The organism is Pseudomonas sp. JR33AA (assembly GCF_021378985.1).
In the GTDB taxonomy this organism is placed as follows: Bacteria; Pseudomonadota; Gammaproteobacteria; order Pseudomonadales; family Pseudomonadaceae; genus Aquipseudomonas; species Aquipseudomonas alloputida.
In genome coordinates this window covers 1-55,840 of the sequence record NZ_JAJSAW010000016.1, presented here as the reverse complement: position 1 = coordinate 55,840, position 55,840 = coordinate 1, and the positions used below count along the sequence as shown (strand labels likewise).

54 protein-coding genes, 1 tRNA gene and 1 riboswitch are annotated in these 55,840 nt (G+C 62.5%); of the genes, 26 read left to right on the top strand and 29 right to left on the bottom strand.

Annotation, left to right across the window (positions count from 1 at the left end):
• Positions 1 to 159 precede the first annotated feature (159 nt).
• From LVS58_RS20885 to LVS58_RS20870, 4 genes are all read right to left on the bottom strand, one after another.
• Positions 160 to 2,877, bottom strand: a complete 2,718-nt coding sequence (locus LVS58_RS20885) for a LuxR C-terminal-related transcriptional regulator (RefSeq protein ID WP_233692637.1) — start codon at positions 2,875 to 2,877, stop codon at positions 160 to 162.
• A 302-nt stretch (positions 2,878 to 3,179) separates the two neighbouring features.
• Positions 3,180 to 4,544, bottom strand: a complete 1,365-nt coding sequence (locus LVS58_RS20880; protein ID WP_233692636.1) for a DUF1329 domain-containing protein — start codon at positions 4,542 to 4,544, stop codon at positions 3,180 to 3,182.
• A 25-nt stretch (positions 4,545 to 4,569) separates the two neighbouring features.
• The gene (locus LVS58_RS20875) at positions 4,570 to 6,456 is read right to left on the bottom strand and encodes a DUF1302 domain-containing protein (RefSeq protein ID WP_233692635.1); all 1,887 of its coding nucleotides are present in this window, start codon (positions 6,454 to 6,456) and stop codon (positions 4,570 to 4,572) included.
• A 331-nt stretch (positions 6,457 to 6,787) separates the two neighbouring features.
• The gene (locus LVS58_RS20870; RefSeq protein ID WP_233692634.1) at positions 6,788 to 8,470 is read right to left on the bottom strand and encodes a fatty acid--CoA ligase; all 1,683 of its coding nucleotides are present in this window, start codon (positions 8,468 to 8,470) and stop codon (positions 6,788 to 6,790) included.
• 294 nt (positions 8,471 to 8,764) lie between these two features.
• Between LVS58_RS20870 and LVS58_RS20865 the strand changes: the two genes are divergently transcribed.
• From LVS58_RS20865 to LVS58_RS20855, 3 genes are all read left to right on the top strand, one after another.
• A complete protein-coding gene (locus tag LVS58_RS20865; RefSeq protein WP_233692633.1) occupies positions 8,765 to 9,730 on the top strand; it encodes a 2-hydroxyacid dehydrogenase in 966 nt (321 codons plus the stop codon).
• A gap of 54 nt (positions 9,731 to 9,784) precedes the next feature.
• The gene (locus LVS58_RS20860) at positions 9,785 to 10,783 is read left to right on the top strand and encodes a class I SAM-dependent methyltransferase (RefSeq protein ID WP_233692632.1); all 999 of its coding nucleotides are present in this window, start codon (positions 9,785 to 9,787) and stop codon (positions 10,781 to 10,783) included.
• Positions 10,784 to 10,822: 39 nt separating this feature from the next.
• Positions 10,823 to 10,963, top strand: a riboswitch (yybP-ykoY riboswitch).
• A gap of 87 nt (positions 10,964 to 11,050) precedes the next feature.
• The gene (locus tag LVS58_RS20855; protein WP_003247342.1) at positions 11,051 to 11,635 is read left to right on the top strand and encodes a TMEM165/GDT1 family protein; all 585 of its coding nucleotides are present in this window, start codon (positions 11,051 to 11,053) and stop codon (positions 11,633 to 11,635) included.
• A 42-nt stretch (positions 11,636 to 11,677) separates the two neighbouring features.
• Here LVS58_RS20855 and LVS58_RS20850 read toward each other — a convergent pair whose 3' ends face one another.
• The 4 genes from LVS58_RS20850 to LVS58_RS20835 form a co-directional block, all read right to left on the bottom strand.
• Positions 11,678 to 12,496 carry a M48 family metallopeptidase gene (locus tag LVS58_RS20850; RefSeq protein ID WP_233692631.1) on the bottom strand — a complete coding sequence of 273 codons (819 nt, stop codon included), beginning with the start codon at positions 12,494 to 12,496 and terminating at the stop codon, positions 11,678 to 11,680.
• 181 nt (positions 12,497 to 12,677) lie between these two features.
• Positions 12,678 to 13,298 carry an SOS response-associated peptidase gene (locus tag LVS58_RS20845; protein WP_233692630.1) on the bottom strand — a complete coding sequence of 207 codons (621 nt, stop codon included), beginning with the start codon at positions 13,296 to 13,298 and terminating at the stop codon, positions 12,678 to 12,680.
• Positions 13,299 to 13,313: 15 nt separating this feature from the next.
• Positions 13,314 to 13,574 carry a putative signal transducing protein gene (locus tag LVS58_RS20840; protein ID WP_233692629.1) on the bottom strand — a complete coding sequence of 87 codons (261 nt, stop codon included), beginning with the start codon at positions 13,572 to 13,574 and terminating at the stop codon, positions 13,314 to 13,316.
• Entirely contained in the window at positions 13,574 to 13,759 is a 186-nt protein-coding gene (locus LVS58_RS20835) for a CPXCG motif-containing cysteine-rich protein (protein ID WP_003247349.1), read from the bottom strand. The genes LVS58_RS20840 and LVS58_RS20835 overlap by 1 nt, the downstream gene beginning before the upstream one ends.
• Positions 13,760 to 13,881: 122 nt before the next feature.
• Between LVS58_RS20835 and LVS58_RS20830 the strand changes: the two genes are divergently transcribed.
• A complete protein-coding gene (locus LVS58_RS20830) occupies positions 13,882 to 15,051 on the top strand; it encodes a 1-acyl-sn-glycerol-3-phosphate acyltransferase (protein ID WP_233692628.1) in 1,170 nt (389 codons plus the stop codon).
• 35 nt (positions 15,052 to 15,086) lie between these two features.
• Here LVS58_RS20830 and LVS58_RS20825 read toward each other — a convergent pair whose 3' ends face one another.
• Positions 15,087 to 15,347, bottom strand: coding sequence for a hypothetical protein (locus LVS58_RS20825; RefSeq protein ID WP_060494159.1), 261 nt, complete (start codon positions 15,345 to 15,347; stop codon positions 15,087 to 15,089).
• Between the two features lie 157 nt (positions 15,348 to 15,504).
• Between LVS58_RS20825 and LVS58_RS20820 the strand changes: the two genes are divergently transcribed.
• Positions 15,505 to 15,711: a hypothetical protein gene (locus LVS58_RS20820; RefSeq protein ID WP_233692627.1), complete on the top strand. Its 207-nt coding sequence runs from the start codon at positions 15,505 to 15,507 to the stop codon at positions 15,709 to 15,711.
• 74 nt (positions 15,712 to 15,785) lie between these two features.
• Here the strand turns inward: LVS58_RS20820 and LVS58_RS20815 are convergent, their stop codons facing one another.
• Entirely contained in the window at positions 15,786 to 16,370 is a 585-nt protein-coding gene (locus LVS58_RS20815; protein WP_010951995.1) for a YajG family lipoprotein, read from the bottom strand.
• Between the two features lie 145 nt (positions 16,371 to 16,515).
• Between LVS58_RS20815 and LVS58_RS20810 the strand changes: the two genes are divergently transcribed.
• Positions 16,516 to 16,749, top strand: a complete 234-nt coding sequence (locus LVS58_RS20810; protein WP_233692626.1) for a hypothetical protein — start codon at positions 16,516 to 16,518, stop codon at positions 16,747 to 16,749.
• 601 nt (positions 16,750 to 17,350) lie between these two features.
• Entirely contained in the window at positions 17,351 to 18,859 is a 1,509-nt protein-coding gene (gene mqo / locus LVS58_RS20805; RefSeq protein WP_233692625.1) for a malate dehydrogenase (quinone), read from the top strand.
• Positions 18,860 to 19,018: 159 nt separating this feature from the next.
• Here the strand turns inward: mqo and LVS58_RS20800 are convergent, their stop codons facing one another.
• From LVS58_RS20800 to LVS58_RS20785, 4 genes are all read right to left on the bottom strand, one after another.
• A complete protein-coding gene (locus tag LVS58_RS20800; RefSeq protein WP_233692624.1) occupies positions 19,019 to 19,309 on the bottom strand; it encodes a PA4642 family protein in 291 nt (96 codons plus the stop codon).
• A gap of 68 nt (positions 19,310 to 19,377) precedes the next feature.
• Complete coding sequence (locus LVS58_RS20795) at positions 19,378 to 19,848, bottom strand: hypothetical protein (protein WP_233692623.1); 471 nt, start codon at positions 19,846 to 19,848, stop codon at positions 19,378 to 19,380.
• A gap of 51 nt (positions 19,849 to 19,899) precedes the next feature.
• Entirely contained in the window at positions 19,900 to 20,373 is a 474-nt protein-coding gene (locus LVS58_RS20790; protein ID WP_233692622.1) for a WbuC family cupin fold metalloprotein, read from the bottom strand.
• 2 nt (positions 20,374 to 20,375) lie between these two features.
• A complete protein-coding gene (locus LVS58_RS20785; protein ID WP_233692621.1) occupies positions 20,376 to 20,933 on the bottom strand; it encodes a hypoxanthine-guanine phosphoribosyltransferase in 558 nt (185 codons plus the stop codon).
• A gap of 161 nt (positions 20,934 to 21,094) precedes the next feature.
• Between LVS58_RS20785 and upp the strand changes: the two genes are divergently transcribed.
• Positions 21,095 to 21,733: a uracil phosphoribosyltransferase gene (gene upp / locus LVS58_RS20780; RefSeq protein WP_003247366.1), complete on the top strand. Its 639-nt coding sequence runs from the start codon at positions 21,095 to 21,097 to the stop codon at positions 21,731 to 21,733.
• A 2-nt stretch (positions 21,734 to 21,735) separates the two neighbouring features.
• Positions 21,736 to 23,001 (top strand): uracil-xanthine permease family protein, encoded by a 1,266-nt coding sequence (locus LVS58_RS20775; RefSeq protein WP_233692620.1) that lies wholly within the window; start codon positions 21,736 to 21,738, stop codon positions 22,999 to 23,001.
• 35 nt (positions 23,002 to 23,036) lie between these two features.
• Here LVS58_RS20775 and LVS58_RS20770 read toward each other — a convergent pair whose 3' ends face one another.
• Together LVS58_RS20770 and LVS58_RS20765 are read right to left on the bottom strand one after the other, a co-directional pair.
• On the bottom strand, positions 23,037 to 24,053 hold the full coding sequence (locus LVS58_RS20770) for a ferrochelatase (RefSeq protein ID WP_233692619.1): 1,017 nt from the start codon (positions 24,051 to 24,053) through the stop codon (positions 23,037 to 23,039).
• Positions 24,054 to 24,066: 13 nt separating this feature from the next.
• A complete protein-coding gene (locus LVS58_RS20765; RefSeq protein ID WP_233692618.1) occupies positions 24,067 to 24,972 on the bottom strand; it encodes a TIGR01777 family oxidoreductase in 906 nt (301 codons plus the stop codon).
• 187 nt (positions 24,973 to 25,159) lie between these two features.
• On the opposite strand from LVS58_RS20765, the gene LVS58_RS20760 reads away from it, so the two are divergent.
• From LVS58_RS20760 to LVS58_RS20740, 5 genes are all read left to right on the top strand, one after another.
• Positions 25,160 to 26,146: an NAD(P)/FAD-dependent oxidoreductase gene (locus tag LVS58_RS20760; protein WP_233692617.1), complete on the top strand. Its 987-nt coding sequence runs from the start codon at positions 25,160 to 25,162 to the stop codon at positions 26,144 to 26,146.
• Positions 26,147 to 26,249: 103 nt separating this feature from the next.
• Positions 26,250 to 27,218 (top strand): YbgA family protein, encoded by a 969-nt coding sequence (locus tag LVS58_RS20755; protein WP_233692616.1) that lies wholly within the window; start codon positions 26,250 to 26,252, stop codon positions 27,216 to 27,218.
• Positions 27,208 to 28,107: a MerR family transcriptional regulator gene (locus tag LVS58_RS20750; protein WP_233692615.1), complete on the top strand. Its 900-nt coding sequence runs from the start codon at positions 27,208 to 27,210 to the stop codon at positions 28,105 to 28,107. Before LVS58_RS20755 ends, LVS58_RS20750 begins: the two co-directional genes overlap by 11 nt.
• Entirely contained in the window at positions 28,098 to 29,540 is a 1,443-nt protein-coding gene (gene phrB, locus LVS58_RS20745) for a deoxyribodipyrimidine photo-lyase (RefSeq protein ID WP_233692614.1), read from the top strand. The genes LVS58_RS20750 and phrB overlap by 10 nt, the downstream gene beginning before the upstream one ends.
• Positions 29,537 to 30,235, top strand: coding sequence for an SDR family oxidoreductase (locus tag LVS58_RS20740; RefSeq protein ID WP_233692613.1), 699 nt, complete (start codon positions 29,537 to 29,539; stop codon positions 30,233 to 30,235). The genes phrB and LVS58_RS20740 overlap by 4 nt, the downstream gene beginning before the upstream one ends.
• A 61-nt stretch (positions 30,236 to 30,296) precedes the next feature.
• Here LVS58_RS20740 and LVS58_RS20735 read toward each other — a convergent pair whose 3' ends face one another.
• From LVS58_RS20735 to hemA, 6 genes are all read right to left on the bottom strand, one after another.
• Positions 30,297 to 30,824, bottom strand: coding sequence for an acyloxyacyl hydrolase (locus tag LVS58_RS20735; RefSeq protein ID WP_442796504.1), 528 nt, complete (start codon positions 30,822 to 30,824; stop codon positions 30,297 to 30,299).
• A gap of 97 nt (positions 30,825 to 30,921) precedes the next feature.
• A complete protein-coding gene (gene murI, locus LVS58_RS20730; protein WP_233692611.1) occupies positions 30,922 to 31,719 on the bottom strand; it encodes a glutamate racemase in 798 nt (265 codons plus the stop codon).
• On the bottom strand, positions 31,712 to 32,467 hold the full coding sequence (locus LVS58_RS20725) for a molybdopterin-synthase adenylyltransferase MoeB (RefSeq protein WP_003247388.1): 756 nt from the start codon (positions 32,465 to 32,467) through the stop codon (positions 31,712 to 31,714). The genes murI and LVS58_RS20725 overlap by 8 nt, the downstream gene beginning before the upstream one ends.
• Positions 32,461 to 33,291: a peptide chain release factor N(5)-glutamine methyltransferase gene (gene prmC / locus LVS58_RS20720; protein WP_233692610.1), complete on the bottom strand. Its 831-nt coding sequence runs from the start codon at positions 33,289 to 33,291 to the stop codon at positions 32,461 to 32,463. The genes LVS58_RS20725 and prmC overlap by 7 nt, the downstream gene beginning before the upstream one ends.
• The gene (prfA, locus tag LVS58_RS20715) at positions 33,291 to 34,373 is read right to left on the bottom strand and encodes a peptide chain release factor 1 (protein WP_233692609.1); all 1,083 of its coding nucleotides are present in this window, start codon (positions 34,371 to 34,373) and stop codon (positions 33,291 to 33,293) included. Before prfA ends, prmC begins: the two co-directional genes overlap by 1 nt.
• Entirely contained in the window at positions 34,370 to 35,647 is a 1,278-nt protein-coding gene (gene hemA, locus LVS58_RS20710; RefSeq protein WP_233692608.1) for a glutamyl-tRNA reductase, read from the bottom strand. Before hemA ends, prfA begins: the two co-directional genes overlap by 4 nt.
• A 258-nt stretch (positions 35,648 to 35,905) precedes the next feature.
• Here hemA and LVS58_RS20705 point away from each other — a divergent pair, with 258 nt between their 5' ends.
• The 9 genes from LVS58_RS20705 (at position 35,906) to LVS58_RS20665 (ending at position 44,589) form a co-directional block, all read left to right on the top strand.
• Positions 35,906 to 37,627, top strand: coding sequence for a tetratricopeptide repeat protein (locus LVS58_RS20705; RefSeq protein ID WP_233692607.1), 1,722 nt, complete (start codon positions 35,906 to 35,908; stop codon positions 37,625 to 37,627).
• 4 nt (positions 37,628 to 37,631) lie between these two features.
• A complete protein-coding gene (gene lolB, locus LVS58_RS20700; RefSeq protein WP_010951969.1) occupies positions 37,632 to 38,249 on the top strand; it encodes a lipoprotein insertase outer membrane protein LolB in 618 nt (205 codons plus the stop codon).
• Between the two features lie 4 nt (positions 38,250 to 38,253).
• Positions 38,254 to 39,114 (top strand): 4-(cytidine 5'-diphospho)-2-C-methyl-D-erythritol kinase, encoded by an 861-nt coding sequence (gene ispE / locus LVS58_RS20695; RefSeq protein ID WP_233692606.1) that lies wholly within the window; start codon positions 38,254 to 38,256, stop codon positions 39,112 to 39,114.
• A gap of 20 nt (positions 39,115 to 39,134) precedes the next feature.
• Positions 39,135 to 39,209, top strand: a tRNA-Gln gene (locus LVS58_RS20690).
• Positions 39,210 to 39,257: 48 nt separating this feature from the next.
• Entirely contained in the window at positions 39,258 to 40,199 is a 942-nt protein-coding gene (locus LVS58_RS20685) for a ribose-phosphate pyrophosphokinase (RefSeq protein WP_003247410.1), read from the top strand.
• A gap of 118 nt (positions 40,200 to 40,317) precedes the next feature.
• Positions 40,318 to 40,911 carry a 50S ribosomal protein L25/general stress protein Ctc gene (locus tag LVS58_RS20680; RefSeq protein ID WP_233692605.1) on the top strand — a complete coding sequence of 198 codons (594 nt, stop codon included), beginning with the start codon at positions 40,318 to 40,320 and terminating at the stop codon, positions 40,909 to 40,911.
• A 79-nt stretch (positions 40,912 to 40,990) separates the two neighbouring features.
• The gene (gene pth, locus LVS58_RS20675; RefSeq protein ID WP_003247413.1) at positions 40,991 to 41,575 is read left to right on the top strand and encodes an aminoacyl-tRNA hydrolase; all 585 of its coding nucleotides are present in this window, start codon (positions 40,991 to 40,993) and stop codon (positions 41,573 to 41,575) included.
• A 24-nt stretch (positions 41,576 to 41,599) separates the two neighbouring features.
• The gene (ychF, locus tag LVS58_RS20670) at positions 41,600 to 42,700 is read left to right on the top strand and encodes a redox-regulated ATPase YchF (protein WP_003247414.1); all 1,101 of its coding nucleotides are present in this window, start codon (positions 41,600 to 41,602) and stop codon (positions 42,698 to 42,700) included.
• A 176-nt stretch (positions 42,701 to 42,876) separates the two neighbouring features.
• Positions 42,877 to 44,589, top strand: a complete 1,713-nt coding sequence (locus LVS58_RS20665; RefSeq protein ID WP_233692604.1) for a SulP family inorganic anion transporter — start codon at positions 42,877 to 42,879, stop codon at positions 44,587 to 44,589.
• A gap of 19 nt (positions 44,590 to 44,608) precedes the next feature.
• Here the strand turns inward: LVS58_RS20665 and LVS58_RS20660 are convergent, their stop codons facing one another.
• From LVS58_RS20660 to ycaC, 7 genes are all read right to left on the bottom strand, one after another.
• Positions 44,609 to 45,631 (bottom strand): DUF2955 domain-containing protein, encoded by a 1,023-nt coding sequence (locus LVS58_RS20660; protein ID WP_233692603.1) that lies wholly within the window; start codon positions 45,629 to 45,631, stop codon positions 44,609 to 44,611.
• Positions 45,621 to 46,718, bottom strand: a complete 1,098-nt coding sequence (locus LVS58_RS20655) for an HlyD family secretion protein (protein ID WP_233692602.1) — start codon at positions 46,716 to 46,718, stop codon at positions 45,621 to 45,623. The genes LVS58_RS20660 and LVS58_RS20655 overlap by 11 nt, the downstream gene beginning before the upstream one ends.
• Positions 46,715 to 48,229 (bottom strand): efflux transporter outer membrane subunit, encoded by a 1,515-nt coding sequence (locus tag LVS58_RS20650; RefSeq protein ID WP_233692601.1) that lies wholly within the window; start codon positions 48,227 to 48,229, stop codon positions 46,715 to 46,717. The genes LVS58_RS20655 and LVS58_RS20650 overlap by 4 nt, the downstream gene beginning before the upstream one ends.
• Before the next feature lie 3 nt (positions 48,230 to 48,232).
• Positions 48,233 to 49,330, bottom strand: coding sequence for an AI-2E family transporter (locus tag LVS58_RS20645; RefSeq protein ID WP_233692600.1), 1,098 nt, complete (start codon positions 49,328 to 49,330; stop codon positions 48,233 to 48,235).
• A 40-nt stretch (positions 49,331 to 49,370) separates the two neighbouring features.
• A complete protein-coding gene (locus tag LVS58_RS20640; protein WP_233692599.1) occupies positions 49,371 to 50,567 on the bottom strand; it encodes a monovalent cation:proton antiporter-2 (CPA2) family protein in 1,197 nt (398 codons plus the stop codon).
• Between the two features lie 36 nt (positions 50,568 to 50,603).
• Complete coding sequence (ppk2, locus tag LVS58_RS20635) at positions 50,604 to 51,419, bottom strand: polyphosphate kinase 2 (protein ID WP_233692598.1); 816 nt, start codon at positions 51,417 to 51,419, stop codon at positions 50,604 to 50,606.
• A gap of 106 nt (positions 51,420 to 51,525) precedes the next feature.
• Entirely contained in the window at positions 51,526 to 52,146 is a 621-nt protein-coding gene (ycaC, locus tag LVS58_RS20630) for an isochorismate family cysteine hydrolase YcaC (RefSeq protein ID WP_010951959.1), read from the bottom strand.
• Positions 52,147 to 52,357: 211 nt separating this feature from the next.
• Between ycaC and LVS58_RS20625 the strand changes: the two genes are divergently transcribed.
• From LVS58_RS20625 to LVS58_RS20615, 3 genes are all read left to right on the top strand, one after another.
• Positions 52,358 to 52,747, top strand: coding sequence for a YybH family protein (locus LVS58_RS20625; protein WP_233692597.1), 390 nt, complete (start codon positions 52,358 to 52,360; stop codon positions 52,745 to 52,747).
• Positions 52,748 to 52,839: 92 nt separating this feature from the next.
• A complete protein-coding gene (locus tag LVS58_RS20620) occupies positions 52,840 to 54,339 on the top strand; it encodes a purine-cytosine permease family protein (protein WP_233692667.1) in 1,500 nt (499 codons plus the stop codon).
• Between the two features lie 13 nt (positions 54,340 to 54,352).
• Positions 54,353 to 55,783 carry an aldehyde dehydrogenase family protein gene (locus LVS58_RS20615; RefSeq protein WP_233692596.1) on the top strand — a complete coding sequence of 477 codons (1,431 nt, stop codon included), beginning with the start codon at positions 54,353 to 54,355 and terminating at the stop codon, positions 55,781 to 55,783.
• Positions 55,784 to 55,840: the final 57 nt, after the last annotated feature.

Genomic DNA, 55,840 nt, shown 5'->3' with positions numbered 1-55,840 from the left:
CAACACGACCTGCCTTGGAATGATTGAAAAATCGCGCGAGGCGATGCCACCGATAGCTGTATCGGCAGCTGGTCGGGAAAGATGAGGGTAGCGTATTGTCGGCCAGAACCTATGGCGTCAGGCCATCACTTTAACGAGCAATGACCTACAGGGCCAGTATCACGCCAGCAACCCCAGGGATTTGGCCTTGGCCACTGCCTGGGTGCGCCGCTCCACGCCCAACTTGCTGTTGATGTGGCTGGCGTGGGTCTTCACCGTGTGCAGGGAAATGAACAGCCGCTCGCTGATTTGCTGATTGGAACAGCCTTGGGCGATCAGTTCGAGCACCGCCATTTCGCGGCCACTCAGCGCTTCGCCGTTGCCCGTACTGGCGATTGGCACTGGCGGCAGGTGCTTGAGCAGTTCCGCCTGAACCGGGCAAGCGGCACCTGCCTGCAGTTGTTCATAGAGCCACTGCGGGTGTTTTTCCAGCAGTGGCTGCATCGGCTGAATCACGCCGCCATGCGCCGCTTCCAGCAAACTGGGCAGCAACTGCGCGGCCTGCCCTTCCTTGCCTTCGTCCAACAGCAGGGAAAGCCATTGGCACAGGGCGCTGACGGCGAGCATCATGCCGCCACTGGCCTGGCCGCGCTTTACCAGGCGTGCCAGGCGTTGCTCGGCATCGTCGCTACGCAACTGGATGCGATCAAGCAATGCCTGCTGCAACGCAATGTGCAGCGGCAGCAGCGGATGGAATTCCGGTGCCGCCGCCGGCTGCTCGCCGCCATAGGTCTGGCCCAGGCGCTGCAGCCAGGACTCCGCCAGATCGGTACGCCCCTGGGCCAGCCACAGTTCGCATTTGACCAGGGTAATCATGGCCAGGTAGTAGACCGGGGGCACATCCCAGATGTGCATCAGGCGCTCGGCCTCGGCCAGTTCGGCAAAGGCCTCGGCGAAGTGACCTTCCCGGCCATCGAGCGTGGCAATCACACAATGACCGATAAGCACACTGATGTCCCGGCACGATCGCGCCTCGCCCAGCCCTGCGCGCAAACGCGCGCGGCCCTGAGCCGGCTGCAGACGCGAGACCAGCAGGTAACCTTCGTAAAGCGTCAGCCGCGCACGCACAGCATACAGCCGCTGCGCCGAAAGCCCTTGCAGACGTTGCAGTCCCTGGCGCACTTCGTCCAATGCACGCAGCGCCTCGCCACGGGCATGCAGCACTCGCGCCCGGTCGTAGTGAGCCAGCGCCTCGAACAACGGGTTACCGACCCGCTGGGCCAGCTCCAGGGCCTCGCGGTTCCAGCCTCGGGCGCGCCAGAAGTCACCATCGGCGATGGCCAGGTTGGACAGCGTCGACAAACACACCAGGCGTTGGCCGTAGCGCTTGCTCGGCAGGCTCTGTAGCGCTTCGCCGCAGTAGGCCAGGGTGCGCTCGCGGTCGCCACGGCCACGGGCAATGACCCCACTGAGCGCCAGCCATTGCGCCAGCATCGACTTTTGCGCGGTCGCCGAAGGTGCGGGCAGAAAGCGACTGAGGTAGCCGGCCAGTTCCTCGGCAGCATCCAGTTGGCAAGCCAGGCCCAACGCCCAGCTGTACAGCACGATCAGCCGCGGCGTGCTGATCAACAGACTGTCGGGCAGGTCCATCTTCCAGCGCAGCAACATGCCGACGTTCTGTTCGGCCAGCAGTTGCTCCTCGGACAGACTTTGCACCAGGTCAGCAGCAACATCGAGGTGGCCGGCACGCAAAGCCTGCTCCACCGCCTCGTCCAGCAGGTCTTGTGCTTCAAACCAGCGGCAGGCCCGTAAATGCAGAGCGACCTGAGAATCGCTCGCCTGGCGGCTGCGCAGCAGGTCGGAGAACAAATGGTGATAACGGAACCAGTGCCCATGCTCGTCCAGCGGCACAAGGAACACCTGATGCGCCTGCAGGAAGCTCAGGACGGCGGCACTGTCGTGGCGGCCACGCATCGCATCGCAAAGCGGAGCGCAGAAACGCTCCTGGCTGGCGGTTTCGTCCAAGAAAGCCTGCACATCTGCAGGTAGCCTGTCGATGACTTCCTCAAGCAGATAGTCGCGGATCAGGCCCTCGCCACCATGCAGCGCCTGGGGCAAGGCTTGCTCGTCAGCGCTGTCGCTGGCCGCCAGCTGCCAGAAACGCAGCCCGGCCACCCAGCCGTCGCTGCGCTGGATCAGATTGTCCAGTGCCTGGCCGCGCAGGCCGGTAGGTTGGCGACCGATCACTGCCAGCGACTCATCCGCAGTGAGGCGCAGGTCCTGTTCGTTAAGCTCGACCAACTGCCGGGACAGGCGCAGGCGCGCCAGGTGCCAGTCTGGCCGCTGGCGGCTGGTCACCAGCAATACCAGGCCAGGGGGCAGATGATTGAGGAAGAACTGCAGGCAACGGTCCAGCACCGGCCCTTGGGCCAGGTGATAGTCGTCCAGCACCAGCAGCAGCGGCGTGTCAGCTTGCAGGTACAGCGCCAGCTCGTCGAGCAGGCCATCGAGCCACTCTTCAAAGGCAAACGGCTGGTGGCGCTGGCGCATTTTCAGCAGGCCCATGGCCTGGCCGCCCAGTGCCGGGCAGTATTGCTGCAGGCCTTCCAGCAAGCGCTCAAGGAAGCGGCCAGGGTCAGCATCCCGTTGGCTCAGGCCAAGCCACAGGCTGCGCCAGTGCTCGGGCAGTGTTTCGCAAAACTCGATGGCCAGGGAGCTTTTGCCGAAACCCGCCGGGGCATTGACCAGCAGCAGCCGCCCGCCCAAACCGGCTTCCAGCCGCTGGCACAAACGAAGGCGCGGCACATGGCCGTCCGGCAGCGGCGGCCGGAAGAAACGCCCGTCCCGCAGGCCAAGGGCCTGACTTGCGAATCCATGGGTACGGGACATATCTGTCATGGCCGGCTCGTTCTGGTTGGAAGACAACGGCGGTATGGATGTTTGCGAGACTAGCCGTTAACGCAGCGCATTTGAAGATGATGGGCGCAATTGGCGCGGAAAAGACTGCGACAAAAAGCAACATGGCTGATGGACAGGGGCTGGGGCGGGGGTTTGGAGAGGTATTCAGGAGGTTGATTGCCTTGTCCGGCCTCTTCGCGGGTGAACCCGCTCCAGGGTGGACCGCACAGGTCCCCCGGAAATAGAAACGCCCCGGCGAGCCGGGGCGTTCTGGGGATCACAGGGCGTTCAGTGATTTCAGCTTAGCGAATACCCGACTGACGCAACGCTGCCGGCTGGAAATCGGCCTTGCTGGCACTGAAGCCGAAGTCGTAGGCACGTTTCTCTTCGTTCTTCATCCCAAGGGCCAGGTAACGACCGGACTGCAGGTCGTAGATGGCTTCCAGGGTGTACCAAGGTACTTCCACGTTGTAGTAAGGCTGAGCATGGGCCTCGGACACGCGCCACAGTTGTCCACGGCCGTCGTACTGGTCGATCACTGCGGCCTGCCAGGTGTCCTCATCGATGTAGAAATCACGCTTGGCGTAGATGTGCCGCTGGCCTGGCTTGAGGGTAGCAATCACGTGCCAGACGCGGCGCAGCTCGTAACGGGTCAGGTCCTGGTTGATGTGCCCGGCCTTGATGATGTCGGCGTACTTGAGTTTCGGATCATCCAGTTTGAAGGCGTTCGATGCGATATACAGTTCCTTCTTGCCTTCGAGCTTCCAGTCATAACGATCGGGTGCACCGTTGAACATGTCCAGGTTGTCCGACGTACGCAGGCCGTCGGCGGCGGTACCCGGGCCGTCATACGACACTTGCGGTGCCTGGCGCACACGGCGTTGGCCGGCGTTGTAGATCCACGCCTTGCGCGGCTCCTTCACCTGGTCGAGGGTTTCGTGCACCAGCAGCACGGTCCCGGCCAGGCGCGCAGGCGCGGTCACTTCCTGCTTGAAGTAGAACAGGATGTTGCCTGGGTTGTTCGGGTCGTAGTCCTTCATCTTGTCGCGGAAGACGAACTGGTCAGAGAAGTACACCGGGTTGAACGAGCCGTTCTGCTGCGGCGTGGCCTGGGTCACCAGGCGGCTGACACTGCCGCCGCGGTAGCGGGTGATGTGGTTCCAGATCACCTCCAGGCCGCTTTTCGGAATAGGGAACGGTACCGCCGTGCGGAAATTGCTCAGGCCGTTGCCGCCTTCCACCAGGGTGGTTTTGGTGGCGTTTTCCTTGATGGCCGCGAACACATCCGCCGGGATGGTTGCGCCGCGATGGGTTTTGAACACCGGGATCTTGTAGGTATCCGGGTAGCGTTTGAGCATGGCCAACTGGCCTGGCGCAAGCTTGTCCTTGTACTGGTCGGCATTCTGCGCAGTGATGGTGAACAACGGTTTTTCACTGCCGTACGGGTCGGACAGGAAGCCCTTGCCATCGACGCTGCCTGCGGTCTTCGACAGCGGCTCCCATGGGCCGATGGAACCGTCGGCGTTGCCGGCCTTCTCGGCGCCCATCGGGGTCAGGGTGCTGCCCAGCTTGGCTGCCTCGTCGGCGGATACGGCTGCCATGACGCTGGTCGCCAGCAGGGACAGGCCCAGTACACCGGCTTGCAGCAGACTTCTGGTCTTGTTCATGTCGTGTCGTCCTGGATCTGTATGCTTAGAAGTTCACGCCGAAGCTGAGGGCGACGAAGTCGCGGTCATCCACGGTGCTGTACTTGCCATCGAAGAAGTTGGTGTACGACAGGCTCGCCGTATAGGTGTTCTGGTACTCGGCGTCCAGGCCCAGGCTGACAGCCTTGCGGCCTTCCTCGAAGTTGGCGCCAGGGCCAGGCGAGTAGCCGGACACGTCATGCGACCAGGCCACGCTCGGCTTCAGGTTGATACCCGCGAAAACGTCGTTGTAGTCCCAGATGACGCGGCCGCGGTAACCCCAGGAAGTACTGGTGGTGTAGCCGTCATTCTCGCACTTTCGGTTCAGGTTGGTGGTGGATGCCCCTGCACCAGCGCCAGCGATGGTGCTGCCATTGAGCGCCTGGCAGGTATCGGCGCCACCGGTGGAGGGCAACGGACCTGGGCCGAACACCGGGTCGCGACCGTAGCGGGTATCGTGGGCATTCTCCAGGCCGCCGACATGGGTGACACCCAATTCACCGACTACAGTCATCCGGCTGGCACCCATCACCTGGTCGAAGAAGTGAGTCAGGGTGGTCTGGAACTGAGTGATCTCCTTACGGCGGTACCCGTGCAGGTCTTGCCCCGGCGTACCGGCCAGCAACGATGCGTTGCTCAATGCGCCGCCAATGGGACGGACACCGGCGAACAGGATATCCGTGGTATTGAGCTGCACTGGCGCATTGGGGCGGTAGCTGACTTCGCCGCTCCAGGCGGTGCCAGTGGGTAACGTGGTGGAGAAACTCAAGCCATAAAGGCGGATATCCTCGGGGTATTCCACAAAGTACTCGGAATTACCCGCGACGATCAGAGGCGCCAATGCGCGCAGTTGTGCCGGCAGGGCGCTCAGCCCGGCGAACACGGACGGCGGGGCCCCTGTGGCACTGAAGATGGGTGCACGGCTGTGGTAATTCATGAAGTAGGCGCCGAACTCCGTGTCCAACGGCTCGAACATATAGCGCATGGCCACACCGAACTGGCCGCTGTCACGCGCATCGCGGTCGGCACCGCGGCGTACCATCACACCCTCTTCGTTGATGTTCACGCCGCGCGTGGCGAGGAACTGCTGCGCAGCGCCCGGCACTGTGCGGCTGCTATTGAGCACGCGCAAGTTGTCGGTACACCCGTCGGCAATGATGTCCGGCTGGGAGAAGAAGGTGCCGCAGTTGTCGACGACCGTCTGGTCCCATTCAAGCTGGTAGAAGGCCTCGGCCGACAGGTTGTCGGTCAGGCTCTGCGAGACGTAGAACATGTTGACGGGAATCAGGCCTTCCTTGATCTCGGCCCCGGGGCGGCGGAACGCCGACACGTCGATGGGGTTGATCGAGTTGATGCCGCCGCCGATGAAGGTACTTTCGCCCCAGCTCACTACCTGCTTGCCAAAACGCACCGAGCCAGGCTGATCGCCGATGGAGTAGTTGTGGTAGACAAAGGCGTCGAGCAGTTCGGCGCCGGACGACTTGGCGCCTTCCTTGCGGTTGGAATCGCTGATGTCCTTGAACTGGCGGTGTTCGTCCTTCAGCTCGAAGTCGTACCAGTACTTGCCGCGCACGAACACACCGGTGTCGCCGTACTTGAGCTCCAGGTCATGAATACCTTTGAAGATCTTGGAGAACGTTTCGCCCTTCTTGAAGTTCAGGTGGCCATCGTCGGATGTCTGCGACAGGCCCTTGCCGCCGTTGTTCACCCCTATCAGGTTCTTGTTGGGGTTGGCCGTCGACCAGCTGGCGCCGATGGAGAGCGACGAGTCGAACTGGCCTTCGATTTCACCAATATTGAAACTGACAGCGAAAGCAGGACTTGCGAGCGTGGAAGCAAGGCTGACGGCCAAGGGCAGCTTGGCCCGGCGCCAGAACAGGTTTGCAGATTTCATCGACGCTACTCCATGTACTTTTTTGTTATGGCAGTGAGTCCTTTCAAGAACGGCCCGAGCGACCGGATTGCAGGCTTGCACCCGCGGCGACACCGCTTGCGCGCGTCGCCCTCCCCCATTCCTGAAAATCCCCTGGCCCCGACTATAGCCAGCAGGCACAGGCGCTTGATCCCTCTAAAGTGTGATTTGCGCTCCATGCCACCCACTCGCTGCAGTTTTGTTCCGGTTGCGGGCTGGCAGTGCTCAAGGATGGCGCATTTCTGTCGTTTGGCAAGGCGGCGGGCTCTCTAGCATGCGGGTCACGCTCTGACGCGCGCGACCCGCACAACGGTTACAACGTGGAAAGGAACGCGCTGTTGCTGGCCTGCCACTGGACGATGTCCTGGCGGATGCGTTTCTTGTCGAGCTTGCCGACACTGGTCTTGGGAATTTCAGTAACAACGGCGATCTGGCTTGGAATGGCCCACTTATTGATATGACCTTGCTCGACGAACGGCTTGAGGTGTTCCTTCAGCGCCTTGGCGTCGATATCGTGGCCGTCACGTACCACCAGCAGGGCAAACGGGCGCTCACCCCACTGCGGGTCCGCCACCCCCACGACCGCCACTTCGCGCACGGCCGGGTGACGGCTGATCAGGTCTTCCAGGTCGAGCGAGGACACCCACTCGCCGCCGGTCTTGATCACATCCTTGATGCGGTCGCGGATGTCGATGTAGCCCATGCCGTCGAGGGTGGCGACGTCACCGGTGTGCAGCCAGCCGCCCTGCCACAGCTCCTCGCTCTTCTGCGGCTCCTTGAAATAGCCCATGGTCAGCCACGGCGCACGCAGCACCAGCTCACCCTGGGTTTCACCATCGGCGGGCAGGAAGTTGCCTTCGCCGTCGACGATGGCCGCTTCGACCAACGGCACCGGCACACCGGCCTTGATACGGTAGGTGACGCGCTCATCCTCGCTGCCGGCCTGCAGTTCATCGTTCAGGTGTGCCGCGGAGATCAGCGGGCAGGTTTCCGACATGCCATACGCAGCGGTCAGCTGAATGCCGCGCGCGAGGGCGGCCTGGTACAGCGAACGGTTGAGCGAGCTGCCGCCGATGATGATCTTCCAGCCGCCGAAGTCCTGCCCCTGGGCGTTCGGGCAGTTGAGCAGCATCTGCAGGATGGTCGGTACACAGTGCGAGAAGGTGACCTTCTCTTCGCGCCAAAGCTTGACCAGCATGTCCGGCTCGTAGCGCCCCGGGTATACCTGCTTCATGCCGAGCATGGTAGCAGCGTAGGGGATGCCCCAGGCATGCACGTGGAACATCGGGGTGATGGGCATGTACACGTCGTTGCTGCCCAGCAGGCGCACGCTGTCGATACTGCCGGTGACCGAGGCTTCGGCCAGCGTGTGCAGCACCAGCTGGCGGTGGCTGAAATACACGCCCTTGGGGTTACCGGTGGTGCCAGTGGTGTAGAAGGTAGTGGCCACCGAGTTCTCGTCGAAGTCCGGGAAGTCGTAGCGCGGGCTGGCGGCTGCCAGCAGCTGCTCATACTCACCGACCAGGTCGGGCAGTTCGGCAGTCTTGTCCGGGCCATCGGTCAGCAGCAAGGTCTTGTCGACTGTGGTCAGCTGCCCGGCGATGGCCTGGTACAGGCCCACGAAGTCGCTGTTGACCAGCACCACGCGGTCTTCGGCGTGGTTCATGGTGTAGAGGATCTGCTCAGGCGACAGGCGCACGTTGATGGTGTGCACCACGGCGCCGATCATCGGGATGGCGAACATGCACTCCAGGTAGCGATGGCTGTCCCAGTCCATCACCGCCACGGTGTCACCGGCCTTGACCCCGGCCTCGGTCAGCACATTGGCCAAGCGGGCAATGCGCTCGTTAAGCTGTGGATAGGTCAGCCGCATCTGGTCGCGGTAGACAATTTCGCGGGTCTTTTCATAGCGGCTACCGGACATCAGCAGGCGCTTGATCAGCAATGGATAGGCGTAGGCGCCCTCGGCGGGCTTGATGATGCGTGTCTGCAACATGGGTATCCCTTTTCTGAAAAGCGGGCCGGACAAGTCTGCGGATTACTGTAGTTCGCCAATGTGACGGCTAAATCAGCCGAAGGAATGATTTGCGCGGCAGAGGTATGAGTGGCGGGCGTTGACGGGCAGCAAGGTTGAGCTAGACACTGCGGCGGCGGCTTCAGGTTCGCATTGAAGCTGAGGGCCCTTTCGTGGGCAAGCCTGCTCCTGCAAGGGTTGTGGTGACCCTGTGGGCGCGGGCGCGCCCGCGAATGGCCACAACACCCCTATCCCTCCCTGCCACCGGAGATCTTCATGCCCAGCCCGCGTCGCGCCGTGTTTCTCGATCACCAATCCCTGGACCTTGGCGACCTCGACCTTTCGCCCCTGAAGCAGCAATTCGACCAGTTCGAACTGTTCGCCGCCACCCGCCCGGAACAGGTTGCGGAACGCCTGCAGGGCGCCGTGGCGGTGGTCAGCAACAAGGTCATGCTCGACGCCGCTACCCTGGCCGCCAACCCGCAACTGAAGCTGATCCTGGTGGCCGCCACCGGCACCAATAATGTCGACCTGGCCGCCGCCCGCGCCCTGGGCATCACCGTGTGCAACTGCCAGGGCTACGGCACGCCGTCTGTCGCCCAGCATACCCTGGCCCTGCTGCTGGCCCTGGCCACCCGGCTGTGCGACTACAACCAGGCGGTGGCGGACGGCCAGTGGGCCAAGGCCAGCCAGTTTTGCCTGCTGGACTTTCCCATCGTCGAACTGGAGGGCAAAACCCTCGGCCTGCTCGGCCACGGCGAATTGGGCGGCGCAGTGGCGAGGCTGGCCGAAGCCTTCGGTATGCGCGTACTGAGCGGGCAGATCCCTGGCCGCCCGGAGCGCGCAGACCGGCTGCCGCTGGACAAGTTGCTGCCGCAAGTGGACGCCCTGACCCTGCACTGCCCGCTGAACGAACACACCCGGCATATGATCGGCGCCCGCGAATTGGCTCTGCTCAAGCCCAACGCGCTGGTTGTCAACACCGCCCGTGGCGGCCTGATCGACGAACAGGCGTTGGCCAATGCCCTGCGCGGTGGTCACTTGGGCGGCGCGGCCACCGACGTGCTGAGCGTGGAGCCGCCGGTCAACGGTAACCCGCTGCTGGAGCCCGGTATCCCGCGCCTGATCATCACCCCGCACAGCGCCTGGGGTGCCGTAGAATCGCGCCAGCGCATCGTCGGCCAGCTCAGCGAGAACGCCCAGGCCTTCTTCGCCGGGCAGCCACGCCGCGTGGTCAGCTGAGCCAGGCGCCTGCCTCTGCTACACTGCGCCACTTTTTTCCAGGAGACGTCGTCCATGGACCCGCGCAGTGAAGTGTTGCTCCGCCAGGCAGAGCTGTTTCAGGGGCCGCTGCTGATCGCCGGCGCCCCCGCCGACGACCTGCTCGGCCAATTGCCTCAGGCCCAGGCCTGGACTTGGCATGCCGGCGATCAGGCCATGCTCGAAAGCCGCTTCGCAGGCCGCAGCCATTTCGGCGTCGCGGCCCCTGAAGCAGCATTCGACAGCGCCGTGCTGTTCCTGCCCAAATCCCGCGAGCTGGCCGCCTATCTGCTCAACGCCCTGGCGTCGCGCCTGGCTGGCCGCGAGCTGTACCTGGTCGGCGAGAAGCGCGGTGGCATCGAGGGCGCGGCCAAGCAGTTGCAGGCCTTTGGCAAGCCACGCAAACTCGACAGCGCCCGGCACTGCCAGCTGTGGCAGGTGACCATCGACCAGGCGCCGCAGGCAAAACCGCTGGAAAGCCTGGCCGAGCGCTTCGAGCTGGCCCTGGAAGACGGCCCGTTGCAGGTGGTCAGCCTGCCTGGGGTATTCAGCCATGGCCGACTCGACCGAGGCACCGCCCTGCTACTGAAGCACCTTGACGGCCTGCCCGGTGGTCACATGCTGGACTTTGGCTGCGGTGCCGGGGTACTGGGGGCCACGCTCAAACGCCGTTACCCACAAAGCCGTGTGACCTTGCTGGACGTGGATGCCTTCGCCGTGGCAGCCAGCCGCCTGACGCTGGCTGCCAACGGCCTGGAAGGCGAAGTGATCAGTGGCGATGGCATCGACGCCGCCCCTACTGAACTGAGCCTTATCCTGAGCAACCCGCCGTTCCACACCGGCGTACACACCAACTATCAAGCGTCGGAAAACCTGCTGAAAAAGTCTGCCGTTCATCTGCGAAAAGGTGGCGAAATGCGCTTGGTGGCCAACAGTTTCCTGCGCTACCAGCCACTGATCGAAGGGGCATTGGGCAACTGCCAGGTACGTGACGAGGCCGACGGTTTCCGCATCTACCAGGCCACTCACGGATAAAAACAGCGCTTGCCGAAAGCGTTTTGCCTAGGCAGAATCCGCACCGTCCTAGGGGAGTAGTCTCCCGCGAGCACCCAGCTCGCCCGGTACGCGTCAACATACTTGGTCCACAGACCATGGCGCGTGCGACCCACCATGCAAGCCTGCATGGAGAGATCCGCATAGACGGATCCAGGGTTTGACAAGACCTATGACACGCACACCTTACCCGGGGCGGGGAGGCTGTACGTGTCATAGCCGTGTCGACCCGCCCCCGTAGGAATCCTGATGCTGGAATCTCTGTTGGTCCCCACCGCTATCGTTGCCCTGGCCGAGATCGGCGACAAGACGCAACTGCTCGCACTCATTCTCGCTGCCCGCTTCCGCAAACCCTGGCCGATCATCGCCGGCATCATCGCCGCCACCCTGGCCAACCATGCTGCAGCCGGTGCCGTGGGGGCGTGGGTCGGCAGCTTCTTCAGCGATTCGGCACTGCACTGGATCCTGGCCGCGAGCTTTACCGCCACCGCACTGTGGACCCTGGTACCGGACAAGATGGATGACGACGAGAACCCGGCTCGCCGTTTCGGGCCGTTCCTGACGACACTGATTGCGTTCTTCCTGGCCGAAATCGGTGACAAGACCCAGGTTGCCACCGTGATGCTGGCTGCGCAGTATCCGCACCTGATCATGGTCATTATTGGCACTACCCTGGGTATGCTGATTGCCAACGTGCCGGTGGTACTGGCGGGTAACTTCGCGGCTGACAAACTGCCGTTGACGCTGATTCGCCGTCTGGCGGCCACGGCGTTCTTCGTGCTGGCGATCGTGGCCGTCTATTCGGCAATGAAGGCCAGTGGCTGGATTGGCTAACGGGAAAATCGGGGCTGCCATGCAGCCCCAGGATTCAGGCCATTATTGCTTGGCTGCAGCCTGATACAGCGGCATCACCTTCGGAATCGCTGCCTGCAGCGAAGCAATGCGGCTCGCGGACGCCGGGTGAGTACTCATGAACTCAGGCGGTGCACCTTCGGAAGCCTTGCTCATCTTGTTCCACAAGGTGATCGCGGCATTCGGGTCATAGCCGGCACGGGCCGACAGCTCCAGGCCAATCAGGTCGGCCTCGTTCTCGTTGGCCCGGCTGTTGGGCAAGGTCATGGCGTAGTTCACCACGGTGTCGGCCATGGCCATGCTGCTCTGGCCGAGGCCGAAGATGGCACCGGCACCCTGGCGAGCCATTTCTACACCGTATGCCTTGGACATGGCCTCGCGGCTATGCTCGCGCAAGGCGTGGGCAATCTCGTGCCCCACCACGGCGGCAATTTCTGCATCGGTGAGCTTGAGCTGATCGATCAGCCCGGTGTAGACGATGATTTTGCCACCCGGGCCGCAGTTGGCGTTCAGTTCGTCACTCTTGATCACGTTGACTTGCCAGTCCCACTGCGCGGCATCCGGGCGGAATTTTGGCGTCTGGGCGATCAGGCGGTTGGCAATGGCCTGCACACGCCTGGCATCGGCGCTGGACTTGTCGAGCACACCCTTGCTCGATGCTTCACCCAGGGTCTGCTGATACGACTGGGCGTACATCTGGTTGACCTCATCGGTCGAGAGCATGCTGAACATGTACTGCTGGCGCTCGACGCCAACGGCACCGCCGCTGGTGGTATTCACCGCCTGGCAGCCGGCCAGCAGGATGCCAGCACTCAGCAGGCTGACGACAAAAGACTTACGCATGAAAACACTCCCTATCCACATGCGGCGTATCCTAGGCCGAGTCGACAGTGGCTGCCATAGCCGCAGGGAAGATTTTCGTCGCCTGTACCGGCCTCTTCGCGGGCAAGCCCGCTCCTACAGGGGTGACATAACCGTGGGTAGGAGCGGGCTTGCCCGCGAAAGGGCCGGCACAGGCACACCATCAAGCCGGGGTCAGGCATTCCGGCGCATCCAGCTTCGGGTCATTGACGAAATTTGCCAAGGCCCGCTCACGCAAGGTCGCTGGTGGGCTGGCCAGCAGCTCATGCAAGCGGGTAACCGGCGTGTCCGGGTCGAGCCAGGCCGCCTGCCCGGCGTCGTCCAGGATTAGCGGCCGACGCTGGTTCATGGCCGCCTGAGTCACCACCGCGCAACTCAGCCATACCTGGTCCTGCACCGGGTAGGCCTCCCAAACCGCCGCAAAATACAGCGACGCACCCTCCCCCGGGGTCAACCAGAACGGGCGCTTGCGCACGCTGCCACGCCATTCGTAAAAACCGTTGGCCGGCATCAGGCAGCGACGCTGGCGAAATGCATCGCGAAACATCGGCTGCTCGGCCAGCGTTTCGGCCCGGGCATGGGCGGGGGTACGGGACAGGTCGGTGAGCCAGGCCGGGGTCAACCCCCAGCGCGCCTTTGCCAGTTGCTGCTGGCCGTCAAGCTGGCGCTGGATCAGCACCGACGCCCCAGGCGATATATTCCATTGGGCCGGCTGGCCGACGGGAAAACCCGGCAGACTGGCAAGCGCCTGGGGCCAGCGAAACAGGGCATAACGTCCACACATGGGCGAATTCAGAACCTAGCAGATCAAGGTACCGGGGACATTCTCCGGTTCGTCGCCAACCAGTGGCTGGGCATCATTGTACGCATCGATCAGCTGCCGTGCGTATTCGGCCTGCTCATCAGCCACGATAAGCCCCAGCAGGCCCTGCAAGGGCAGCTCGCCAGCGGCACCGAGCAGGTCACGGCCGACCACGTGGACATCGATCCCCTCGCTGGCAAGCATGCCTGCCAGCATTTGCGCCTCGAGCAGGCTTTCCGGTTCGTAGATGCGCTGCATCAGGCGTCGTCCTCGCGTCGGACTTCAAGCATCCATTCGTCACCATGCACCTGCAGAATGCACACCACAGGCTGGCAGCACACCTGACAATCCTCGGTATAAACCTGGTCGCCCGCAGACAGATCGACGGTAGTTTCCACACGTTCGCCACAATAAGGGCAATCATAGAAGTCGGTTTCGAGCATCGCGGCCTCCGCAGTGACTTATGCGTATAATTGCCGGTCTATTTACAGGGCCTGTGTGCGTCCGAGCCGTTTTTCGGAGCCCGTCCCTACCTTATTACCCTAGCCGTTTCCAACAAGAGAGCATGATGGGCGAATTCGATGCCATCCGACCGTACGACGACGCTGAGGTCCCTGCCGTTCTGGCACGCCTGCTCAGCGACCCGGCATTCCTCGATATCCTCACCCACTTCCGCTTTCCGCGTGCGGCCGGTGCTCTCGGCTGGTTGCTCAAGCCCTTGATCGCACGCCGCCTGCGCAAGGAATTCGCCGGCGTTACCTGTGTCTCGACCCTGCAGGACAAAGTCGAATACTACGTCGACCAGACCATCGATCGTGCCACCGACGGCGTCACCTATTCGGGTGTGGAACAGCTAAAGGCCGGCACCGCCTACCTGTTCCTGGCCAACCACCGTGACATCGTCATGGACCCGGCCTTCGTCAACTATGCGGTGTACCACGCCGGCCTGCCCACGCCGCGCATCGCCATCGGCGACAACCTGCTGCAAAAGCCCTTTGTCAGCGACATGATGCGCCTGAACAAGAGCTTCATCGTGCACCGTTCAATCAGCGGGCGGCGCGAAAAACTGGCTGCTTACCAACTGCTATCGGCCTACATCAACCACTCGATCCGCAACGATGCCACCTCGATCTGGATCGCCCAGGCCGAAGGCCGGGCCAAGGACGGTGACGACCGTACCGACTCGGCGATTCTCAAGATGTTCCACATGAGCCGCAAGGACGAGCCGTTCGGTGCGGTTATCCAGAGCCTGAACCTGACCCCGGTGTCGATCAGCTACGAATACGACCCGTGCGACCAGGCCAAGGCCCGTGAGCTTTACATCCGCGCCACAACCGGCACCTACAAGAAGGCGCCGGGCGAAGATGACAACAGCATTGCCAAAGGCATTACCGGCTACAAGGGCCGAGTCCACATCAACTTCGCGCCGCCGGTAACCGAGTACCACGAAGACACGAAACAGCTGGCTGCAGAGATCGACCGGCAGATTCTGGGGGGCTACCGACTGTTCCCGGTGCATTACCTGGCGTATGCGATGTGGGACGGCAAGGATGAGGCGCTGCAGGTGCCGAGTGCCGAAAAGGTGTTCCCGGCGGACGAGCTGGCCAAGGCCAAGGAAGAATGGCAGCGCCGGCTGGATGCCTGCCCGGAAGAGCAGCGGCCTTACCTGGTGCTGCAGTATGCGACGCCGGTGCGTAACCAGTACCAGGTCCGCCAGCAGACGCCGGTCGCCTGATCAATCCCGGGGCTGCGTTGCAGCCCCAATGGTGCTCAGACCCAGGTACTGAACCAGGACAACAGCAACGCCATCGCCAGGCACGAAAAGCCCAGAATGTAGAAGTACTTCGGCACACGCAGGTCGAATGCGTCCACTACCCCCTCGTCTACTGCCATGTACTCGCGGGTTTCGGCCTCGCGCCGCCGCGCACTGTGCAGCAGCAAACCGCCCGGGCAGGTCAGCAGCAGCGCCAGCAGGTTGATCAGCTTGGTGGGATGGGCGGCCAGGAACCCCCAGAGCACTTGCAAGGACATCACGCAACCTCGGTGTGAGCAGCAAAGGCCAGCATTCTACCCAAGTCGCACCGTGGCGCCCGGCCTTGGCGACAAACTGTCGTTAAATTTCATCTGTCATCCGCTCGTCATCAATACAGGCGACCCTGTCGACCTTTCGATGACCCGGAGCTAGTTCATGTTGCACGCCGAAAACCAGGACCGCCTCTACTTCGTTGCGCAGAGCGATGAACAACAGGCGCTGATCGATGGTTTTGCCATCAATGTGCAAGACCGCCAGTGGCTGGTCTACTGTGCGCTTGGCGGACATGTGCATGAGGACTTGCCGGAAGTGGATGCAGGCACAGGGTTCAGCCTGCTGGATTTCCACATAGAAGCGGCGTAAACCTGTGCCGGCCAGACAACAAAAAACCCGCTGCCTGTCACCCAGGCAGCGGGTTTCCTTGCACAACCTGAAGCTTACTGACCCAGCACCTGCCCAATGCTCGGGTCTTTGAACAGGCGGGTCAGGGCATCGCTCAGCACATCACCCACCAGCTGGGTGTTGGTGTCCTGATTCGGCGCCATGCCGAAACGCTGGTCCAGCGAAGCGCCATAACGGCCGCTGTAACGGCGGCCGCCATTGGTTACATCCGCGCGGAAGGTGGCTCCGATGGTGGCTTCGGTCACGTAAAGGTTGTCTTTCGGCGACTGGTACTTCAGCTCGGCCAGGGTCACGGTCAGCTGCGGTGCATTGCCGGCGTTCGGGGTCGGGGTGAAGCCGAGCAGGCGCACAGCGGCTTCGGCCTGAGCCTGCAGCTTGGGCACCACGTCATTACCGCTGACGCTGATGGTGCTGGTCTCGGGGTACATGCCACCGCGGGTACCCAGGGACTGCGAAGGCCGGCCATCAACTACCCGCACCACCACCGGCTGGCCATGGCCGACCGGGGCCAGCTGGGCCTTGAGCGTGGGTTGCGGGTTGAGTTGTTGCGGGCTGTGGGCACAACCGACAAGGCTAAGGCTGGCCACGGCGATCAAACCGAACAACAGACGTTGCAACATGCGCGTTTCTCCAGAAAATGCGGCAAAGGCCCACAGTATACCTAGCCAGGCACAGACCAGTCATCGGCCCGGCCCGCTTGTCACAATCGTTTCATCGCCACACCCTTATCCTTGCGCCAGGCCCTAACGCAAAGGACTCGCCACCATGACCTCGCTCTGGACTCAGCTCTTCCAACGGCCGCGTCACAACGCTTATGCCCGCCTTGACGCTGATGGCAAATGCCTGGCCTTCAAGCAATGCAGTCAGGCACCAAGGGGCATTGACTGGGTGCAGATCAGCGAATTTCAGCTGGCCTGGCTGGGGCGCGAACTGCCCGCCGAAGCCCGGGTTTGCGCCCGTGCAAAGCGCCGTTGGCACCAACGCCTCCTCGCTGCCTGACAAACGCTGCAATAAAAACCACGAATGGCGACATTTCTGCCCGCGACATCGCTATAATCTCCCCCCGATTATAAGGACGTCTCCTGATCGGGCCCCGCATTCGCCGATTGACCCCGGCAACTTCACCGCTTCGCCCACAGAGAGCCTTCCACTCAGGTCTTGCAACGGCTGTCGTGCCTGCTTTTTCCGGCCCTTCACACTGCATGAACCTGCGGGTTGCCATCGCGCAGTCCCCTTTTGAGGTTCACGTCTCCAAAAGAGCGTGAAAAAACGGTTTTCACAACTTCACAAGAGTGTGGCGAGCAAATGAACAGTCTGGCATGTGCAAAAGCGGCAGATGTGTCCCGAACAGCCCTGAACAGGCGGCAGATGCGCTCATCCCGTATGAGTGTCTGAACCGTTCCAAAACGCACGCACGACACCTTGACCATAAGTCGCATTGCCGCACCTGTGGCAAACGGCGTTCAATACACGAACCCGAAGACTGATTGGCGGTGTCCGCGGAAGTTGCAAGAACTGCGAAAAGTCGGACATGGCGACCTTGGCAACCCCAGGTCCTATGCTGTCAATTAGGTAGCTGTAGATTGTGGAGACGCGTTAAATGGCGCAGAACGAATCGGTTGATGTGGTACTGGTAGGCGCAGGCATCATGAGTGCCACCCTGGCCGTACTGCTCAAGGAGCTTGACCCGACCCTGAAGCTTGAGGTCGTCGAGGCGATGGACTCCGGGGCCGCGGAAAGCTCCAACCCCTGGAACAACGCAGGCACCGGCCACGCCGGCCTGTGCGAGTTGAACTACACGCCGCAGGCCGCCGATGGCAGCATCGACATCAAGAAGGCCGTGCACATCAACACCCAGTTCGAGGTTTCGCGCCAGTTCTGGGCCTACCTGAGCAAGAAGGGCAACTTCGGCTCGGCGCGTGCCTTCATCAACCCTGTCCCGCACCTGAGTTATGTCGAGGGTGACAAGGGTGTTTCCTTCCTCAAGAAGCGCTTCGAGCTGCTCAAGCAGCACCACGCCTTCGCCGAGATGGAATACACCGAAGACAAGGCCGTGATGAACGACTGGATGCCGCTGATGATGCCTGGCCGCCCGGCCGACCAGCGCATCGCCGCTACCCGCGTGGTCAAAGGCACCGACGTGAACTTCGGCGCACTGACCAACAAGCTGCTCAAGTTGCTGGGCGACTCGCCGGACGCGCAGGTCAAGTACAGCAAGAAGGTTGTCGGCCTGCGCCGTAACGGCAGCGGCTGGACCGTAAGCATCAAGGACGTCAACAGCGGCGGCAGCCGTGAAGTCGACGCTCGCTTCGTCTTCCTCGGCGCTGGCGGCGCGGCACTGCCGCTGCTGCAGTTGTCCGGCATCCCGGAAAGCAAAGGTTTCGGCGGCTTCCCCGTCAGCGGCCAGTGGCTGCGTTGCGACAACCCGGAAATCGTCAAGCAGCACCAGGCCAAGGTCTACAGCCAGGCCGCTGTCGGCGCGCCGCCAATGTCGGTACCGCACCTGGACACCCGCGTCGTGGACGGCAAGACTTCGCTGCTGTTCGGCCCGTATGCCGGCTTCACTACCAAGTTCCTCAAGCACGGCTCGCTGATGGACCTGCCGCTGTCGGTGCGCATGGGCAACATCGGCCCGATGCTGGCCGTGGCTCGCGACAACATGGACCTGACCAAGTACCTGGTCAGCGAAGTGATGCAGTCGATGGAGCAGCGTCTGGAAGCCCTGCGTCGTTTCTATCCGCAGGCCAAGGCCGAAGACTGGCGCCTGGAAGTGGCCGGTCAGCGCGTGCAGATCATCAAGAAAGACCCGAAAAAAGGCGGCGTGCTGCAGTTCGGTACCGAGCTGGTCTCGGCCCAGGACGGCAGCCTGGCGGCACTGCTCGGCGCATCCCCGGGTGCCTCGGTGACCGTGTCGATCATGCTGGAACTGATCGAGCGCTGCTTCCCCGAGCAGGCCAAGGGTGCCTGGGCTGCCAAGCTCAAGGAAATCTTCCCGGCTCGCGAGAAGACCCTGGCAACCGATGCTGCGCTGTACCACAAGATCAGTGCCGATAACGACGCGGCCCTGGACCTGGCAGAAAGCAGCCCGGCGGCCAAGCATTACGCCTGAATCGCCCGCTAACGAAAAAACGCCCATCTGGGCGTTTTTTTGTGCCTGGGTGTTTGTCAGCCTGTGCCGGTCCTTTCGCGGCTAAAGCCGCTCCTACAAGGAGCGTATATCAATTGTAGGAGCGGGTTTACCCGCGAAAGGGCCGGAACAGGTTACCAATCAGCCGCGGGCTTTATCGATGATCTCGATGTACTCAGCGGCATTGCGCTGGTCGGCAATCTGCTCGACGAAAGTCTTGCCGTGCTCGTCCTTGCCATCCAGGTCCAGGCCAGCTTCGACGAAAAAGCCTACAAAGCGCTCGAAGTCGTCCACGCGCAGGCCACGGTAGGCCTTGACCAGCTTGTGCAGCGAAGGCGAAGTCACACCATCGGCCGGCTCGAACTGAAGGAACGACTTGATGTAGTCGTCGCTGATTTCGTCACCGATTACCTGTTTCTTGTCTTTACGCATTGCCGACTCCAACTGGACCATCACGGAATTTCGAAGGCCGGCAGTTTACCCCCCGCAGGCTTCGCGCCTCAACGCGTACGTACCGTCCCGGTATGCAGGTCGGCCCAGATATGGCCGTTGCCGTAAGTCAGAAACTGCACGTAGAGGGTTTCGTTACGCAGCAGGTCCATGACCACCCGGTAGTTGCTGACCGGGTAATTCAGGCTCAAGGTGCGAGTTTTAGCGTCATACACAGGCTTTTTCAGGCTTTTGGCCGCTTCACCCTCAAACGTCAGCAGCACCTGGGCAATGGTCGCGCCCTTGCTCAGCGGCTTGCCCTTCAGGCGCACCTGCAACGACGATGTGATCGGAATCGGCTGCTGATCGGACTGGCGCTGGGCCCCTACGACCACCGAATAGTCAGTCACTTGCAGCAATTGCTGGCTGGTCGGCGCTTCCTGGCGCAAAGACTGGTCATCAGGTGGCAGGAACTGACTGTGCAGCGGTGCGGCAGCGAGCGGCAGGCTGACCGCCAGCAGGAGGGGAAGAATCGCACGCATGTGAGGCTCCTTGTATGAAGGATCACTCTAGCACGCCGGGTACAGCTGATATCAATCGAACTGCGCGCGCATCCAGGCCTGGTAATCGGCCACACCGGTTTCACCTTCGCGCGGCGCCCAGTGGGCGTGCTCGCCCTCCCCCACGGGTCGGTAAGGCCCAGCCTTGCACTCGAACAGGATACTGTCCGGCTCCAGCACCACCAGGCCATGGTAAGTACCCGGCGCCAGATCCACACCCAGGCAATCGCCACCGGCCTGCAGCACCCGCTTGTCTGCCACCGCACCCTGTTCATCGAAGATCAGCAGCCCAAAGCACCCTTTGAGCGCTATCAAGGTTTCAGCCTTGTCGGCGCTCAAATGGCGATGCGGCGGAATGTAAGTACTCGGTTGCAGCCCGACCGCCATGCGATGGCACGGCTCTTCCATTTCGTGGAAGGTGTGATGCTGCCGCCCACGCGGGTTGGCAGCAGCCTTTTCGGCCAGCCCGGCGAACAGCGATTGGTCGATGAATGCAGGCTGGCGCACGGTCACAACCCCTTTACGGCGAAGATGCCGTTAGCATTGCGCCAGTAGCCTTTGTAGTCCATGCCGTAACCGAAGATATAGCGATCGACACAAGGCAGGCCCACATAGTTGGCCTTGAGGTCAGGGCTTGCCTTGCGGTCGTGGTGCTTGTCGATCAGCACAGCGGTGTACACCGAACGGGCGCCGGCATGCTTGCAAAACTCGATGATGGCGCTAAGGGTGTGGCCTTCATCGAGGATATCGTCGACGATCAACACGTCACGGTCGATGAACGACACTTCCGGCTTGGCCTTCCAGAAAAGCTCGCCGCCACTGGTCTGGTTGCGGTAGCGGGTAGCGTGCAGGTACGAGGCTTCCAGCGGGAACTGCAGGTGAGTCAGCAGTTTGCCGGAGAAGATCAGGCCGCCGTTCATCACGCAGAACACAACCGGGTTCTTGTCGTGCAGGTCCTTGCAGATCTGCTCGCCGACGTTGGCGATGGCCGCTTCGACTTCGGCTTCGGTGTACAGGCAGTCAGCTTCACGCATGACTTGACGGATATGCTCGAGATCGGCGGACATGGCGCTCTCCGGGGGGCATTTTGGAAAAGCGGGCAAAGGTACGCATCCGCTCGTCACAGATCAAGCATTTATGGACTAACGTCCAGAATGACCAGACGACAGCACAGGCTGAATAGATTAATCTAGCGCGGTTTTTTTGCCCGCCTTTCGGAGCCCCCCCTATGCCCACTCGTGAGATCCGCCATCCGCTGATCCGCCACAAGCTCGGCCTGATGCGCCGTGCTGATATCAGCACCAAAAATTTTCGCGAACTCGCCCAGGAAGTCGGCGCGCTCCTGACGTATGAAGCCACCCAGGACCTGCCCCTCGAAACCTACGAGATCGACGGCTGGTGTGGCAAGGTCTCGGTTGAAAAAATCGCCGGCAAGAAGATCACCGTAGTACCGATCCTGCGCGCCGGCATCGGCATGCTCGACGGCGTGCTCAGCCTGATCCCGGGTGCCAAGGTCAGCGCCGTCGGCGTTGCCCGAAACGAAGAAACCCTCGAAGCCCACACCTACCTGGAAAAGCTCGCGCCGGACATCAACCAGCGCCTGGCCCTGATCATCGATCCGATGCTGGCCACCGGCGGCTCGATGGTTGCCACCATCGACCTGCTGAAAAAGGCCGGCTGCAAAGAGATTCGCGCCATGGTCCTGGTCGCCGCGCCAGAAGGCATCGAGGTGGTAGAAAAAGCCCACCCGGACGTGAAGATCTACACCGCCTCGATCGACCAGCGCCTGAACGAGCACGGCTACATCGTGCCAGGCCTGGGTGATGCCGGTGACAAGATCTTCGGCACCAAGCAAAAGGATGCCTGACCATGCAGGACGGCTTCAACGACCCGCTCTGGCGCCAGGTCGTTTCGGGCGCGCAGATGCTCTTCGTAGCATTCGGCGCGCTGGTGCTGATGCCCCTGATCACCGGCCTCGACCCGAACGTCGCGCTGTTCACCGCCGGCATCGGCACGCTGCTATTCCAGCTGGTCACCGGTCGTCAGGTACCGGTGTTCCTGGCCTCGAGCTTTGCCTTCATCACGCCGATCATCCTCGCCAAAGGCCAGTTCGGCCTTGCCGAGACCATGGGTGGCGTAATGGCTGCCGGCTTCGTGTACACCTTCATGGGGCTGATGGTAAAAATCAAAGGCACCGGCTTCATCGACCGCATGCTACCGCCGGTGGTGATCGGCCCGGTGATCATCTCCATCGGCCTGGCCATGGCACCGATCGCCGCCAACATGGCGATGGGCAAAGGTGGGGACGGTACAGCATTGATGCCGTACAAGACCGCCATGCTGATCTCGATGCCAGCACTGCTGACGACCTTGATCGTTGCCGTATTCGGCAAGGGCATTTTCCGCCTGGTGCCCATCATCTCCGGCGTGCTGGTGGGCTTTGCCCTGTCGTTCACCTTTGGCGTGGTCGACACCGCCAGGATCGCTGCCGCACCGTGGCTGGAAATGCCCAATTTCACCGCCCCTGCGTTCAACTGGCAGGCCATTCTGTTCATCGTCCCGGTTGCGCTGGCACCGGCGATCGAGCATATCGGCGGGGTGATCGCAGTGGGCAGCGTGACCGGCCGTGACTACCTGAAGAAGCCTGGCCTGCACCGGACTCTGCTGGGCGACGGCCTGGCGACTACTGCAGCCGGCCTGTTCGGCGGCCCGCCCAACACCACCTACGCCGAAGTGACCGGCGCGGTGATGCTGACCAAGAACTACAACCCGAAGATCATGACCTGGGCGGCGGTCTTCGCCATTACCCTGGCGTTTATCGGCAAGTTCGGCGCGTTGTTGCAGAGCATCCCCGTGCCGGTGATGGGTGGCATCCTGTGCCTGCTGTTCGGCTCGATTGCAGCGGTGGGCATGAACACCATGATCCGCCACAAGATTGACCTGGGCGAAGCACGCAACCTGGTGATCGTCTCGGTGACACTGGTGTTCGGTATCGGCGGCGTGCTGATCGGCAGCGGTGACGGCCCGGATGACTGGGGCCTGAAGGGCATCGCCCTGTGCGCCATCGTGGCTATTGCGCTGAACCTGATTCTGCCGGGCAATGATGGCTGGAAGCACAAGAAGCTGGATGTATAAACGGTCGGAAGGGGCCGCAAGGCGGCCCCTTCGATTCAAGCCTTTTCACACAGATCAGCCAACACCCTGACCCACTTCGGGTGATCATTCAGGCACGGCACCAGCACCAGTTCCCGGCCACCCGCCTCGACAAACTGCTCGCTGCCACGCATGCCTATCTCTTCCAGCGTCTCGATGCAATCCGCCACAAACGCCGGGCACATCACCAGCAGCTTCTTCACACCGGCCTTGGCCAGCTGATCCAACCGCGTCTCGGTGTAGGGTTCGATCCACTTGTCACGGCCCAGCCGCGACTGGAACGATACCGACCATTTGCCATCAGGTATGCCCATGCTCTGCGCAAAGGCTTTGGCCGTCGCCAGGCATTGCCCGCGATAGCAAACCGAACGTACTTCGTCGGTTGCACCGTGGCAGCAATCGGCAGCACGCAGGTCGTGCTTGCCCCCCTTCGGAAACAGCTTTTTCAGGTGCCGTTCCGGCAAGCCATGGAAGCTCAGCAGGAGGTGGTCGTAACCCTGCTCCAGGTACGGCCGGGCACTGGCAGTCAGTGCCTCGATGTACGCCGGATGCTCGTAGAACGGCTGCAACACGCGCATCTGCAAGGGCAACTGGCGCTCGCTGACGGTCTGTTTTGCCAGCTCGATCACAGTGGTCACCGTGCTGTCGGCGAACTGTGGATAAAGCGGCGCCAACGTCACCTTGCGCACACCTTGGGCGGCCAGCCGCTCCAACACACCAGGCAAGGCTGGCTGGCCGTAGCGCATGGCAATTTCCACCGGGCCATGGGGCCAGTGCTCGACCATCGCTGCCTGCAGGCGACGGGTCAGCACAACCAGAGGCGAGCCCTCCTCCCACCAGATCGAAGCGTAGGCATGTGCCGACTGCTCAGGGCGCTTGATCAGGACCAGCGACACCAGCAAGCGCCGCACCGGCCACGGCAGGTCGACCACGTACGGGTCCATGAGGAACTGGTTGAGGTAACGGCGCACATCGGCCACCGAGGTGGAGGCCGGGGAACCCAGGTTGACCAGCAGCAGGGCGTGATCGGTCATGCAGCGTCCTATGTCAGAGGCCACTGGACAGGTTGTCCAGCGCCGATTGCAGATCGTTGAAACGGAAGGTGAAGCCTGCTTCCAGCAAGCGGACCGGGCGCGCCCGCTGGCCGCCCAGCAGCAAGGTCGACATCTCGCCGAGGCCCACCTTGAGCAGCAATGCCGGCACTGGCAGCAGCGCCGGCCGATGCAGGGCGCGGCCCAGTCGCCGGGCAAACTCACGGTTGCGCACCGGCTCCGGCGCACACGCATTATAAGGACCGCTGGCATCCTTGTGCTGCAATAGAAAATCAATCAGGGCGACCTGGTCGTCTATATGAACCCAGGGCATCCATTGCCGCCCGTCGCCCAAAGGCCCGCCAAGCCCCAGCTTGAAGGGCAGGCGCAGGCGCGACAAAAAGCCGCCATCGCTGGCCAGCACCAGGCCGGTACGTACCAGTACCACACGTATCCCCTGTGCTTGCGAACGTTGGGCGGTCTCTTCCCAGGCAATACACAACTGGCTGGCGAAATCTTCACGCACCGGGGGTAAAGCCTCGGTCAGTTCGCGTTCGCCACCGTCTCCGTACCAACCTACCGCAGAGCCGGAGATCAACACGCGCGGGCGCTGCTCACGGGTGCCCAACCAACCCAGCAATTGCTCGGTAAGGGTGACACGACTGGCCCACAGCACGTTGCGCCGGGCCGCCGTCCAGGGCCTGTCGGCAATCGGCGCACCGGCAAGGTTGACCACCGCATCCAGATGATCGTCCGCATCCAGCTGCTCCAGGCGCGCGATACCACGCACCCCGTTACCACAGATTTTCGCTACCTGTTCAGGACGCCTGCTCCAAACCGTAAGCCGATGCCCTTGGCCCAGCCAGTACTGGCACAGATGCTTGCCAATCAAACCGGTGCCACCTGTCAGCAATATATGCATGGCTGTGTCCTCGCAGAATGCATCGGTGGTCTATTTTTAACAGCAAGGCACTTTTTTGACCCGACGCTCTCGGATAAACATAGGCCAACCTGCCCGCCACCACGGAATAACCTTATACAGAATTTTTGCATTGTACAGGTTTGCCTGACAGCGTAGTCTGCTCACAGCAAGGTTTGAAGAGGCCATCATGACAGTACCTATCGCCATCATCGGGGCCGGCATCGCCGGTTTGTCAGCCGCCCAGGCATTGCAAAAGGCCGGGCAATCCGTGCATTTGTTCGACAAAGGCCACGGCAGTGGCGGGCGCATGGCCAGCAAGCGCAGCGAGGCCGGCGCGCTCGACCTGGGCGCACAGTACTTCACTGCCCGTGACCGACGCTTTGTCGATCAAGTACAACAATGGGTGGCCGCCGGCTGGGCCGAGCAGTGGAAGCCTCAACTGTACAACTATCGTGATGGCGAACTTACCCCGTCCCCCGACGAGCAGACGCGCTGGGTGGGCGTGCCACGCATGAGCGCCATTACCCGCGGCTTGCTCAAGGACGTCACCGTCAACTTCGGCTGCCGCATCGCGGAAGTGTTTCGCGGCAAGCAGTACTGGCACCTGCAGGACACCGAGGGTTGCAGCCATGGACCCTACAGCCGTGTGGTCATCGCCGTGCCGGCACCGCAGGCTACGCCACTTCTGGCGGCCACACCGAAGCTGGCTGCCGTGGCCGCTGGCGTGCAAATGGAACCTACCTGGGCCGTCGCCCTCGCCTTCCAGACACCGCTGGATACGCCAATGCAAGGCTGCTTCGTGCAGGACAACCCGCTGGACTGGCTGGCCCGCAATCGCAGCAAGCCCGGCCGCGACGAGCACCTGGACACCTGGGTACTGCACGCGACGTCAGACTGGAGCCGGCAACACATCGACCTGCCCAAGGAAGAAGTGATCGAACAGCTGTGGGGCGAATTCGCCGAACTGGTCGGCTGCGTGGTACCGCCGCCCACCTTCGCGTTGGCCCACCGCTGGCTCTATGCCCGCCCCAGTAGCAACCACGAGTGGGGCGCACTGGCCGATGCTGACCAGGGCTTGTACGCCTGCGGGGACTGGTGCCTGTCCGGCCGCGTCGAGGGCGCCTGGCTCAGTGGCCAGGAAGCAGCGCGGCGCTTGCTCGAACACCTGGAGTGAGGCCGAACTATACAAAAATACTAGTTTGCATAACTTCAGCGCTGTGCTGAAATAAACCTGTACAAGTTTTGAGTCACGTACAGGTTTAATTTCGGAGGCAGCCATGCACGACCCTTCCGCTCACCGCAAGCCGCGTATCGCCATCAGCGCCTGCCTGACCGGGCACAGCGTGCGCTACAACGGCGGCCACAAGGCCTCCGACCTGTGCCGTAAACAGCTGGAACATCACTTCGATTGGCTACCCGTGTGTCCTGAAGTGGCGATCGGCCTGGGTATTCCGCGCGACCCGATTCGCCTGGTCGGCAATCCCGAGCAACCCGAAGTGGTCGGCACCCGCGACCCCGGCAAGGACCTCACCGACCCGCTGCGCACCTATGGCGAGCAGATGGCCAAAGAACTTGACGATATCTGCGGCTACATCTTCATGCAGAAGTCACCTTCTTGCGGCCTGGAACGGGTAAAGGTTTATCAGGACAATGGCCACCCGGCCGTGCATGCCGGCCGCGGCGTCTATGCCCAGGCTTTTTGCGCGTTGCGCCCAGACCTGCCAGTCGAAGAAGAAGGCCGCCTGCATGACCCCGTGCTGCGCGAGAACTTCATTAGCCGCGTTTACGCCTACGCCGACTGGCAGCGCCTGCTGGCCGAGGGCCTGAACCGTGGCGCTCTGGTGCGCTTTCATTCGCGCTACAAGTATTTGCTGATGGCCAATAACCCCCAGGCCTATCGCACCCTCGGCCGCCTGCTTGGCAGCATGAGCAAGGCTGATGAACCACAGAGCATCGGCCCGCGCTATTTCAGCCAGCTGATGCAGGCCCTACGCCGCTGCGCCAGCCGCGGCACCCACAGTAATGTGCTGCAGCATCTGAGCGGTTACTTCAAGGACGCCCTGACGCAGCAGGACAAGGCCGAGTTGCAGGCAGTCATCGGCCAATACCAACAAGGCGTGGTACCCCTGGTAGTGCCACTGACCCTGCTCAAACACCATTTGCGCAAGCACCCAGACCCCTACCTGCAGCAACAAGCCTACCTGCAGCCGCACCCCGAGAGCCTGGGCTTGCGCAATGCGGTCTGAGGACTTGCTGCCCATCGGCGAACTCGCCCGTCGCACGGGCGTCAACCCGGTTACCCTGCGCGCCTGGGAGCGCCGGTATGGGTTGCTCAAGCCACAGCGCACCGCCAAGGGGCATCGCCTGTACCCACTGGAGCAGGTCGAACGCGTCGAAGCGGTTCTGGCCTGGCTGCAGCGTGGCGCGTCGGTCGGCCAAGTCCGCGAGTTGCTCGACAAACCCGCCAGTACCCCACCGAAGGGGGACTGGCAAGCCAGGCAATTCCAGCTGATCGAAGCGATCGCTGGCCTTTCAAGACGCGCCCTCGACCAACAACTTAACCAGGCCATGGCGCTGTACCCGGCAGTCACCCTGTGCGAACAACTGCTGCTGCCGCTGCTCGACATGCTCGACCAGCGCTGGCGCACCTACTTCAACGCTCGGCTGGAGCAGGTGTTTTTCCACAGCTGGCTGCGCAGCAAGCTCGGTGCCCGCGTGTACCACGACAACCAGCTGCTGCAAGGGCCTGCCGTGTTGCTGGCCGAAGACAGCGAACGCACCTTCAGCCCAGACTTATGGTTGTGCGCCTGGCTGCTGACCAGCAATGGCTTCCCGGTCGAGGTGCTCGAGCAGCCCGTTGCAGGCCCGCAATTGCTAAGCGCCGTCAACGCGCTCAAACCACGCGCCTTACTCCTGCACCTGGGGCCACGCACCGACGACAAAGCGTTGCTGCGCACCCTGCAAGGCTTGCCGATCCCCAAGCTGCTGGGCGGTGCCACGCTGGCGCTGCATGAAGCCCGCTTGAAGGCTTTCGGGCTGCCCGACCTTTTCCTGTTCGACACCCCGCAGGCGGCATTGCGCGTGCTTCAAGCCCATGATCGACAGCCTGTAGAGATAAATGCCCCATGCACCTGACCTGGCTGCGCAGCGACCTGCGTATCGATGACAACACTGCACTCAGCGCCACCACCGAGCGCGGCCCGACCATCGCCCTGTGGCTGGTCAGCCCCGGACAATGGCAAGCCCATGACGAGGCCGACTGCAAAGTCGACTTCTGGCTGCGTAACCTGCATGACCTGCGCCAATCACTGGAAAAGCTGAACATCCCCCTGTTGATCCGCACAATCGATACCTGGGACCAGGCGCCCCAGGCGGTGCTCGATGTCTGTCGCCAACATCAGGTGCAAAGCGTGCACTGGAACGAGGAATACGGCATCAATGAGCAGCGCCGGGATGATGCCACCCGGGCACTGCTGGAAAAGTCGGCCATCCAGGCGCACAGCTACCTCGACCAGCTGTTCTTTCGTCCGGGCACCCTGCTTACTCGCAGTGGCGATTACTTCCAGGTGTTCAGCCAGTTCAAGAAAACCTGCCTTGAGCATCTGCACCGCAGCCTGCCGGCCCTGGCACGGCGGGTGAAGCGCCAGGCCCCGCTGAACATCGGCAGCGACCCGATCCCGCAACACGTAGAGGGTTTCGGAAAAACCACGCACGCACTGCGCGACCACTGGCCAGCAGGTGAGGCGCAGGCACAGTCCCGTCTGTCACGCTTTCTGGACGAAACCATAGACGACTACCAGCACTTGCGTGATTTACCCGCCAAACCCGGTACCAGCCAGCTTTCCCCCTACCTGGCCGCTGGCGTGATTTCGCCCCGCCAATGCTTGCACGGCGCACTGGCCGGCAACCGGGGCGAGTTCGACAGTGGCAGCCTGGGCGTGCAGACCTGGATAAACGAGCTACTCTGGCGCGAGTTCTACAAGCACATCCTGTGCGGTTATCCACAGGTCTCGCGCCACCGCGCCTTCCGCGCTCAGACCGAAGCCTTGCCCTGGCGTGACGCCCCGGCAGACCTGGAGGCATGGGAGCAGGGCCGAACCGGCTTCCCGATCATCGATGCCGCCATGCGCCAGTTGCTGCACACAGGGTGGATGCACAACCGCTTGCGCATGATCGTGGCCATGTTCCTCAGCAAGAACCTGCTGATTGACTGGCGCAAGGGCGAGCGACACTTCATGCGACACCTGATAGACGGCGACCTGGCCGCCAACAATGGGGGTTGGCAATGGAGTGCGTCCACCGGCACCGATGCGGTGCCCTATTTCCGTATCTTCAACCCGGTTTCGCAGTCGCAGCGCTTCGATCCTCAGGGGCAGTTCATTCGCCACTGGGTACCAGAACTTCAAGCGCTCGATGAAAAAGCCATCCATCAGCCCATTAAATCGGCGGACCTTTTCGGTAATACTTCTTACCTAAGTCCAATCGTAGATCTCAGCAGCAGTCGCCAGCGGGCCCTGGAAGCGTTCAAAGGGCTGCCACGCCGGCAGAATCAGGGGATAACGTCTTGATTAACTCACGCAGTTTCTGGGTTACGGGCGCAAGCAACGGACTTGGCTTGGCTTTGGTGGAGCGGATGCTCGAGGAAGGACATCGCATTGCCGCGAGTGGCAAGGATAGCGATGCACTGGATGCTTTGGGGGCACGCTACGGCAGCCAATTGTTGCGTTTGCCGTGGCAGTTGCATGAAGAACAGCAAGTCACCCATGCGTGCCAACAGATTTGCCATGCCTGGTGCTCGCTGGACGGGCTGATCCTCAACACCGGCAGTACCGATTACCTGCCAGACAATGTCAGTGACAGTGAGCTGATCGAAGCGATCATCACTACCAACCAGTTGGCCGCAGAGCATTGTCTGAGCAAAGCGCTGCCGTTGCTGGCACAAGGACAGTCGCCGCAGGTGATGGCGCTTTTCAACCGCTATTCGGCGTTGCAGCTGTTTGCACCGACGCAGGTGACGGCGGGCTGGAACAATTTGCCGCAATGGATGCGTGAGCAACGCAAGGCTCTTGAGGGCCAAGGGGTAGCACTGACCATTGTCGGGCCACAATCGTTGAAGGTTACGGTAACGTCGGCACAGGCGATACCGGAGGCGTGGACGCCCGGCAGTGCCGCAGAGGAGTTGCTGCGGCGGTGGCCTCAGCGAGAACCCGAACTGGTCCTGGAGGCGCTGGACCTCAGTAGCTTGTGGCCACTGACACGCTAACGCCTGATATCAGCATTCCCTCTTCGCGGGCATTGCCCGCGAAGAGGGAATGCTGGTGAACTCAGAGCGCCATTCGATAATGCAGGCTGTAGCTTTCAACACCATCATTGGGCTCTTTGATGCCGGCGTTGGAATAGTGAATCGCCCGCACCCCAATTTCATGCCCGCCGGCGAAGCGCAAACCAAAGCCGATGCGGTCCTCGAACTGGAAAGCCGAACCCAGCTCGTTGCTTTCCAGCTCGGTGCTGGAGAACGCCGCCACACCAATCCCCGCTTCGATATAAGGCTTCACCGACTCCCCGGCAAACTCATAGACGAACACTGGCGCGAAGGACAGGCTGTGATTGCTCGCGGTTTCGTCGCCATCCCAGTAGGTGTAGGCCCCATCCCAATAGCCGGTCAGCCGACCGACGCTGGTCTGCCACCAACTCGCATCCCAATTCGATTGCAGCCCTAACCGGTAAACCATTGTCGAATCGCCGGTCTGCCCCACCGAAAACGAAACATCGGCAGCTTGTGCCGACATCGCTTGCCCCAATACAACGGCAGCAGCCGCTACCAAGCCGAGCAGTTTCCTCATGAGAAACATCCTTCTTTCTGATGCTGTTGTTAGTGTCCGCCTCATCTCAGGCAAAGCGGTAGAAAGCAGAAGTGGAACGATAGTTCAGCCTTTTTTCACGTTTTTTTCACAACGCAAAGCTTTGCACATCGTCAGACTTATGCCACAGCACAGGTAGGATTTTTCTTAAGGTTTCTGGGTCAGCGCTTGTCCAGAAGCGTGCAGCGCCGGCCGGGCCTTCGGCCAGCAGATCATTGGCAACCAGCAGCCGTCGCAACTGACGCGCCACGGCCGCGCCGGTGTCGATGATGGCGACGTCATCCGGCACCATGCCGGCCAGCAATGGCCGAAGGAAAGGGTAATGGGTGCAGCCGAGGATCAGCGTATCGCAACCTGCAGCCAGCAGCGGTTGCACATAACCTTGCAGCAGCTGGCGCACCGCCGGACTTGCAAGGTCTCCGGCTTCGATCAGCTCGACCAGCCCCGGGCAAGGCTGGGTAATAACCTGTACGTCGTTGGCGAAGCGGTCGAGCAAGGCTGCGAACTTGGCACTCTGCAAGGTACCGGTGGTGGCCAGCACACCGACCACGCCCGAGCGGGTGGCTGCCGCTGCAGGCTTGACGGCCGGTTCCATGCCCACCAACGGCCAAGTCGGATACAACTCACGCAGGTCGGCCACTGCCGCCACCGTGGCTGTGTTGCAGGCCAACACCATGGCCTTTGCGCCTTGTTCATGGAAGAACCCGGCAATGTGCCGGCAGCGCTCACGGATATAGTCCGGCGACTTCTCACCGTAGGGTATATGCCCGCAATCGCCCACATACAACAACGTTTCGTTGGGCAGCAGGCGCTGGATCTCGGCCAGCACCGACAAACCGCCAACCCCCGAGTCCATGACGCCGATCGGCGCCGAGCGCTCAGCCATCGCGCTTACCACAGACCGTGCAAGCCGGGTCGCGCTTGACACGAAGCTCGCGGATACGGGTGCCGAGGGCATCGATCAACAGCAAGCGGCCAACCAACGGCTCACCAAAACCAGCCAGCAGCTTCATCGCCTCCAGCGCCTGCAGGCTACCCACCAGCCCCACCAGCGGGCCAATGACACCTGCTTCGCTGCAGGTCAGTTCAGCTTCGCTACCATGCCCGTACAGGCAGTGGTAGCACGGGCTGTAGTCGCGCCGTGGGTCGAACACCGACAGTTGACCTTCCAGACGGATTGCCGCTCCGCTGACCAGCGGCTTGCCGGCAGCGACACAGGCAGCGTTGACCGCCTCGCGGGTAGAGAAATTGTCGGAGCAGTCCAGTACCAGGTCGACCGCCGACACCGCAGCCGCCAGCGAGTCCTCGTCCAGTGCCTGGCGGTGAGCAACCAGGCTGACTTCCGGGTTGATTGCCTGCAAGCGCTGCAAGGCAGAGTCGACCTTGCTCATGCCGACGCTGGCACTGTCGTGGATGACCTGGCGTTGCAGGTTGGTGAGGTCGACGGTGTCGAAGTCGGCCAGGTGCAGTTCACCCACGCCAGCGGCGGCCAGGTACAGGGCGACTGGCGAGCCCAGGCCACCCAGCCCGATGATCAGCGCTTTGCTCTGCTTGAGCCGAAGCTGGCCATCGATGTCGATCTGGGACAGCAGCACCTGGCGGCTGTAACGCAGCAGTTCCTGATCACTCAGCATGGCAGTCGCCCCAGGGTAATGCGTTCATGGCCGCCCAAATCCGTGCGGCTGGCCACCTCGATAAAGCCTTGTTCAGCCAGCAGACCACGTACCGCTGCCGCCTGATCGTAGCCATGTTCCAGCAGCAGCCAACCACCTGGCAACAAGTGCGCCGGGGCCTGGGCTGCGATCACGCGAAGGTCGTCCAGGCCATCGGCACCGGCCACCAGGGCACTGCTGGGTTCGAAGCGCACGTCGCCGGCCACCAGGTGCGGGTCTTCAGCGGCGATGTAGGGTGGGTTGCTGACAATGAGGTCGAAACGCTCCCCGGCCAGGCTGTCGAACCAGTGGCTTAGCCGTACCCGAGCGTTGGCCAGGCCTAGCCGCTGGCGGTTGCGCTCGGCGAGGGCAGCCGCCTCCTCCACCCGGTCAACCGCTGTCACCTGCCAGGCCGGGCGCTCGCTGGCAAGGGCCAGCGCGATGGCCCCCGTACCCGTACCCAGGTCAAGAACCTTGGCTGGCGAAGCGGGTTGCAGTTCAAGCGCCGTCTCGACCAGCAGTTCGGTATCCGGCCGCGGGATCAGGGTATGCGGCGCAACCTCCAGGTCGATCTTCCAGAAGCCCTGCAGCCCAAGGATATAAGCCACTGGCTCGCCGCCACGGCGGCGCTGCAGGTAGCCGGCATAGGTCTGGGCATCTTCGCTGCTGACGATACGCTCGGGCCAGGTATGCAGGTAGCTGCGCGACTTACCGATGGCCGCAGCCAGCAGCAGTTCGGCATCCAGTCGCTCAGTGGGCGATTCAGGCAACTGCGCGTTGCGCAACAGGCTGGCGATGACAGTCATCAGTCCCCCAAGGCGGCCAGTTGATCGGCCTGGTATTCGGCCAGCAGCGGTTCGATCACCGCGTCTACCCCCCCGCTGAGGACGTCGTCCAGCGAATACAAGGTCAGGTTGATGCGGTGATCGGTCACCCGCCCCTGTGGATAATTGTAGGTGCGGATGCGCTCGGAGCGATCACCGGAACCCACCAGCAGCTTGCGCTCACTGGCAATGGCGTTCTGCGCGGCGCTGGTCTGCATGTCGTTCAGCTTGGCCGACAGCCAGGACATGGCGCGGGCACGGTTCTTGTGCTGCGAGCGCTCCTCCTGGCATTCGACCACGATCCCGGTGGGCAAGTGGGTGATGCGGATCGCCGAGTCGGTCTTGTTGACGTGCTGGCCGCCGGCACCGGAGGCACGGTAGGTATCCACGCGCAAGTCGGCCGGGTTGATTTCGATGGCGGCCTGCTCGTCCGGCTCGGGGAGCACCGCCACCGTGCACGCGGACGTGTGGACGCGGCCTTGGGATTCGGTTTCGGGCACACGCTGAACCCGGTGTGCACCGGACTCGAACTTGAGCTTGCCGTAGACATTCTCGCCCTCGACGCGGGCAATGATTTCCTTGTAGCCGCCGTGCTCGCCTTCGTTCTCGGACAAGATCTCCAGACGCCAGCCGCGCTTTTCGGCGTAGCGCGAATACATGCGGAACAGGTCACCAGAGAAGATGGCTGCCTCGTCGCCACCCGTACCGGCGCGGATCTCGAGAAACACGTTGCGACCGTCGTTAGGGTCTTTGGGCAGCAGCATGCGCTGCAGTTGCGCCTCCAGCGTCAGCAGTTGCTCCTTGGCTTCACGCACCTCTTCCACGGCCATTTCACGCAGGTCCGGGTCACTGTCCTTGAGCAGCGCCTGGGCGCCCTCGAGGTCGTCCTGGACTTTGCGCCACTCTTTATAAGCAGCGTAGACCGGCTCGACCTCGGCATACTCACGGGAGTAGGCGCGAAAACGCGTCTGGTCGGAAATAACCTCGGCGTCACCGAGCAGGGCGGTGAGTTCTTCGAAACGGTCCTGGAGGATTTCCAGTTTGTTCAGCAGCGACGCTTTCATTGCGGGGATTTGTCCGTGGAGCCCTCATTGAGGGCAAAGAGTTCCTGGGCCATGGCCAGCGCATCGAGGCGACCCTCGGCCGAGAGCTTTTTCAGCTGCACGCTGGGCGCATGCAGGAGTTTGTTGGTCAGGCCCCGGGCCAGCTGGGCCAGCACGTCCTCGGGGTTGCCGCCATTGGCCAGCAGGCGCAGGGCCTTTTGCAGTTCTTCGTCGCGAAGGCGCTCACTTTGCTGGCGATAGGCCCTGAGCACGTCCACCGCCGCCAGTTCGCGCAGGCGCAGCATGAAGTCTTCGGCGCCCACGGATACCAGCTCTTCGGCCGCCTGAGCCGCGCCCTGGCGGCTCTTGAGGTTTTCTGCCACTACATCGTGCAGGTCGTCGACGGTGTACAGGTAGACATCGTCCAGCTCGCCTACTTCGGTTTCGATATCGCGAGGTACAGCGATGTCGACCATGAAGATCGGTTTGTGCCGGCGCTGTTTCAGTGCACTCTCGACCGCGCCCTTGCCCAGGATCGGCAACTGACTGGCGGTGGAACTGATCACGATGTCGCTGTTGGCCAGTTCCTGGGGGATGTCTGCCAGCAGCACGGCATGCGCCCCGAACTGCTCGGCCAGGAGGCTGGCGCGCTCCAGGGTGCGGTTGGCCACCACGATACGGCGTACGCCCTGCTCGTGCAGGTGGCGGGCGACCAGGGTGATGGTTTCGCCGGCTCCGATCAGCAGGGCCTGGCTGCGGCCCAGGTCGGCGAAGATCTGCTTGGCCAGGCTGACTGCGGCGAACGCCACCGAAACCGGGTTTTCACCGATGGCCGTATCGGTACGCACCTGCTTGGCGGCGCTGAAGGTGGCCTGGAACAGGCGCCCAAGCAACGGCCCGACGGTACCGGCTTCGCGGGCAACGGCGTAGGCGGACTTCATCTGGCCCAGGATTTGAGGCTCGCCGAGAACCAGCGAGTCCAGGCCCGAGGCCACGCGCATCATGTGCTTCACGGCGTCGTGCTCTTCATGCACGTAGGCGCTGGCACGCAGCTCGTCGACGCTGAGGCGGTGATAGTCGGCCAGCCACTGCAGCACCGCGTCGGCGGACAGGTGGTCCTGCTCTATATAGAGCTCACTGCGGTTGCACGTCGACAGGATCGCCGCCTCGCGGCTGGACGTCAGTCGGCAGAGCTGCTGCAGGGCGTCTACCAGCTGCTCTGGGGTAAACGCCACGCGCTCGCGTACGTCTACCGAGGCAGTCTTATGGTTGATACCAAGTGCAAGAAAGGCCATGCAAGGTCGCTGGTTGTGACGGGAAGCCGATAATTGTCCTCTTTCGCAGGTTTTAGAACAACCACCGTTCGCTAGTGTATGCCGATGAAGTGATTGCGCCTGTAAAATCGAGCGCCACACCTGCCAAGCCAGGCACCTGTAGCCTCCGGAACCCTTCCCCCCCGCCAAGGTCGCAGTTAACCAGGCACAGGTGGGTTTGCCTCCGCGCTTGTGTCATCATGCTCCGACCGCCGGTGAGTCCTCCTATTAAGCCTTTCTATGAACAAACCATACGCATTGCTGCTTGCCTTCGCCCTGCTCCAGGGCTGCCAAAGCCTGGCCCCGCAAAAGGCCGAGCCTCCCGTTGCCGAAGCCGGCAAGGGCGAGGCGGAAAAGCCCGTGGTGTATGGCTCGTTCAAGCAGGACACACTCTATAGCCTGTTGGTGGCAGAGCTGGCCGGCCAGCGCAACCGTTTCGACATCGCCCTGGCCAACTACACCGATCAGGCGGCAAAAACCCAGGACCCTGGGGTTTCCGAGCGCGCCTACCGCATTGCCGAGTACCTCGGCGCCGACGAGCCGTCACTGGAAAATGCGCTGGTCTGGGCGCGCAACGACCCGCAGAACCTCGACGCCCAGCGCGCCGCCGCCATCCAGCTGGCCCGCGCCGGTCGCTATGACGAGTCCATGGCCTACATGGAAAAGGTACTGCAGGGCCAGGGCGACACCCACTTCGACTTCCTCGCCCTGTCCGCAGCCGAAACCGACCAGAGCACCCGCGACGGCCTGCTACAAAGTTTCGAACGCCTGCTGGTGAAATACCCCGACAATGGCCAGCTGATATTCGGCAAGGCCCTGCTGCTGAACCAGGACGGCAAGACCGAAGAAGCCTTGGAACTGCTTGAGTCGCACCCGGCACAAAACGGCGAAGTTGCCCCGATCCTGCTGCGCGCCCGTCTGCTGCAAGCCCTGGACCGTGGTCCGGAGGCCTTGCCACTGCTGCGCGCAGCGATTCGCGACAACCCGGACGACAAGCGCCTGCGCCTGACCTACGCTCGCACCCTGGTCGAACAGGACCGTATCGCCGATGCCAAGGGCGAGTTCATCAGCCTGGTCCAGCAATACCCCGATGATGACGAATTGCGCTACTCGCTGGCGCTGGTGTGCCTGGAGAACAAAGACTGGGATGAAGCCGAAGGCTACTTGCAGGAGCTGGTCGAGCGCGACAGCTATGTTGACGCCGCGCACCTGAACCTGGGCCGCATCCACGAGGAGCGCCACGACCCTGCTGGCGCTCTGCGTGAATACGCCCTGGTCGGCCCAGGCCCAGACTACCTGCCGGCACAGCTGCGCCAGGCCGACATCCTGATCGCCAATGGCCGCGGCAGCGATGCCTCGCGCATGCTCGCCGAAGCGCGCGAAGCCCAGCCAGACTACGCCATCCAGCTATTCCTGATCGAATCGGAAAGCTACAGCAACAACAACAAGGACGCCCAGGCCAACCAGGTGCTGCAGCAAGCCATCCAGCGCTACCCGGACGACCTCAACCTGCTTTACACCCGCGCCATGCTGGCCGAGAAGCGCGACGATTTGACGCAGATGGAAAAAGACCTGCGCGCCATCATCGCCCGCGAACCAGAAAACGCCATGGCCCTGAACGCCCTGGGCTACACCCTGGCCGACCGCACCACCCGCTACGCCGAAGCCAAGGCGCTGATCGACAAGGCCCACCTGCTGACCCCCGATGACCCGGCAGTGCTCGACAGCCTGGGCTGGGTCAACTATCGCCTGGGCAACCTCGACGCCGCCGAAACCTACCTGCGCCAGGCCTTTGCCAACTTCCCCGACCATGAAGTGGCTGCCCACCTGGGCGAAGTGCTGTGGGCCAACGGCAAGCGCCGCGAAGCCCGCCATGTATGGGCCAAGGGCTTCGAAGCCCAGGCCGACAGCCCAATCCTGCGCAAGACTCTCTTGCGCCTGACCGGATCCGAGACTCTTTAACGCCATGTTCCTGCGCCATTGCATCACCTTCACCCTGATCGCCCTGCTGGCCGGCTGCGCCGGCTTCGGTAGCCGCGAGGCCCTGCAGGGCCACGGCGACCCGCAGCAGTGGCGCGCCCACAAAGCGCAGCTGAGCAGCCTCGATGGCTGGCAGATCAACGGCAAGGTCGGCATCCGCGCCCCGCGCGATTCCGGCAGCGGTACGCTGTTCTGGCTACAACGCCAGGACTATTACGACATTCGCCTGGCCGGCCCGCTGGGCCGTGGCGCCGCACGCCTTACCGGCCGCCCGGGTGGCGTGGTGCTGGAAGTGGCCAACCAGGGCCGCTACGAAGCCACCAGCCCGGAAGCCCTGCTGGAAGAGCAACTGGGCTGGCAACTGCCGGTTTCGCACCTGGTCTGGTGGGTGCGCGGCCTGCCCGCCCCCGACAGCAAGAGCAAGCTGACCCTGGATGGCGACAGCCGCCTGGCCAGCCTCGACCAGGATGGCTGGCAGGTGCAGTACCTGAGCTACACCGAACAGAACGGCTACTGGTTGCCCGAGCGCCTGAAACTGCACGGCAAGGACCTGGACGTGACCCTGGTGGTCAAGGACTGGCAGCCGCGCCAGCTGGGGCATTGATCGCATGCAAAAGCTCACCCTGCCCGCCCCGGCCAAGCTCAACCTGTGGCTGCACATCATCGGCCGCCGCGCAGACGGCTACCACGAACTGGAAACGGTGTTTCAGTTTCTCGACCATGGCGACGAGCTGAGTTTCGCCCTGCGTGACGATGGCGTGATCCGCTTGCACACCGAAATCGAGGCCGTCCCCCACGACAGCAACCTGATCGTACGGGCCGCGCGCATGCTGCAAGCCCAATCGGGCACCAGGCTTGGCGCCGATATCTGGCTGACCAAGGTACTGCCCATGGGCGGCGGTATCGGCGGCGGCAGCTCGGACGCCGCGACCACCCTGCTGGCGCTGGCCCACCTGTGGCAACTGGACTGGGACGAAGACCGCCTGGCCGCGCTGGGCCTGAGCCTGGGCGCCGATGTGCCGGTGTTCGTGCGCGGTCACGCAGCGTTCGCGCAAGGTGTAGGCGAACAACTGACCCCGGTCGACCCGATCGAACCCTGGTATGTCGTGCTGGTGCCGCAAGTGTCTGTCAGCACAGTAGAAATTTTTTCACATCCACAGTTGACACGTGATTCTCTCCCCCTTAAGATGCGCCCCGTTCCCGAGGGAAACAGTCGAAATGACTGCCAACCGGTGGTAGAGCAGAATTACCCAGAAGTTCGCAATGCGTTGAATTCACTGGGAAAATTCACTGAGGCTCGACTAACCGGCACTGGAAGTTGTGTGTTTGGGGCCTTCCCAAGCAAAGCCGAAGCTGATAAAGTTCTGGCCCTTCTTTCAGCGACCCAAACAGGGTTTGTGGCGAAAGGAAGCAATATTTCGATGTTGCATCGCAAGCTGCAAAGTCTGGTCAAGAAGCCGAGCGCATGAGCGTTCGCAGCAACAGATACAGGGGCGTCGCCAAGCGGTAAGGCAGCAGGTTTTGATCCTGCCATGCGTTGGTTCGAATCCAGCCGCCCCTGCCATTTTCCTTATACTCATCCAGGTATACCCTCAGCCTTCAGGTACTGCGCGTGTCCAAGATGATGGTCTTTACGGGGAACGCTAACCCCGATCTGGCTCGGCGTGTCGTACGTCAGCTGCATATCCCTCTCGGTGACGTCTCTGTCGGTAAATTCTCCGACGGTGAGATCAGTACTGAGATCAATGAAAATGTTCGCGGTAAAGACGTTTTCATTATTCAGCCGACCTGCGCCCCGACCAACGATAACCTGATGGAACTGGTAGTGATGGCCGACGCCTTCCGCCGCTCCTCAGCATCCCGAATCACCGCCGTGATTCCCTACTTCGGATATGCCCGCCAGGACCGCCGTCCGCGTTCGGCACGTGTAGCCATCAGCGCCAAAGTCGTTGCTGACATGCTCACTGTCGTAGGTATCGACCGTGTACTCACCGTCGACCTGCACGCTGACCAGATCCAAGGCTTCTTCGATATCCCCGTCGACAACATCTACGGCTCGCCCGTACTGGTTGACGACATCGAAGACCAGCGTTTCGAGAACCTGATGATCGTCTCCCCGGACATCGGTGGTGTCGTGCGCGCACGCGCTGTCGCCAAGTCCCTGGGCGTCGATCTGGGTATCATCGACAAACGCCGCGAAAAGGCTAACCACTCCGAGGTTATGCACATCATCGGCGACGTCGAAGGGCGCACCTGCATCCTGGTAGACGACATGGTCGACACCGCCGGCACCCTGTGCCACGCGGCCAAAGCCCTGAAAGAGCACGGCGCTGCCAAGGTTTACGCCTACTGCACGCACCCTGTCCTGTCGGGCCGCGCCATAGAGAACATCGAGAAGTCGGTACTGGACGAGCTGGTGGTGACCAACACCGTTCCGCTGTCCGCCGCTGCTCAAGCCTGTGATCGTATCCGCCAGCTGGATATCGCACCGGTTGTGGCTGAAGCGGTACGCCGCATCAGCAACGAAGAATCGATCAGCGCGATGTTCCGCTAAGCGGGACACGTGTTGATGTGAAGCGCCCCGCCCCAACCTGTGTTGGGGCGGGGCTTTTTTGCCATCCCCGTTGGCGCTGGTCGCAAACGCCCTCGGGGGGCTACTTTGGAGAAACAAAATGACTGATTTTATTCTGAACGCCCAAGCGCGTACTGACCTGGGGAAAGGTGCGAGCCGCCGCCTGCGTCATTCGCTGAGCATCCCAGCCGTTGTCTACGGTGGTGATAAAGAAGCTCAATCCCTGACCATCCTGGCCAAGGAAATCACCAAGCTGTTCGAAAACGAAGCGGCCTTCAGCCACGTTATCGAACTGAACGTTGACGGTGTTAAGCAGAACGTCATCATCAAGGCCATGCAGCGCCACCCAGCCAAGCAGTTCATCATGCACGCCGACTTCGTTCGCGTCGTTGCTGGCCAGAAACTGACCGCCAAGGTTCCGGTTCACTTCATCAACGAAGAAGCCCCGGTCAAGAAAGGCGGCGAGATCTCCCACGTTGAATCCGAGATCGAAGTTTCCTGCGAAGCCAAGGACCTGCCTGAGTTCATCGAAGTTGACCTGGCCAACGCCGAAATCGGCACCATCATCCACCTGTCGGACCTGAAAGCTCCGAAAGGCGTAGAGTTCGTCGCTCTGGCCCACGGTGATGACAAAGCTGTTGCCAACGTTCACGCTCCACGCGTTGCTCCAGAAGCAGAAGGCGCTGCCGAGTAATCCACTCGCACGCCGGCGTTGATCGGGTTACAGTGCCGCGCGCACTGTAACCCACCAACTCCAAGGAAGAGCCCCTGACGTGACCGCCATCCAGTTGATCGTTGGCCTGGGTAACCCCGGCCCCGAATACGAACAGACCCGGCATAACGCAGGGGCTCTTTTCGTTGAACGCCTTGCCAGCGCCCAGCGTGTTTCGCTGACCGCTGACAAAAAGTATTTCGGCCTGACGGCTAAATTCAGCCATCAGGGCAACGACGTTCGTTTGTTGATCCCCACCACCTACATGAACCGCAGCGGCCAGTCCGTAGCGGCCTTGGCCAATTTCTTCCGCATCAAGCCGGAAGCGATACTGGTGGCACACGACGAACTCGATCTGCCCCCGGGCGTTGCCAAGCTCAAGCGCGGCGGCGGCCATGGTGGGCACAACGGCCTGCGCGACATCATCGCGCAGCTCGGCAACCAGAACGACTTCCACCGCCTGCGGCTTGGCATCGGCCACCCGGGTGACGCCAAACTGGTATCCAACTTCGTCCTGGGCCGCGCGCCGCGCGCCGAGCAGGAGAAGCTCGACGCCAGCATCGATTTTGCCCTCGGCGTGCTGCCGGACGTGCTTGCCGGCGATTTCGCCAAGGCGATGCGCGAGCTGCACAGCCAGAAGGCCTGATTTCCTTTAGAGAGGGGAATACCCATGGGTTTCAATTGCGGCATCGTCGGCCTGCCCAACGTCGGCAAGTCCACCCTGTTCAACGCCCTGACCAAGTCTGGCATCGCGGCGGAGAATTTCCCTTTCTGCACCATCGAGCCGAACAGCGGCATTGTGCCTATGCCCGACGCTCGCCTGGCTGCGCTGGCTGAAATCGTCAAGCCAAACCGCATCCTGCCGACCACCATGGAGTTCGTCGACATCGCCGGCCTGGTTGCCGGTGCCTCGAAAGGCGAAGGCCTGGGCAACAAGTTCCTCGCCAACATCCGCGAGACCGACGCCATTGCCCACGTGGTGCGCTGCTTCGAAGACGAGAACGTGATCCACGTTTCCAACAGCGTCGACCCCAAGCGTGACATCGAGATCATCGACCTCGAACTGATCTTCGCCGACCTCGACAGCTGCGAAAAGCAACTGCAGAAGGTAGCCCGCAACGCCAAGGGCGGCGACAAGGATGCCTTGGCGCAAAAGGCCATTCTGGAAAAGCTGATCCCGCACTTCACCGAAGGCAAGCCTGCGCGCAGCCTGATGAAGCACATGGCTGACGACGAAAAGGCCGTCATCCGTGGCTTCCACTTGCTGACCAGCAAACCGGTGATGTACATCGCCAACGTGGCCGAAGACGGCTTCGACAACAACCCGCACCTGGACGTGGTCAAGGCCATTGCCGAGGAAGAAGGCGCGGTAGTGGTGCCGGTGTGCAACAAGATCGAAGCAGAGATCGCCGAGCTGGAAGACGGTGAAGAGAAGGACATGTTCCTCGAGGCCCTGGGCCTGGAAGAGCCTGGCCTGAACCGCGTGATCCGCGCCGGTTACGAGCTGCTGAACCTGCAGACCTACTTCACTGCCGGCGTGCAGGAAGTACGCGCCTGGACCGTTCGCGTCGGCGCCACTGCCCCGCAGGCAGCCGGTGTTATCCACACCGACTTCGAAAAAGGCTTCATCCGCGCTGAAGTGGTGGCCTATGACGACTTCATCCAGTTCAAGGGTGAAGCCGGTGCCAAGGAAGCCGGTAAGTGGCGTCTGGAAGGCAAGGATTACATCGTCAAAGACGGCGACGTGATGCACTTCCGCTTCAACGTCTAAACGTTAGCCTGCAGCACACACAAACCCCTTGAGGCCTGCGCTTCAAGGGGTTTTGTTTTGCCCAGACAGGCGCGCCCTGTGCATGGGCGCCCTTGTGTCGCAATGGGCCACAAAGCGGCACCCGATCCCAGCATCTAAGCTGAGGTTCAGCGCCCTTCTCGCCCAGAGCCGACACCATGCCCCCACCCACTCGTTTCGACTGGCAACGCTGGTTACCCGGCCTGGTCACCCTGCTCCACTACAAGGCGGCCTGGCTACCCAAGGACATCGGCGCCGGCCTGGTACTCACCACCCTGCTGGTGCCTGTGGGCATCGCCTACGCCGAGGCTTCCGGCGTCCCTGGCATCTATGGCCTGTACGCCACCATCATCCCCCTGCTGGCCTATGCCCTGTTCGGTCCCAGCCGCATCCTGGTGCTGGGGCCGGACTCGGCGTTGGCCGCGCCTATCCTGGCTGTGGTGGTGCAATACGCGGCCAGCGACCCGCAGCGGGCGATCGCCATCGCCAGCATGATGGCGCTGGTCGCCGGGGCGTTCTGTGTGATTGCCGGGCTGCTGCGCCTGGGCTTTATCACCGAGTTGCTGTCCAAGCCCATCCGCTATGGATACATGAACGGCATCGCCCTGACCGTACTGATCAGCCAGTTGCCCAAGCTGTTCGGCATCAAGGTCGACAGCGAAGGGCCCTTGCGCGACCTTTGGCACTTGGGCCAGGCGCTATATTCCGGCCAAGGGCACTGGCCAAGCTTTGTCGTAGGTGCCGGTAGCCTGGCGCTGATCCTGCTGCTCAAACCGTTCAAGCGCCTGCCGGGCATCCTGATCGCCGTGGTTTTGGCGACGCTGGCCGTGAGCGTGTTCAACCTCGATCAGATGGGCGTCAAGGTACTCGGGCAATTGCCCCAGGGCCTGCCCGGCTTCGTCTTCCCCTGGGTCAGCGACATTGACCTGGTCGAGGTGCTACTGGGCGGGATTGCAGTGGCGCTGGTGTCGTTCGCCGACACCAGTGTGCTGTCGCGCTCCTATGCCGCACGCCTCAAGATGCGGGTAAACCCCAACCAGGAAATGTTCGGCCTGGGCGTGGCCAACCTGGCCTCGGGGATGTTCCAGGGCATCCCGATCAGCAGCAGTTCGTCACGCACCCCAGTGGCCGAAGCTGCCGGCTCGCAGACCCAGCTCACCGGCATCATCGGCGCCCTGGCGGTGACCCTGTTGCTGCTGGTAGCGCCCAATCTGATGCAGAACCTGCCCAACAGCGCTTTGGCTGCGGTAGTGATTGCCGCTGCACTGGGGCTGTTCGAATTTGCCGAGCTCAAGCGTATCTTCCGTATGCAGCAGTGGGAGTTCTGGCTGTCGTTCACCTGCTTTGTCGGCGTGGCAGTGTTCGGCGCCATTCCCGGTATCTGCGTTGCCGTGGCGGTGTCGGTGATCGAGTTCCTGTGGGACGGCTGGCGGCCGCACTACGCGGTGCTCGGCCGTGCCGATGGGCTGCGCGGTTACCATGACATGCAGCGTTATCCACAGGCCCGGCGTATTCCAGGGCTGGTGCTGCTGCGCTGGGACGCGCCGTTGTTCTTTGCCAACGCCGAGCAGTTCCAGAACACAGTGATGGCGGCGGTGGACGCGTCGCCAACGCCGGTACAGCGGGTGGTGATTGCCGCTGAGCCGGTGACCAGCATCGATATCACGTCGGCGGACATGCTGGCCGAGCTGGACCGGGCACTGGAGGCGCGAGGAATAGAGTTGCAGTTCGCCGAAATGAAGGACCCGGTGAAGGACAAAATGCGGCAGTTCGAGTTGTTCGAGCATATGGGGGAGAAAGCCTTTCATCCGACGGTGGGCGCAGCAGTGGATGCCTATCTGGAAGAGAGCGGGGTTGATTGGCAGGCCTGAATGGCCTGGGGGAGCGGGCTTAACCGCGAATAAGCCCGCGCCGACTCCGAACCCGGTCAATCCAGATCAACATGGCGCTGGCATACACCGACACTGCCAGAAACAGCGCCATACGCACCGCAAACGCCTTGTACACATCCTGCCCACCCGCACTGTCCTGCACCGACTGCCCCAGCAGGATCAGCATGGTCGTCAGGCAACTGACCCAGTACGCCGGGCTCTGCCGGCTCACTACCGCCTGGTACAGGCGCCGTGCCTGCCAGAGGGCGAACAGCAGTACCCACAAAAAGAACATCCACAGGTGAACGAACAGGCTCAGCGCTGCCCACAGCACTATCGCCAACACACCGGCAAGCAAGGTTGAACCGATCAGCTCCCGGCTGGCGTGCCGCGCGCGGGTTTCACCTGCTTGTTGTCCCACGCTCACGGCCTTCATGATCAATGGCATGTACTGGTCAGGGGCGATCAATGCCAGCAGAAAGGCCGGCATCACGATCAGCGTGGCACGTAGCGCCACCCAGCTGACATGCTCGCTGCCCAGCAGCGGCGGCCCCGGCTGTGCTGGCGCATTGGCAGGTTCGGGGAACAACCTGTGCGCCACTGAAGTGCCCAGCACTGCCAACAGCATGCCTTTGGCCAGCGCTTCGACCACCGACAGTGCCAGGGTGAAGTCACTGGTGCCGGCAGCGGCGATCATGGTCAGGCCGATCACCAGCAGGTTGGCCAGCAGGCCGTTGCCGCCCTTCAGTGCATAGCGCAAGGTCAGGAAAACACCCACCCCGACCAGTAACACCCCGGCCAACGGCGCATGGCGCAACAGCGGAATCAGCAGCAACCCGCTGCCGCAAGCGAGCAGCACCAGGAGCGCCAGGGCCGGTGCCGCACGCAGGGGCAATGGCTGACTGCGCATGGCCAGCAACAGCACCGCAAACACCGGCGCCAGGATCGGCACCGGCAAGCCGATACCAAAGCTCACCGCCAGGCACAGCGACACGCCCCAGGCCAGGCGCAGCGCCCGCAGGCGGCGCAATTCAATAGGCATACGACAGCCAGCTCATCAGCCACATGAACAACCGGCCCAGCAGGTTCAGTGGGTTGCCTTCGCTGGGCAGGGCCATGACCTCGGCCTGACCACCGACTCGCAGCACGGTCTTGTCCTGAAGCTGGTCGCGCTCCAGCTCGACAATCACCGGGAAGCGCTGCGCCGAACGCAGCCACTCGCGGCTGTTCTGCACGGTCGGCAGCGCTCCCGGCGGCGTACTCTGGCCCACGCTCACGCCATAGCCAATGCTGCGTATTCGCCCTTGCAACACGGTGCCCGGCAACGCATCGAGCACCACCAGCACCGGGCTGTCAGGGCGCAAGCGACCGAGGTTGTTCTCAGTCATGTCGGCACTTATCCACACATCATGGATACTGATCAGGGTCATCATCGGGCTGCCCGCCCCGACATAGTGGCCAACGTCTGTGCGCAGGTCGGTGATCAACCCGTTGGCGTCGGCACGCACCACGGTACGGGCAAGGTCCAGGCGGGCCTTTTCCACATTGGCCGCAGCACTGCGCAGCTGGGCGTTGTCTTCCTGTGCCCCGCCCTGCTGCTCACGGGCGCGCTCCACCTCTGCGCGGGCTGCCGCCACTTGGCTGATGGCCTGGTCGCGGGTGGCCTGGGCGCCCTCCAGGCGGCGCACCGACACCGTTCCGGGGTCTTCGTCAATCAGCCGTTTGAGGCGCTCGGCGTCCTGCCGCGCCTTGCGTTCGTTGGCCTGAGCGGCCACCAGCGCTGCCTGCGCCGAATCGATGCCGGCGGTACTGGCGCCGATCTGCCGGCGCACGGTATCGAGGTCGGCTTCGGCACGGGCCAAGGCAATGCGGTACTGTGCCTGATCGAGTTCGAACAGCACATCGCCCTGGCGCACCTCCTGGTTGTTGCCTACTGCCACACGCTTGATCTGCCCCGCCACTTCGGCGGCCACCGGGACCACGTAAGCCTGCAGCCGGGCTTGCTGGGTGTATGGCGTAAAGCGGTCAGCCAGCAAGTACCAGAGCAGGCTGACGGCAATCAGCAGCAGCACCCAGCGCATGCCGCGATCCGGGGCTGACGGGGGCGGCGTTGGCGTGGCATCGCTCATTCGGTTTCACCTTGTGCATGCGCGGTGGGGGCTGGCTCGTCAAGCAACTCGCCCCAGTCGGTGCGTTGCTGCATCTGCTGGCGGGTGGCCGGGTCGACCGGCGCGCGGCTGGCGTCCCAACCACCACCCAGGGCCTTGTACAAAGTCACCAGGCTGCTGACCGCGTTGCCACGGCTGACCAGGTAACCGTCCTGTTGCTGCAACAGCAGTTGCTGAGCATCGAGCACCCGTTGAAAATCGGCGAAGCCTTCGCGGTATTGCGAACTGGCCAGATTCAGCGAGCGCTGCGCAGCCTGAGAGGCCTGCTCGCGAATGGTTGCACTCTGCAGCGAGCGCACCAGCCCGCTGGCAGCGTCGTCGGCCTCACGGGCGGCTTCGCGCACGCCCTGCTGGTACAACTCGATCAGTTGCTGCAAGCGGGCATCCTCCACGCGTACGGCGTTCTTGCGCCGGCCATAGTCGAACGGGCTCCAGATCAGGCTTGGGCCAGCTGCCAGGTCGAAGGTGTCGGGCAGATGATTGGCCGATAAAAAGGACCAGCCGATGCTGCCGAGCAAGCTCAGCTGTGGATAAAGATCGGCCTCGGCCACACCGACCAGCGCCGACTGCGCCGCCACTGCCTGCTCGGCGGCGCGGATGTCCGGGCGGCGCTGCAGCAGGCCGGCAGGTACATCCTGCAACACTGCCCGGTCTGGCAAGGGCAGTTGGCCATGGCCGGCCGCCAGCTGCGGCAGCGGCCCGGGCGGGCGGCCGAGCAGCGAGCACAGCACATTGCGCAGGGCATTGAGCTGGTTCTCGAACTCGGGGATGGTGGCCAGGGTCGCCAGGTATTGAGTACGCGCCTGCTGCCAGTCGAGCTCGTCATTTTCGCCGTGGCGGAACAACCGCTCGGTAATCTCCAGGCTACGCGCCTGGCGTTTGGCGTTCTCTTGCGCGATAGCCAACCGCGCCTCAGCAGTGCGCAGGGCAAAGTAGGTGTCGGCCACCTGCGCACGCAGCAGCAGCATGGCATCGGCGTAGTTGGCCTGGGAGGCGAAATAGACGGCATCGGCGCTTTCGATGGCGCGACTGAAGCGGCCCCAGAAGTCAATTTCCCAGCCGATGTCGAAGCCAACGCTGGATTGCCAGAACACCGAATCACGGGCAGAGGGCGTACCGGACTGATCCTGCTTCAGGTACAGGCTCTGCGCACTCAGTTGCTGCAGCTGTGGATAACGCCCGGTTTGCACGATGGCCAACTGGGCACGGGCTTCAGCGATACGCAGGCCAGCCACGCGCAGGTTGGTGTTGTTGGCATCGGCCTCAGCTATCAGCGTATCCAGCGTCGGGTCGGCAAACACCGCCCACCACTGCCGCAGGTCGGGCGCCGCCGCGCTGCGCCCGGCCTGCTCCAGCGTTGACGTGCTCCAGCCGTCCAGCCACGGTGCTTGGGGCTTTTCATAATCCGGGCCGACCTGGGTGCAACCGGCCAGCACCATCAGCAGCCCCAGGCCATAGCAGCGGTTGGGCATGGCTCAGGCGGCAGGTGGTGCCAGTTGCTCCGGCACCTGCAGCGCAACCCATTGCCAGAACAGCACGTAGGTCACGCCAAGGATGACCGGGCCGATGAACAAGCCGATGATGCCTTTGACCACCATGCCACCCAACGCACCGATCAGTACCACCGGCATCGGTACATCGACCCCGCGCCCCAGCAGCAGCGGCTTGAGCACGTTGTCGGCAAGGCCGGCGACGAAGGTGTAGATGGCAAAAATGATGGTCGCCACCGTGAAGCCTTCGGCGTTGAACACATAAATGATCACCGGCAAGGTCACCAGCGTCGCCGGGGCCTGTGCAATGCCCAGCATGAGGATGACGATGGCCAGCATCCCGGCACCGGGAACCCCTTTGACGACAAAGCCGACACCGATCAGCAACATCTGGATGAAGGCAATGCCGATCACCCCTTGCGCCACCGCGCGAATGGTGGCGGTACACAGCTTGGCCAAGGGTTTACCGCGTTCTTCGCCTGACACCCGCAGGGCGATACGCTGGGCGGCGATTTCACCGCGATCACCGAAGGCCATGATGACCCCGCAAATGATGACCGCCCCGATGAACAGCAGGAAGGCTCCGCCAGCGCTGGCCGCGGCGCCTAACGCCGTGCGCCCGGCGCTCTTGATCTGGGGCATCCACTGGTTCAGCACACTGGCCATGTTCTCGGAAGCCGCCAACCATAGCGCATGTACCTTCGGCCCGATCAGTGGCCAGGCCGCCACGGAGTCAGGGGGTGCCGGCACGCTCCAGGCCCCGCTCTTGAGCAACGTTACCAGGCTGTCTACCGATTCGCCGATGGACATTACCACCAGGTAAATCGGCACCAGCAGCACCACCAGTATCAACAGCACCACCAGCGTCGCCGCATAACCTTGCTTGAGCCCGGTGCGGCGCTGGATGCGGCAATGCAACGGGTACAGGGTGACCGCCAGAATCACCGCCCACAGCATCAACTCCAGGAACGGCTGGAACACCTGAAAGGCGAAGCTCACCAAGACTGCCACCAGCCCTGCCTTGATAAGCACATCGAGCAGGCCCCGCGACAGGGCGCTATCCAGCTTGATACCCGGCTGCATGCTTCACCTCCGAACATTCAATACGCCAACAAGGCGCAGTTCACTGATCCGTCTCAGAGCTTGCCTGCGTAAGGCTGTCGTCTCGCAGTTGCCGCGCCAAGGCCATCATTACCAGGGGTACCACCGCCATAGATAACGTGATGGCCAGCACCAACAGGTCGTGAACCTGCTGGGTGAGTACCTGGTGTTCCAGCGCCAGCTTGAACACCACGAAGGCAAACTCGCCCCCCGAAGCCAGCACCACACCCAGGCATAGCGCCTGGGCATGGCTGAGCCCACCGACCGTATGCCCCAGGCCCCACAGCAAGGGCAGCTTGATGGCGACCAGCAGCAACGTCAGGCCCAACACCACCAGCGGCATGCCGAACAGCAGGCGCAGATCGGCACTCATACCCACGCCCACGAAGAACAATCCGAGCAGCAGGCCTTTGATCGGCTCGATCTGGGTTTCCAGTTCGTGGCGAAACGGCGATTCGGCCATCAGCACACCGGCCAGAAACGCCCCCAGTGCCATCGACACCCCCACATGCTCCATCAACCAAGCGGTGCCCAGCACGACCAGCAAGGCGGTGGCGGTCGACAGTTCAGGCAGGCCCGAACCCACCGTCCACTTGAATATCGGGGTCAGCAGATAACGGCCAAAAACAATCAGCACACCAATGCCGACAACCACAGCCAGCAAAGGCCAGGCACCTTCGTCAGCAGTGCTGACATTGCCACCGAGCAGCGGCACCACGGCAATCAAGGGAATGGCGGCAATGTCCTGGAACAGCAGGATGGCCACGGCCAGGCGGCCATGAGGTTTGCCAAGGTCCTTGCGCTCGGCCAGTACCTGCAAGCCAAAGGCGGTGGACGACAGCGCCAAGCCTAGGCCCAGCACGATGGCGGCAGGTTTCGATTGGTCGAACAGCCAGAATGCCAGTAGCCCAAGCAGCACAGCGGTCAGCCCCACTTGCAAACTACCGACGCCAAATAGCGCACGGCGCATGCTCCACAAGCGCCTTGGGGACAACTCCAGGCCAATCACGAACAACAGCATGACCACGCCCATTTCCGACAGCCGCGCCACGTTGTCCGGGTTGCCGAGCAGGCCAAACACCGACGGACCAATCAGGATACCCGCCAACAGGTATCCCGGTACTGCGCCCATTTTCAGACGCTGCGCCAGCGGTACCAGAAGCACCACAGCCAAAAGGAATACCACCGTCGCCTGCAACAGGCTGCCGTCATGTGGCATGAACTCGTACCTTTGCAGCTCCCTGCAGGGAGGGGTTCAGAAGCGTTCTTCGACGAATTTGAACGGGTAGGCGACAGCCTTGTACTTGCCGATCTTGCCGCGTTTGGGCAGCTTCACCTGCTGGTCGCGGGTTATGTCCTTGTAGGGAATACGGCTGAGCAGATGGCTGATGATATTCAGCCGGGCGCGACGTTTGTCGTTGGAGTTGGCCATGAACCACGGCGCCCAAGCGGTATCCGACGCCTGGAACATGTCGTCACGCGCTTGGGTGTAGTCATCCCAGCGGGTATACGACTTGAGGTCCATCGGCGATAACTTCCACAGCTTGCGGCCGTCGTTGATGCGATCCTGCAGGCGCCGGGTCTGCTCATCGGCGCTGACTTCAAGCCAGTACTTGATGAGGATGATCCCCGAATCGACCATGACCCGTTCGAACACAGGTACACCGGTCAGAAACTTGTCCACTTGCTCGCCAGAGCAGAAACCCATTACCCGCTCAACGCCCGCACGGTTGTACCAACTGCGATCGAAGATCACCACTTCACCCGCCGCAGGCAGATGGCCCAGGTAGCGCTGCAGGTACATCTGGGTCTTTTCCCGCTCGGTCGGTGCGGGCAGCGCCACTACACGAAACACCCGCGGGCTGACACGCTCGGTAAGGGCCTTGATGGTGCCGCCCTTGCCGGCGCCATCGCGGCCCTCGAAGACAATGCATACCTTCAGGCCTTTGGCGACCACCCACTCCTGTAGCTTCACCAGCTCAACATGCAGGTTCTTCAGCGCTTTTTCGTAGGCCTTGCCGCCCAGCTTTTCTGGCTGTTTCTGGAGGGGCTTTCTGGACGGCTTCGACATGACGCACTCCTGAAGGCGAATGAAGAGTCAGTATGGTCGATTAATGCCAGTTTGCCGCTTCGCTTGCAGATTGATGTGGGGGCTGTCGTGCAGCCCCCGGGAGGCACTATTTGGCCAGCTTGTTGTAACTGGTCATCAGGTTGCGGTAGTCCGGAATATGGTTGGAAAACAGGGTCCCCAGCCCTTCGATGTCGTTGCGCCAGTCACGGTGCAGTTCGCAGGCCACGCCGAACCAGGTCATCAGCTGCGCCCCGGCAGCCTCCATGCGTCGCCAGGCCGAATCACGGGTCAGTTCGTTGAAGGTGCCAGAGGCGTCGGTGACGACGAATACCTCGAAGCCCTCCTCCAATGCCGACAAGGCCGGGAAAGCCACGCACACTTCAGTGACCACGCCAGCAATCAGCAGCTGTTTCTTGCCGGTGGCTTTTACCGCCTTGACGAAATCTTCGTTGTCCCAGGCGTTGATGTTGCCCGGGCGTGCAATGTAGGGGGCATCAGGGAACTGCTCTTTCAGCTCCGGCACCAGCGGGCCGTTGGGCCCCGTCTCGAAACTGGTGGTAAGGATGGTCGGCAGCTTGAAGTACTTGGCCAGGTCAGACAGGGCCAGGACGTTGTTCTTGAAGCGGTCGGGGTCGATGTCCCTTACCAGCGAGAGCAAGCCGGTCTGGTGGTCGACCAGCAGAACAGCTGCATTGTTCTTGTCCAGACGCTTGTATTGGAAGGCCACGGTGGATCTCCTTGCTTCAGCGGGTTGGGAGTATCAGCGTAGGCAAGGATGGAAGGTGGGAGAGACCGTCAGTCGGCTTGCCGGTACTGGCATGCCCCCCCATCACTTCACAGATTCCTGAACTGATTATTTGCAGCCAGCGATTTTTCCCCTCGCCAACCGCCACCAGAATCGCTTCACCACAATCACAAAAAACCGTGAGGCCACTCCCGTGGACCAGACACTCCAAGTGCGGCAAGCCGCCGCCGACCTTGTCGCGGCGTTCGCCAGCAACGACACCGCCCGCTATTTCGCCTGCTTCAGCGAAGACGCCACCTTTGTGTTCCACACCTTGCCGTATCCGCTGCTGTCGCGGCGCGCCTATGAAGAGCTCTGGGCCCAGTGGCAAGCCGAGGGCTTTACCGTGCTTGCCTGCGAATCGGGCAACGCCCATGTAAGCCTGCAAGGCGACGTGGCTGTTTTCATGCACGATGTGGCCACGCGTATCCGCATCGGCGGTCAAGAGCACCCGTTGAGCGAGCGCGAGACCATCGTCTTCCGCCGCCATGGTGACCAGTGGCTGGCCTGCCACGAGCGCCTGTCGGTCGTAACGCCGGCCTGATCATCCTTTACGCGGCGCTGCCGCCCTGCCATCGCACCCACAAGAAGGCCCGCGCACTGCGCTGGCTACAACAACCGCGCTGGAGCACCACCATGAGCCACTCGACCGGTATCGAGACCAACGGCGTCGAACAGATCCCCGCCGATCAACGCGACGCCTCCCCGCTGGACCTGTTCCGCCTGATCTTCGGCGGTGCCAACACCTTCGCTACCGCCGTACTGGGCAGCTTCCCGGTGCTTTTCGGGTTGTCATTCCAGGCGGGGGTGTGGGCGATTCTGCTCGGCGTTGGCATCGGCGCGCTGATCCTTGCCCCGATGGGGCTGTTCGGCGCGCTTAACGGCACCAACAACGCCGTTTCATCGGGTGCGCACTTTGGCGTACACGGGCGTATCGTCGGCTCGTTCCTGTCACTGCTCACGGCAGTGGCGTTTTTCTCGCTCTCGGTGTGGAGCTCGGGCGATGCCTTGGTCGGTGGTGCCAAGCGCCTGGCCGGCCTGCCAGAGACCGACCTGACCCTGGGCCTGGCCTACGGTTTGTTCGCGGTGCTGGTCCTGGTGGTATGCATCTTTGGCTTCCGCTTCATGCTGTGGGTCAACAAGATTGCCGTCTGGGCTTCGAGCCTGCTGTTCCTGCTGGGTATCGTCGCCTTTGCCGGGCCCTTCGATGCCGGCTTCGCAGGCAGCGTCAACCTTGGCCAGGCAGGCTTCTGGGCGGCGTTCGTCGGCGCGGCGATCCTGGCCATGAGCAACCCTGTGTCGTTTGGCGCCTTCCTGGGTGACTGGTCGCGCTACATCCCGCGCGAAACCCCCAAGGCCCGCATCATGCTGGCCGTGATCGCGGCACAGGGGGCGACGCTGATTCCGTTCCTGTTCGGCCTGTGTACGGCCACCCTGGTAGCCACCCAGGCGCCGGACTACATCGCCGCCAACAATTATGTGGGCGGCCTGCTGGCGGTAGCGCCAAGCTGGTTCTTCCTGCCGGTGTGCCTGATTGCGGTGATCGGCGGCATGTCTACCGGCACCACCGCGCTGTATGGCACCGGCCTGGACATGTCCAGCGTGTTCCCACGCTTGCTCAGCCGTGCCGGCGCCACCCTGCTGATCGGCGTGCTGGCGATCGGCTTCATCTTCATTGGCCGCTTCACCTTCAACCTGGTGCAGAGCGTATCGACCTTTGCCGTGCTGATCATTACCTGCACCAGCCCGTGGATGGTGATCATGATCCTCGGCCTGATTACCCGCCGCGGCTTCTACCATGCCGACGACCTGCAGGTATTCACCCGCGGCCAGCGTGGTGGCCACTACTGGTTCCTGCACGGCTGGAACTGGCGCGGCATGGGGGCATGGATCCCCAGCGCGGCAGTCGGCCTGTGCTTCGTCAACCTGCCGGGGCAGTTCGTCGGCCCTCTGGGTGACCTGGCTGGCGGCATCGACCTGAGCCTGCCGGTCACGCTGGGGCTGGCTGGCGTGCTGTACCTGCTATTGCTCAACCTGTTCCCTGAACCTGCTGGCGTGTATGGCCCCCTGGGCCCGCGATGGGTGCGCTGCAAAAGCACCGCGCATACGCCTGTGACCACTGCCGAAATGGCCTGACTGGAAACCGACCATGACCACTTCCCACTATATCGCCGGCCATTGGGTCGAAGGCCAAGGCAGCGACTGCATCAGCGTCAACGACCCTGCGCTGGGGCAACCGTTCGCCGAGCTGACGGCCGCCAGCGTGAGCCAGGTCGACCAGGCCGTAGCCGCTGCCCGCAGCGCCCTGCCCGCCTGGAAAAGCACCAGCGCCAGCGAACGTGCCGCCTTCCTGCGTGGTTTTGCCGAACAGCTCGGGCATCGCCGTGAAGCGCTGATCACCTTGCAGATGCGCAATAACGGCAAACCGCGTCACGAAGCGGAAATCGACCTGGATGACGCCATCGCCACCTTTTGCTATTACGCCGAGCTGGCCGAGCAACTGCCAGCGAAAAACCGCACCGTGCCGCTGGCTGCGCCGGGCTTCACCGCCCGCACCCGCCTTGAACCGGTGGGCGTGGTCGGCTTGATCGTGCCGTGGAACTTCCCGTTGGTGACCAGCGCCTGGAAACTTGCTCCGGCCCTGGCCGCCGGTTGCACCGTGGTGCTCAAGCCTTCAGAGGTCACCCCGCTGATCGAGCAGACCTACGGCAAGATCGCCGACGCCCTGGGCCTGCCCGCCGGGGTGCTGAACATCGTCAACGGCAAGGCCGAAACCGGCGCCGCACTGAGCAACCACAACGGCCTGGACAAGTTGTCCTTCACCGGTAGCAACAGTGTCGGCAGCCAGGTGATGCGCAGCGCTTCGGCGCAGTGCCGGCCGGTGACGCTGGAACTGGGCGGCAAGTCGGCCATCGTGGTGTTCGATGATTGCGATGTCGATCAGGCGGTGGAATGGATTGTTGCCGGCATCAGCTGGAACGCCGGCCAGATGTGTTCGGCCACATCGCGGCTGCTGGTGCAGGACGGCATTGCCGATGCACTGCTGCCGCGCTTGCAGGCGGCACTGGAAAACCTGCGGGTGGGTAATCCGTTGACCGAAGAGGTCGATATGGGCCCGCTGACCAGCCAGGCACAGTGGCTGAAGGTGGCCAGCTACTTTGCCACGGCGCGGGAAGAAGGTTTGCAGTGCCTGGCTGGCGGCCATGCACTGGACCGTGAAGGCTGGTTCGTCAGCCCGACGCTGTATACCGATGTGCCGAAAGACAGCCGCCTGTGGACCGAGGAAATCTTTGGCCCGGTGCTCTGCGCACGACGCTTTGCCACCGAGGAGCAGGCCATTGCCGAAGCCAATGACAGCCGCTTCGGGCTGGTGGCCACGGTGTGCTCCGCCGACCTGGAACGCGCCGAGCGCGTGGCTGATGCGCTGGAGGTTGGCCATGTGTGGATCAACTCGGTGCAGGCGGTGTTCGTCGAAACGTCATGGGGGGGCACCAAGGGCAGCGGGATCGGCCGTGAGCTGGGGCCTTGGGGGTTGTCAGCCTATCAGTCGGTCAAGCATGTAACCCGCTGTCTGGGCTGATAGCGCAAGGGGCCGCGTTATGGCACCGGCTCTGCCGGTGTTCGCGGGTGAACCCGC

Coding starts and splice junctions, on each gene's coding strand:
- LVS58_RS20875 (WP_233692635.1), bottom strand. CDS start 6,456: ATGAAATCTGCAAACCTGTTCTGGCGCCGGGCCAAGCTGCCCTTGGCC.
- prmC (WP_233692610.1), bottom strand. CDS start 33,291: ATGACTGTCATCGCCAGCCTGTTGCGCAACGCGCAGTTGCCTGAATCG.
- LVS58_RS20645 (WP_233692600.1), bottom strand. CDS start 49,330: ATGCAGCCGGGTATCAAGCTGGATAGCGCCCTGTCGCGGGGCCTGCTC.
- prfA (WP_233692609.1), bottom strand. CDS start 34,373: ATGAAAGCGTCGCTGCTGAACAAACTGGAAATCCTCCAGGACCGTTTC.
- ychF (WP_003247414.1), top strand. CDS start 41,600: ATGGGTTTCAATTGCGGCATCGTCGGCCTGCCCAACGTCGGCAAGTCC.
- LVS58_RS20830 (WP_233692628.1), top strand. CDS start 13,882: ATGATGGGCGAATTCGATGCCATCCGACCGTACGACGACGCTGAGGTC.
- LVS58_RS20865 (WP_233692633.1), top strand. CDS start 8,765: ATGCCCAGCCCGCGTCGCGCCGTGTTTCTCGATCACCAATCCCTGGAC.
- LVS58_RS20735 (WP_442796504.1), bottom strand. CDS start 30,824: ATGTTTCTCATGAGGAAACTGCTCGGCTTGGTAGCGGCTGCTGCCGTT.
- LVS58_RS20785 (WP_233692621.1), bottom strand. CDS start 20,933: ATGTCCGCCGATCTCGAGCATATCCGTCAAGTCATGCGTGAAGCTGAC.
- LVS58_RS20760 (WP_233692617.1), top strand. CDS start 25,160: ATGACAGTACCTATCGCCATCATCGGGGCCGGCATCGCCGGTTTGTCA.
- phrB (WP_233692614.1), top strand. CDS start 28,098: ATGCACCTGACCTGGCTGCGCAGCGACCTGCGTATCGATGACAACACT.
- LVS58_RS20860 (WP_233692632.1), top strand. CDS start 9,785: ATGGACCCGCGCAGTGAAGTGTTGCTCCGCCAGGCAGAGCTGTTTCAG.
- LVS58_RS20620 (WP_233692667.1), top strand. CDS start 52,840: ATGAGCCACTCGACCGGTATCGAGACCAACGGCGTCGAACAGATCCCC.
- LVS58_RS20655 (WP_233692602.1), bottom strand. CDS start 46,718: ATGAGCGATGCCACGCCAACGCCGCCCCCGTCAGCCCCGGATCGCGGC.
- LVS58_RS20705 (WP_233692607.1), top strand. CDS start 35,906: ATGAACAAACCATACGCATTGCTGCTTGCCTTCGCCCTGCTCCAGGGC.
- lolB (WP_010951969.1), top strand. CDS start 37,632: ATGTTCCTGCGCCATTGCATCACCTTCACCCTGATCGCCCTGCTGGCC.
- LVS58_RS20810 (WP_233692626.1), top strand. CDS start 16,516: ATGACCTCGCTCTGGACTCAGCTCTTCCAACGGCCGCGTCACAACGCT.
- LVS58_RS20775 (WP_233692620.1), top strand. CDS start 21,736: ATGCAGGACGGCTTCAACGACCCGCTCTGGCGCCAGGTCGTTTCGGGC.
- LVS58_RS20885 (WP_233692637.1), bottom strand. CDS start 2,877: ATGACAGATATGTCCCGTACCCATGGATTCGCAAGTCAGGCCCTTGGC.
- LVS58_RS20680 (WP_233692605.1), top strand. CDS start 40,318: ATGACTGATTTTATTCTGAACGCCCAAGCGCGTACTGACCTGGGGAAA.
- murI (WP_233692611.1), bottom strand. CDS start 31,719: ATGGCTGAGCGCTCGGCGCCGATCGGCGTCATGGACTCGGGGGTTGGC.
- LVS58_RS20880 (WP_233692636.1), bottom strand. CDS start 4,544: ATGAACAAGACCAGAAGTCTGCTGCAAGCCGGTGTACTGGGCCTGTCC.
- LVS58_RS20615 (WP_233692596.1), top strand. CDS start 54,353: ATGACCACTTCCCACTATATCGCCGGCCATTGGGTCGAAGGCCAAGGC.
- LVS58_RS20660 (WP_233692603.1), bottom strand. CDS start 45,631: ATGCCTATTGAATTGCGCCGCCTGCGGGCGCTGCGCCTGGCCTGGGGC.
- LVS58_RS20755 (WP_233692616.1), top strand. CDS start 26,250: ATGCACGACCCTTCCGCTCACCGCAAGCCGCGTATCGCCATCAGCGCC.
- LVS58_RS20650 (WP_233692601.1), bottom strand. CDS start 48,229: ATGCCCAACCGCTGCTATGGCCTGGGGCTGCTGATGGTGCTGGCCGGT.
- LVS58_RS20840 (WP_233692629.1), bottom strand. CDS start 13,574: ATGCAGCGCATCTACGAACCGGAAAGCCTGCTCGAGGCGCAAATGCTG.
- ispE (WP_233692606.1), top strand. CDS start 38,254: ATGCAAAAGCTCACCCTGCCCGCCCCGGCCAAGCTCAACCTGTGGCTG.
- LVS58_RS20640 (WP_233692599.1), bottom strand. CDS start 50,567: ATGCCACATGACGGCAGCCTGTTGCAGGCGACGGTGGTATTCCTTTTG.
- LVS58_RS20820 (WP_233692627.1), top strand. CDS start 15,505: ATGTTGCACGCCGAAAACCAGGACCGCCTCTACTTCGTTGCGCAGAGC.
- LVS58_RS20800 (WP_233692624.1), bottom strand. CDS start 19,309: ATGCGTAAAGACAAGAAACAGGTAATCGGTGACGAAATCAGCGACGAC.
- upp (WP_003247366.1), top strand. CDS start 21,095: ATGCCCACTCGTGAGATCCGCCATCCGCTGATCCGCCACAAGCTCGGC.
- LVS58_RS20845 (WP_233692630.1), bottom strand. CDS start 13,298: ATGTGTGGACGTTATGCCCTGTTTCGCTGGCCCCAGGCGCTTGCCAGT.
- LVS58_RS20870 (WP_233692634.1), bottom strand. CDS start 8,470: ATGTTGCAGACACGCATCATCAAGCCCGCCGAGGGCGCCTACGCCTAT.
- ppk2 (WP_233692598.1), bottom strand. CDS start 51,419: ATGTCGAAGCCGTCCAGAAAGCCCCTCCAGAAACAGCCAGAAAAGCTG.
- LVS58_RS20750 (WP_233692615.1), top strand. CDS start 27,208: ATGCGGTCTGAGGACTTGCTGCCCATCGGCGAACTCGCCCGTCGCACG.
- LVS58_RS20665 (WP_233692604.1), top strand. CDS start 42,877: ATGCCCCCACCCACTCGTTTCGACTGGCAACGCTGGTTACCCGGCCTG.
- LVS58_RS20825 (WP_060494159.1), bottom strand. CDS start 15,347: ATGTCCTTGCAAGTGCTCTGGGGGTTCCTGGCCGCCCATCCCACCAAG.
- mqo (WP_233692625.1), top strand. CDS start 17,351: ATGGCGCAGAACGAATCGGTTGATGTGGTACTGGTAGGCGCAGGCATC.
- LVS58_RS20815 (WP_010951995.1), bottom strand. CDS start 16,370: ATGTTGCAACGTCTGTTGTTCGGTTTGATCGCCGTGGCCAGCCTTAGC.
- LVS58_RS20725 (WP_003247388.1), bottom strand. CDS start 32,467: ATGCTGAGTGATCAGGAACTGCTGCGTTACAGCCGCCAGGTGCTGCTG.
- LVS58_RS20770 (WP_233692619.1), bottom strand. CDS start 24,053: ATGACCGATCACGCCCTGCTGCTGGTCAACCTGGGTTCCCCGGCCTCC.
- LVS58_RS20855 (WP_003247342.1), top strand. CDS start 11,051: ATGCTGGAATCTCTGTTGGTCCCCACCGCTATCGTTGCCCTGGCCGAG.
- LVS58_RS20795 (WP_233692623.1), bottom strand. CDS start 19,848: ATGCGTGCGATTCTTCCCCTCCTGCTGGCGGTCAGCCTGCCGCTCGCT.
- hemA (WP_233692608.1), bottom strand. CDS start 35,647: ATGGCCTTTCTTGCACTTGGTATCAACCATAAGACTGCCTCGGTAGAC.
- LVS58_RS20850 (WP_233692631.1), bottom strand. CDS start 12,496: ATGCGTAAGTCTTTTGTCGTCAGCCTGCTGAGTGCTGGCATCCTGCTG.
- LVS58_RS20835 (WP_003247349.1), bottom strand. CDS start 13,759: ATGCTCGAAACCGACTTCTATGATTGCCCTTATTGTGGCGAACGTGTG.
- LVS58_RS20765 (WP_233692618.1), bottom strand. CDS start 24,972: ATGCATATATTGCTGACAGGTGGCACCGGTTTGATTGGCAAGCATCTG.